Raw genomic sequence first — 56952 nt, forward strand, 5'->3', positions numbered from 1 at the left:
CCATGATCGCCCAGGGCACGCCGGACGACATCCGGAACAACCAGCAGGTGATCGAGGCCTACCTGGGCAAGACCGGCACGCGGGAGGGCAAGCGCCTCCCCAAGCCCGGTGCGAACGACGAGGTGGCTCCGGCGGCCCACGCGGCGGCCCTCGGGACCACGAACGGGGAGCAGGCATGAGCGCCGACGTCCAGGAGTCCACCGCGGGTCAGCCCGCCCGGGCCCGGGGCGCGGGCAAGGAGGTCATCCTCCAGCTCGACGACCTGAGCGTCAGCTACGGCAACATCGCGGCGGTCCAGAACCTCTCGATGACCGTCTACGCCGGCGAGATCGTCACCCTCATCGGCTCGAACGGCGCGGGCAAGTCGACGACGCTGCGCACGATCTCGGGCCTGCTGCGGCCCAAGAGCGGCGACGTGGTCTACGAGGGCAAGAAGATCAACGGCATCCCCGGCCACGACGTGGTCAAGCTCGGGATCAGCCAGTCCCCCGAGGGCCGCAAGATCTTCCAGCGGATGACCGTGTCGGAGAACCTCGACCTCGGCGCGTACACCCGCAAGGACACGGCCAAGATCGCGGAGGACCGCGAGAACGTGCTGGAGCTGTTCCCGCGGCTGCGGGAGCGGATCAACCAGAAGGCCGGGACGATGTCCGGCGGCGAGCAGCAGATGCTCGCGGTGGCCCGGGCGCTGCTCGGCGACCCGCGGCTGCTGCTGCTCGACGAGCCCTCCATGGGGCTGGCCCCGGTCCTGGTCGACGTGATCTTCGAGACGATCGAGAAGATCCGTTCCCAGGGCGTGACCGTCCTGCTCGTCGAGCAGAACGCGCTCGCGGCCCTGGAGATCGCGGACTACGCGTACGTGCTCGAGTCCGGTCGCCTGAACCTCGAGGGCGACGCGGACAAGCTGCTCGACGACCCGTCGGTCACCGCCGCCTACCTCGGCGGTCACTGACACCAGGCGCAAGGACGAACGCCCGGGAGCTGCTGCTCCCGGGCGTTCGTGCGTCCGGCCGACCTCGCTCCCCCACCCCTCGTGACCACTGGTCGCTGCGGACCCGCGACGAGCCGGACAGGACCACCGGAACGACCACTGTTCGGGCTGTCTCGGGGCGCGCGGCGTCGAAGAAGGTCGGCCCGGCTGCGCCCGGAAGGCTCAGGCGGGGGCGACGGCCTCGTCGTAGCTGCCCAGCTCGGGCACGGGTTCATGGGGCGGGTGCGGCGGCTCGGGGTCGAGGCGGGCGCCCAGCCGGCTCGCCAGCCGACGTACGAGACCGCGGGTGGCCTCCATCTGCGCCTCCCATTCGGGGCGGATCATGTCGATCCGCCGCTCGAACGGCTGCTCGGACTCCAGCTCCGCCGCCAGCGAGGTGTCCAGGCCCTGCTCCCACAGCTCGGCCATGGCGAGCGCGAGCGCGGACTGCACGGGGTAGAGCGCGATCTGCGGCCCGCGCGGCGCGGCCAGCCCGATCAGGTAGAGCCGGTCGAGCCCCGCGGGGACGATGCCCCCGCCGGTGCGCAGCGGCACCCCGCCGACGCGCTGCAGCAGCGTGTCGTCGAGGAACGGCAGCGTCGGGTGGAAGCCCGTCGCCCACAGGATCGTGTCGTACTCCCGCGCCGTCCCGTCGGTGAAGTGCACGGTACGGCCCTCGAACCGCTCGATGCCCGGCACGACGGTGACGCGACCGTGCTGGATCCAGTAGAGGAGGAGCTCGTTGACCACCGGGGCGCCCTCGGCGAGCGTGCGGTGCGCGGGTTCCGGGAGCCCCGGGTAGTTCTCCCAGGTCCCCTTGCTGACCCGGATGAGCAGCCGGGCGAGGAGGTCCTGCTCCTCGAAGGTGAAGCCCTTGAGGAAGGTGAGCTCGGAGCGCGGCACGCCGAAGAACGTCTTGGGCTGGAAGATGTGGCCCGAGCGGACGCAGATCGACGTCTCCAGCCGGTGCTGCGCGGCGTCGACGGCGAGGTCGCAGCCGGAGTTGCCGGAGCCCACGACCAGCACCCGCGTCCCCTCGACGTCGGCGGTGCCCGTGTAGGAGCCGGAGTGCAGCTGGCGGCCGGTGAACTCCCCCGGCACCTCCGGGACCCGCTGGTCGTGCAGGTGCCCGTTCGCGACGAACACCCCGTCGTACGCCCGCTGCCGCCCGTCCGAGGTCGTCACCAGCCAGCCGGCCGAGCCGGTGGAACCCTCGGTCGCGACGGGCACGACGGACTCGACGCGGACCCCGAAGGTGATCCGGTCGTGCAGGTCGTGGGCGTCGGCGTACGCGACGAGGTAGGCGGTCACCTGGTCGCGCGACGGGAAGAGCGGGTAGTCGGCCGGCATCGGGAAGCCGGCGTAGCCCGTCACGTCGCGGGAGGTGATGAGGTGCAGGGCCTCGTAGTCGGTGTTCCAGTGGCCGCCGACCCGGTCGGTCGCCTCGACGCAGTCGACCTGCCGCCCGCTCGCGAGCAGGGTCTGCAGGGCCGCGAGCCCGGCCGCTCCGGCGCCGATGACGCAGTAGGTGGGGGTCGTCCCGGTGATCATCAGGGTGTCTCTCTCGTCGTCGTGCGGGAGCGGTCGGGCGGGGGTTCAGCGGATGAGGCTGCCGCCGCTGATCACGAGGGTCTCGCCGGTGACGTACGCGCCCCCGCCGGCGAGCTGGGCCACCCAGTGGGCGACCTCGGAGGGTTGGGCGACGCGACGCAGGGGGATGGTCCGCGCCGCGCCCTCCATCCGACCGGTCGCCGCGTTCCCCGGGGTGTCGACCCAGCCCGGCGCCACACCGTTGACCGTGATGTCGGGAGCGAGCTCGACCGCGAGCGAACGGGTCAGGGCACTGACGGCGGCCTTGGAGGCGCTGTAGACCAGCTGGCCCTCGGAGACGGCGATCGCGTCGACGGAGGAGAAGTTCACGATGCCGCCCCCGCCGGCGGCCCGGAGCAGCGGGACGGTCGCGCGGCAGACGTTGAGGACGCCGAGGACGTTGACGCCGAAGACCCGGTGGAAGAGCTCGTCGGTGTAGTCGTCGAGCGTGCTGGGCGGGTAGATGCCCGCTGCGTTCACGACGACCTTCAGGGCCAGGCCCTCGGCCGCTGCGGCGATCGCCGCGGTCAGCGCGGGCCCGTCCGTCACGTCCGCGACCACCGGGACGAAGCGCTCCCCCAGGTCGGCCGCGGCCACCTCCAGCGCCACGCCCGAGGCGTCGAGCGCCAGCACCGTCCAGCCGTCGTCGAGGTAGCGCCGGGCGGTCGCGAGACCCATCCCGCTGCCCGCACCGGTCACCAGCGCCGCGTTCGTCACGGTTCCAGCCTGGCGGAACCCAGGCCTCCGGTAAAGCGGCAATCAGGGAGGCCAGGTCAAGGACAGGGCTTGACCGGCGCAGGTCCCTTCCGGGCCAGCAGGAACGCCTGGGGGTCCTCCTCGGGGTGCCGCCCTGACCGGACCAGGCGGCACTTCCCGTCCGCTCCCCCTGGCCACCGGGTCCCGACCCTCGGCCACCCGCCGACCGCCGAGAACCTGTCCACCGAAGCCCTACGATCGACGGCATGGCACAGGTCGGGGCGGTCGTACGGCGGGACGAGGACTTCGGGGTGGTCACGAGCGTCGACGACCACAAGTTCGACGTGGTCGAGGTCGAGTGGGACGACGGCACCAAGCAGTGGGTGAAGGTCGCCGACGTGGAGTGGATCGTCTCGCACGAGTGACGCCACGGGTCGTCGTCGGGTCGCGCTGCGCCGCGGCCCGAAGGTGAACCGGACTTCCGTCTCGCCGTCCGGACCCAGCGCCTCGTAGCGCTCACGCGCCACGGGCGCCGCCGTGCTGCAGCCCGGTCCTGGACACGGCCCTTGCGGGCCTGTGCCCGCGGCCCCAGGGCCCGGGCTACTTCTTCTTCGCCCCGCCCGCGCCGTGCTCGATCACGCCGTCGGCGACCTCGCGCATCGACTTGCGCAGGTCCATCGCCGTCTTCTGGATCCAGCGGAACGCCTCCGGCTCGGTGAGCCCGAGGCCGGTCTGCAGCATGCCCTTGGCCCGGTCGACGGCCTTGCGCGACTCGAGGCGCTCGGTGAGGTCGGTGACCTCGGCCTCGACCGCGGTGATCTCCGCGAACCGCGCCCGCGCGATCTCGATCGCCGGGATGAGGTCGGCCTTGCCGAACGGCTTGACCACGTACGCCATCGCGCCGGCCTGGCGGGCCCGGTCGACGAGCTCGCGCTGGCTGAAGGCCGTCAGCATCACGACCGGGGCGATCCGGTCCGTGGCGATGCGCTCGGCCGCGCTGATGCCGTCGAGCTTGGGCATCTTGACGTCCATGACGACGAGGTCGGGGCGCAGCTGCGTCGTGAGCTCCACGGCGGCCTCTCCGTCACCGGCCTGGCCGACGACGTCGTAGCCCTCCTCCGTCAGCATCTCGACCAGGTCGAGGCGGATGAGGGCCTCGTCCTCGGCCACGACGACGCGGGTGGCTGCGCTCTCCGACACTGGAGCTTCTCCGTTTGTCACGGCGACACTCTAACGAGCGGATGTTACGGAAACTGCCGTGCACGACAGACCTGGCTGGTGCCGAGGAGGGGATTCGAACCCCCAAGTCCTTGTGGGACAGACGGGTTTGAGCCGTCCGCGTATGCCATTCCGCCACCTCGGCCGCACCCACCGGCCTCCGCCAGTTTCCCACAGCCCGCCCGCGGCCCGGTCGGCTCAGCCCGTGGGCGTCGTCCCGCGCGTGCGGAGCGCCGCCCACAGGACGAGGACCGCGGCCAGGACGGTGAGGGTCGCGGCGGCGAGGGTGGTCGCCGTACGGAAGTCGGCCCGCTGCGCCACGGTCCAGGCTCCGGAGGCGAGGTCCCCGGTGAACAGCGCGGCGAGGAACGTGCCGCCCACCGCGACGCCGACCGCCGAGGCGACCTGGGAGCCCGTGTCGACGAGGGCGGCGCCGACGGAGGTGCGGTCCTCCGGGAGCCCGCCGAGGACGTTCATCCCGGCGACGACGCCGACCACCCGAAGCCCGGCCGCGACGAGCACGAGCGAGAGGGCGACCCAGGCGTACGAGCCGGTGCCGAACGCGGCGTAGACGGCGAGGCCGGCCACGACCGCGACGGAGCTGGTCCAGGCCGCCCGCCCGAGCCCGACCCGCCGCACGAACGGCCCCACGAACGCGGAGCCGGCGACGAGGACGGCCACCTGCGGGAGCAGGCCGACCGCCGCGTGCGCGGGCGACCAGCCCCGGTCCAGCTGGAGCTGCAGCGTCACCAGGTAGCCGAGCCCCGCGACCGCCAGCCCGGCCGCCGCCTTGTAGGCGAGGCCGCCGGACACGAGCGGCCGCGCGACGAGCGCCAGGTCGAGCATCGGGTGCTCAGCCGTGCGTTCGCGGCGGACGAAGAGCACCGCGCCGACCACGGCCGCGACGACCGCGGCCCACGCCGACCACGACCGCGCTCCCCCCTCGACGAACAGGCTCGGGACGACCAGCACGAGCACGATCGTGGCCGTGGCCAGCACTCCCCCGGCGACGTCGGCCGGTGCGCGGTGCCGTTCCGACGCGCGGTCCGGGGCGACACCGAGGCGGATGCCGACGATCGCGAGGGCGGCGATCGGGACGTTCACCAGCAGCAGGACCTGCCACGGCGCGACCGCGAGCACGAAGCCGCCGGTCGCCGGTCCGACCGCGAGCCCGACCAGGCCCACCGTCGAGATCAGGGTGATGGCGCGGACGCGCAGCCCCTCGTCGTCGAACAGCCGGAACGCCAGCGCCATCGAGCCCGGCGTCGTCATCGCGGCGGCGAGGCCCATGACCGCCCGGACGGCCACGAGCTCGCCGGCGTTCGTCACGAACGCGGTCGCGAGGCTCGCGAGGCCGAGGAGCAGCAGGCCGACGACCATCACCCGCCGGCGTCCGACGCGGTCGGCGACCGCGCCGAGCACGAGCATGAGCCCGCCGAGCACGACGGCGTACGCGTTGGTCACCCACGACAGCGCGAGGGTCGAGGCGTGCAGCTCGCGGCCGATTGTCGGCAGCGCGACGTTGAGGATCGAGCTGTCGAGCATCTCGAAGAGGAAGACGGCGGAGAGACCGGTCAGGGCCAGCCACGCCTCGCGCATGGACCGGGGCGGCTGATGCGACCGGAGGACCTGCCGGGTCGGGTGGATCATCACGAACACCGTTCTACCACGAACGATGTTCGTTTGTAGAACGCCGTTCGACATCGGCTAGGCTCGACGCATGGCTCCCACCCCGGCCCAGCGGCGCGCGGCGCGGCACACGCCCGGCGACGAGGTCGCCCCCCGGACACCACCGCGCGAGGACGCGGCGGCCGGCCGTCGTCCGCTCACCGTCGCCCGGGTGACGGAGACGGCGCTGACGATGGTCGCGCGGGACGGCTACGAGGCGCTGACGATGCGGCGGCTGGCGGCCGAGCTCGGGACGGGGGCCGCGTCGCTCTACGCGCACGTGGTCAACAAGGAGGACCTGGACGAGCTGCTCATCGGCGCCCTGAGCGCGCAGGTCCGGCTGCCCGAGCCCGACCCGGAGCGGTGGCGCGAGCAGGTCGTCGACGTCTGCACGCAGCTGCGCGACCTCTACCTGGCCCACCCCGGGATCTCGCGGGCGGCGCTGGCCGCCGCCCCGTCCGACCGGGACACCCTGCGGCTGGCCGAGGGCCTGCTCGCCCTCCTGGTCACGGGCGGCACCGACCCGCAGGCGGCCGCCTGGGGCATCGACGCCCTCGTGCTCTACGTCGGCGCCTACTGCCTGGAGATCGCCGCGTACGAGCGGCGCCGGCGCAGCCCCGAGGACGGCTGGGTCGTCGGCCGGGAGGAGCTGCTCGACCGGTTCGCGGCGCTGCCCGGCACGTTCCCCTACACGAAGCGCTACGCGGCCGAGCTGACCTCCGGCCGGGGCCACCAGCGCTTCGACTTCGCCCTCGGCCTGCTGCTCGACGGCCTGGCCGCGGCCTGAGCGCGCGACCGACCGCGCCCGCGGTCAGGCCGGGACGCGCAGGCCCGGGCGCGAGGGGTCGAAGAGGCTGATGTCGTGCGCGGTCCGGCCGTTCGCGACGAGGTCGGCGAGGACCTCCCCGATCACGGGGACGAACTTGAACCCGTGGCCGGAGCAGACCGACGCCACCGTGACCTGCGGCCGGTCGGGCAGCGCCCCGACGACGAAGTCGTGGTCCGGGCTGGTGGTGTAGAGGCAGGTCAGAGCCTTGACCAGGGGTCCGGTGAGGTGCGGGAAGAGCTGGCGCGCCCGCTCGCGGGTGGCCTCGGTCTCGACCTCGGTGACCGTCCGGTCGACCGCGTCGGGGTCGGCCCGCGCGAACGTGTTGAAGAAGGCCAGCTTGAGCCCGCCGGCCGGCCCGTCGACCATCGGGAAGCCGTAGATGTCGCGGTTGTGGTCGGTCTCCTCGATGTAGACCGGCAGCTGGTCGCTCGTCCACGCGGCGTACGGGACGACGCTGAAGTCGGGCGTGAACCAGCAGACGACCTGGCGCTCGACGCGCAGGTCCAGCCCGAGGTCCGCGAGCAGCCCGGGCGCCCACGCGCCCGCCGCGACGACCAGGCGGTCGGCGCCGTACGTGCCCCGGTCGGTCACGACCTCGACGCCGCCGGCGGGCGTCGCGCGCCAGGAGCGGACCGGCTCGTCGTAGCGGAGCTCGGCACCGTGCCGGGCCGCGAGGTCGAGGTTGGCGAGGATCGTCTCCTCCGGCCGAACGAAGCCGGCGTTGTCCTCGTAGAGGCCGAGGGCGTGGTCGGCGGGGTCCATCGCCGGGAAGCGGGCCCGGATCTGCTCGGCGTCCAGCACCTCGTGCGGGAGCCCGTGCGTCTCGGCGGAGAGGCGGGCGCCCGAGAAGATCTTGGAGTCCGGGTCGCCGACGTAGAGGCCGCCGCAGAGCGTCATGATCTGCCGGCCGCTGGCCTCCTCGAGCTCGCGCCAGCCCTCGTACGCGCGGCGCAGCAGGGGCACGTACGCGGGCCCCTCGAAGTAGGACTGCCGGACGATCCGGGTCTCGCCGTGACCGGAGCCCTGGTCGTGGGCGGGCCAGAAGCGTTCGAGGCCGAGGACGGAGAGGCCGCGGGCGGCGAGCTGGTGCGCCGCCGCCGACCCCATCGACCCGAGCCCGAGGACGATGACGTCGTGGTGCCCGCCGGTGGTCCCGCTCACGCGCCGGCCTCCTCGGCGGCGGCGGTCAGGCGGGCCGCGAGCGGTGACGGCGGCGCCGCGCCCCAGGTGTCGGCGAGCGTGTAGCCCGAGGGGAAGGGGTCGCTCGGGTCGACGCCGACCTGGCAGAGCTGGGTGATCCAGGCCTGCCCCGCCACGCTGGGCACGACGGCCGGGACGCCGCCCACCGTCGTGAGCTCCTCGATCCGGCTGTCGAAGCGGGACCCGATGATCGAGGTGTGGACGAAGTTCTCGCCCGGGGTGACGAGGCCGCGGGCGTGCAGCACGGCGAGCCGCGCCGACGTGCCGGTGCCGCAGGGTGAGCGGTCCAGGCGGCCGGGGCTGACGACGACCGCGTTGCGCGCGGTGAGCTCGCCCTCCGGCGTCCGGCCCAGCGGCCCCGTGAACTCGAAGTTCGTGATCCCCGGGAACTCGGGGTGCACCGGGTGGACGGCGGGCAGCTGGTCCGCGGCGGCGAGCTTGATCGCCTCGCCGACGACGCACAGGTCGCGGCCCTCGTCGGGCGTCAGGCCGAAGCCGAGCGAGGCCGCGTCGAGCAGCACGTACGCCATCCCGCCCCAGGCGACGTCGACCGTCACGGTGCCGAGGCCGGGCACCTCGACCGGCGCGTCGAGGTGGTAGACGAAGGCCGGCTGGTTGGTGAACCGCACCGAGGTGACCTTGCCGTCGGCGCACGTGCACTCGACGCGGATCAGGCCGGCGGCGGACTCGAGCGTGAGGTGCGTGACCGGCTCGATCATCGGCAGCATGCCGGTCTCGAGCAGCGCGGTCGTGACGCAGATGGTGTTGCTGCCCGACATCACCGGGTACTCGGTCGACTCGGCGATCACGTAGCCGAGCTGGGCCTCCGGGTGCCGCGACGGGAGCACGAAGTCGGCGCTGTGGATGACCCCGCCGCGCGGCTCCTGCAGCAGGCGGAGGCGGAGCTCGTCGCGCTGCTCGCTCAGGTAGGCGCGCTTGTCGAACATCGTCTCGCCGGGGACGTCGCCGACCCCGCCGGTGACCACGCGGGCGTTCTCGCCCCCGCAGTGCACGTCCACCACGTTGAGCACCTGGCTCCAGCGCATCCTCGTCCTCCGGCTCGGGGCGTCTCGTCGTCCGCCGTGATCGGACGCTAGCCGAACGGGTCGGCCAGACTGCAGCGGTGACCACGGCCGCCGCCCCTCCCGCGCGCGGGCTGTCCACGCTGGTCCTCGCGGTCAGCCTGCTCGTGGTCGCCGCGAACCTCCGCCCCACCCTCACCGCGCTCGGCCCCGTCATCACCCTCGTCGGCGCCGGCACCGGTCTCAGCCCGGCGGCGCTGGGGGTGCTCGGTTCCGTGCCGCTGCTGGCCTTCGCGGCGGTGTCGCCCTTCGTGCAGCTGCTGAGCCGGCGCTGGGGGCCGGACCACACCGTCTTCGGGGCGACGATCGTCATGCTCTCCGCCACCGTCGTCCGCTCGCTGCCCGGAGCGCCCGGGTCCTCGCTGACGCTCTGGGCGGGCACGATCGCCCTGGGCGCGGGCATCGCCGTGTGCAACGTGCTGGTCCCCGCCCTGGTCAAGCGGGACTTCCCGCGCGAGGTTCCGCTGATGACCGGCGCCTACACCGCCACCCTCAGCCTCTCCGCGGCCCTGGCCTCGGGCCTGGCCCTGCCGATCGCCGAGCGCGGCGGCTGGCGGCTGGGGATCGGCACGTGGGCGCTCGTCGGGGTGCTCGTGCTGGTGACCTGGTGGCCCCGGCTCCGCGGGCACGACCGGGACGTCGCCGTGCCCGGCCCGACCGTAGGCGCGCCGCCGCGTTCCGGGGCGTCGGTGTGGCGGTCGCCGCTGGCGTGGCAGGTGACGGCGTTCATGGGGACGCAGGCGATCTTCTTCTACCTGATGGTCACGTGGCTGCCGAGCATCGAGGTGGCCCGCGGCGTCACCCCGGTCCGGGCCGGCTGGGACCTGTTCCTCTTCCAGGTCACGGGCATCGCCGGCGGCCTGCTCGTCTCGCTGGCCATGCGCGGCCGCCGCGACCACCGCCTCGCCGGCGTCGGCGTGAGCGTCGGGATGGCCGTGTCCATGCTCGGCCTGCTGCTCCTGCCCGGGCTCGACGCGCTCTGGCTCGTGGTGGCCGGCCTCTGCAGCGGGGCGTCGCTCGTCGTGGCGCTGACCTTCGTGGCGGAGCGGAGCCGCACCACGGCCGACGCCGCCGGGCTCTCGGGGATGGTCCAGAGCGTCGGCTACCTGCTCGGGATCATCGGGCCGATCGGGGCGGGCGCGCTGTTCCAGGCCACCGGCGGCTGGGCCACGACGCTCGTCGCCGTGATCGGCGTGAACCTCGTCCAGCTCGTCGTCTCGCTGTTCGCGGGCCGCGACGCGTACGTGGAAAGGTGACGCCCGTGACGCTCCCCCACCTCGATGCCGCCGCCGTCCTCGCCCTCGGCCCGGCCGGTGCGGCCGACGCGATGCAGCAGGCCCTTCGCGAGGGTCTCGATCCGTCGGAGGGCGTCGCGCGGTCGTTCGTCGACGTGCCGGCGGGCGAGCTCATCGTCATGCCCGCCGCGGGCGCCCGCCACGTCGGCGTGAAGCTCGTCGGCGTCGCCCCCGGAAACGCCGCCCGCGGCCTCCCCCGCATCGGCGCCGTCTACGTCCTCTTCGACGCGGAGACGATGCAGCCGGTCGCCACCCTCGACGGCACCGCGCTCACCACCCTGCGGACCCCCGCGACCAGCATCGTCGGGCTCCGGCCGTGGCTGCGCCGGGCCGAGGGACCGCAGCAGGTCGTCGTCTTCGGCGCCGGTCCGCAGGGCGTCGGGCACGTCGACGCGCTCGCCGCCGAGGTCGCCCTCGGCGCGGTCACCTTCGTGGTCCGTACGCCCGCCCGCGTGACCCTGCCGGCCGACGGCCCCGCGGCTGGGGCTGCGGTCCTCGCCACCGACGACCCCCGGGTCGCCGACGCGCTCCGCTCGGCGGACGTCGTGGTCTGCGCGACCACGGCCCGTACGCCGGTCTTCGACTCCTCGCTGCTCGGCGACGACGTCCTCGTCGCCGCGGTCGGCTCGCACGAGGCCGAGGCGGCCGAGGTCGACGTGGCGTTCGCCGGGTCGGCCACGGTCGTGGTCGAGGACGTGGCCACCGCGCTGCGCGAGTGCGGCGACGTCGTCCAGGCCGCCGCCGCGGGCGTGGTCGCGGAGGCCGACCTGGTCCCGCTGGCCGCCGTGGCCCGCGGGGACGTCGCGGTGACGGGCGGGCGCGTGCTGTTCAAGGGCAGCGGCATGGCCTGGCAGGACCTGGTCGTGGCCGAGGCCGTGCTCGACCACGCCGGTGCGCCTTCCCAATAGCGGTCGACCCACCAGCGGTCGTCGCACGGGTGAAACCTGCGCGGTGAGAGACTGACGGCGTCCGACGCCGAGCCCTCAGGAGCACCCGTGACCACCTTCGCCGAGACGACCGACGCCCAGCTGACGGACGCGGCGGAGGACAGCTCCAGCGGTCCCTCGAACGCCGAGGTCAGCGCGGCCGACGCGTCGGTCGTCTTCCACTCCTGGTCCAAGCAGGGCGGGCTCAAGCCGCTGCCGCTCGCGGGCGGCCGGGGCACCACGGTGTGGGACCACGACGGCAACCACTACCTCGACTTCTCCGGGCAGCTCGTGTTCACGAACATGGGCCACCAGCACCCCAAGATCATCGCCGGCATCACCGAGCAGCTGTCCAAGATCACGACCGTCGCCCCCGCGCACGGGAACGCGACCCGCGCCGAGGCCGCCCGTCTGATCCTGCAGCGCGCCCCCGAGGGCTTCGAGAAGGTCTTCTTCACCGCCGGCGGGGCCGACGCCAACGAGAACGCCATCCGGATGGCGCGCCTGGTCACCGGGCGCAACAAGGTCCTCTCGCGCTACCGCTCGTACCACGGCAACACCGGCTCGGCCATCGTCGCGACGGGCGACTGGCGCCGCATCCCCAACGAGTACGCGACCGGCCACGTGCACTTCTTCGGGCCGTTCCTCTACCGCAGCGAGTTCTGGGCGGGCAGCGAGGCCGAGGAGTGCGCCCGCGCGCTGCACCACCTCGAGCGGACCGTCCAGGCCGAGGGCCCCGAGAGCATCGCCGCGATCCTGCTGGAGTCGGTCCCCGGGACCGCCGGGATCATGGTCCCGCCGCCCGGCTACCTGTCCGGCGTCCGCGCGCTCTGCGACCGCTACGGGATCCTCCTGATCCTCGACGAGGTGATGGCGGGCTTCGGGCGTACGGGCGAGTGGTTCGCGCTCGACGCGCACGACGTCCGCCCCGACCTGATCACCTTCGCCAAGGGCGTCAACTCCGGCTACGTGCCCGTCGGCGGCGTGATCATCTCCTCCGAGATCGCGCACGCCTTCGACGACCGCATCTTCCCCGGTGGCCTGACCTACTCCGGCCACCCGCTGGCCGCGGCGAGCATCGTCGCGACGCAGAAGGCGATGGCCGAGGAGGGCGCGGTCGAGAACGCCAAGCGCGTCGGGCGGGACCTCCTCGCCCCCGGGCTGGCCGCGCTGGCGGAGAAGCACGAGGTCATCGGCGAGGTCCGCGGGACCGGCGTCTTCTGGGCCCTGGAGCTCGTCGCCGACCGCGGGACCCGCGAGCCGCTCCCTGCGGCCACGGTCGCCGGCCTCAAGTCCGACATCATCGGCCGGGGCATGCTGCCCTTCGCGGTGGACAACCGGATCCACGTCGTCCCGCCGCTCAACGTGAGCGACGACGAGGTCGCGCAGGCGCTGGAGATCTACGACGAGGCCTTCACCGCCTTCCGCCCCTGACCCCAGACCCCCTGACCACCCGCGCGAGCGGTACGCCTTCCCGGTCCTGAGAGCCTCCGGACCGGGAAGAGGTACCGCTCGCGGGTCGGGCGTACCGCTCGGGGCGTACGAGGGGGGCTAGCCGGCGCCGACCAGGGCCGGCGGCTGGGCGGAGACCTCGGGCTTGAGCCAGGCGGCGCCGGCGCGGGCACCTTCCGCGGCGGCGTCGAGCAGGTTCCGGGGGGCGAGCGCGTCGCCGACCTTGACGATCTCCAGGTCCGGCGCCGCGGCGGCGAGCCGGCCGCTGAGGGCGTCGGCGGAGCGGCGTACGCCGGCCAGCGCGACCAGGTCGACGCGACCGGCCGGGCGGGAGAGGTCGGACTCGAGGTCCACCAGCGTCCAGGACGTGGCGTCGTGCTCCGGCGACACCGAGTCGACCAGCTCCACGCCGGCGAGCTTGAGCCGGCGGCGGACCCACCAGACCTGCGTGGGGTCCACCTCGACGGCCACGGAGCTGAGGCTGGTGACGATGCGCACGGTCCAGCCGGCGGCCGCTAGTGCCTCGGCGGCGGTCGGCGCGACGAACCCGCCCTCGTCGTCCACGACCAGAGCGACGGCACCGGGCTCCGGGGGTTCCGGGGTGCGGGCCACGACGCTGTCGGCGTCGACCACGGTGGACGGGGCACCGGCCACCCAGGACGGCCAGCGTGGGGCGGAGCCGGACGCGATGACGACGGAGTCGGGCTCGAGCGCCAGCACGTCGTCGACCGTCGGCGCCGTGCGCAGCCGGACGTCCACGCCGGTCCGCTCCAGCCGCTCGACGAGCCAGTCCAGGTAGAGGCCCCAGCGCTCCCGGCCGGGACGGCGGCCGGCGAGCTCGGCCCGGCCGCCGATCCGGTCGCCCTGCTCGAACAGGACCACGCTGCTCCCCCGCTCGGCCGCGCGGAAGGCGGCCTCGGCGCCGGCCACGCCGCCACCGACCACGACGACCCGGCGGTGCACGGGCAGCTCGCTACCGACGCCGAGGTCGACCTCGGGCTCGCGGATGCCCGGGTTCACCGAGCACCACATGGGCCGGCCCAGGTAGAGGCGGCCGATGCAGCCCTCGTTGAGGCTGATGCAGGGCCGCGGGGTGTGGCCGGCCGCGTACGTGCGCGGCAGGTCCGGGTCGGCGATGAGCGCGCGGGTCATGGCCACGAGGTCCACGCCGTCGCGGACCAGGGCCTCCTCGGCGTGGTCGGCGTCGAGGATGCGACCGGCGACGAGGGTGGCCACGCCGGTCGCGCGGCGCAGGCGGCCGGCGTGCGGGCCGTTCACGTTCTCGGGCAGCGCGTCGCCGGGCACGAAGACCGAGCTGCTGCGGACGGTGTAGCCGGTCCCCCCGGACACGCTCAGGAGGTCGACCGCGCCGCCGGCCGTCAGGCCCTGGGCGACCTCGACGAGCTCGGCGTCGGTGAGGCCCGCGCCCTCGAGGAGGCCGTGGTAGGCCGACATCCGGAACCCCACGAGGAAGTCCTCGCTCGTCCACGCGCGCACCGCGGCGAGGACCTCGCGACCGAACCGCAGCCGGTTCTCGAAGCTGCCGCCGTAGCGGTCGGTGCGGTCGTTGACGTAGGGGTCGTAGAACTGCTCGATGAGGTGGCCGCCGTGGGAGGTGACCTCGGCGCCGTCCCAGCCGAGCTCCATCAGCCGACGCGCGGCGTGGCCGAAGCGGTCGACGAGCACGGCGATCTCGGCCTCGTTGAGCACCGCCGGGACCTCGCGGTGCACGCCCTCCGGCAGGTCCGAGGCGGCCTTGAGCGCCACGCCCGAGAAGACCGAGTTCGCGCGGCGGCCCATGTGGGTCATCTGCGACATGATCAGCCCGCCGTGCTCGTGGACCCGGTCGGCCAGCTGGCGCAGCAGGACGTCGTTGCGGGGGTCCCACAGCGAGATCGACCCGTACGAGGCCGCGCTCTCGGGGTCGACCGAAGCCGACCCGAACGTCATGACCAGCCCGACGCCTCCCGCCGCCTTGCGCACGTGGTAGTCGACCTCCGCCTGGGTGAGCAGCCCGTCGTGGCCCCAGCCGGTCGAGTGCGGGGTCGAGGTGATGCGGTTGCGGACCGACTTCCCCCGCAGCCGGAACGGCGAGAAGAGGGTCGGCCAGCGCAGTGCGCCCGGGGAGCCGGGGAAGGTGTCGTGGACGGTCATCAGCGGGCTCCTCGGACGGCGACGGTGCTCCGGATCCTAGATGTGATCACATATCAGAAGCAAGTGCCGTCGAGTACGCTGCCGGGGTGACCCTGGCCCCCCTCGGCGAACCCTCGCTGCTCACCGACCGGGTCTACGCGGCGATCCGCGAGGGCATCCGCAACGGTGAGTTCCCCGCGGGCTCGCGCCTGCGGCTGCGCGACCTCGCCGCCCAGCTCGGCACCAGCCCGATGCCCGTCCGCGAGGCGATCGGGCGCCTGGAGCAGAACGGCCTCGTCGTCCGGGTCCCCCACCGCGGCGCCGTGGTCGCCGACCTCACGCCCGTCGAGCTGGCGCACGTCTACGCCACGCGGCTGCTGCTCGAGGTCGAGGCGACCCGCCTGGGCTGCGCGGCGGTCCGTGCGCCCGACCTGGCCGCGATGCGGACCGCGTACGGGCGGATGGTCGACGCCGTGGCGGCCGGGCGCGTCGCCGAGGCCCTCGACCACGACGAGGAGCTGCTGACCGCGCTCTACGCCGCCGGCGGCAACCCGGTGCTGGTCGGTCTGGTCGAGGACCTCTGGCAGCGCTGCCGCGCCTTCAAGCTGCTCGGCGCCGACGCGGCCGACTCGTTCGCCCCGGAGGCGGGCGCCTGGTCGACGCAGCGCCGGCTGCTCGAGGCCGTCGAGGCGCGCGACGTCGACGCGGCCGTGGCCGTCACCCGGGAGTCGCTGGAGTCGTCGCAGCGGCGGATCCGGACGATGCTGGCCGACGCGGAGGACCCGCGCTGACGGCTCGTGCGGACCGCAGGACCACCAGGGCCGCGACCCAGAGCACGGCGACGACCGGCAGCGCGACCGTCCCGAGCCCGTCGGCCAGGTCGGCGACGGGGTTCGTCAGGCCGAGCCGCGCGAGCACCCACCCGACGGCGGCCACCCCGACCAGCACGGCCGCGGCCGTCCGCCCCTCCCGGTAGCGCCCGTCCCGGGCGAGCAGGACCAGCGGGGGCAGGACGAGGGCGACCACGACGAGCTGCATGAGCTCGATGCCGAGGTTGAAGCCGAGCAGCGAGAGCACGAGCCGGGCGCCCGAGAGGTCGAGCTCGCGCAGCGTCGCGGAGAAGGCCAGCCCGTGGACCAGGCCGAAGGCCGCGGCGACCACCGCCTCCCGCCCGGCGAAGACCGGCCGCACCGCGTGCACGGCGGCGACGAGGATGCTCACCGCGATGAGCACCTCCACGGCCCGCTGCGGCGCGGGGACGCCGAGAGCGCCCAGTGCCAGCGTGACCGAGTGCCCGAGCGTGAAGGCGAGGGTGGTGCGGGCGATGCGCGCCACGGCCCGCCGCGCCGGGACCGGGCCGCCCCAGCGCCGCCCGGCCAGCAGCAGCGGGGCCGGGAGCAGCAGCGTGAGCAGGAACAGCTGGTGGTCGGTGCCCTCGGCGATGTGCGTGATCCCGAGCCGCACCATGCTCGTGAACCCCCGCAGGTCGCTGCCCGCACCGAGGTCCACGTGGAGCGGCTCCACCGTGCCCGTGACGGTGTCGCGGACGACCGTGCCCACCTCGTACGGGGCCGCGACCTGCCCGCTCGACCAGTCCGAGGCGACCGTGACGATCACGGTGTGGGTGGCCACCCGGGCGACCACGGCGTCGTAGCCGAGGTCGAACGACCGGACGCCGGCCCCGGCGGGCGGCGTCAGGGTCAGCAGCACGTGGACCTCGCGGTAGAGACCAGTCGTCCTGGCGTCCCCGGCGCCCGTGACCGTGGGGGCCGCCGCCGTGACCGACCAGGCCCGGCCGTCGTCGCTGGTGGGCCGCACGTGCGCCAGCAGGTAGGCGTCGATCGCCGCGGCCTGCGCGTCCACCGCCGTCTCGGAGGCGTCGCCGAGGTCGAGGCCGGCGGCCGCCTCGAGGTCGCTGACCGGTACGGAGACCTCGGCCTCCACGGTGCTGGCACCCACCGCCAGCCGCACGGTCGACGTCGGCAGCACGTGGGCGGAGGCGGACCCGGTGCCGAGGACGAGCAGCCCCAGCACGAGGGCCACCGCCGCGAGCGCGCGCGCGAGGACCCGCATCAGCTCTGCGTGCCGCCGTAGTCGGTGGTGCGGTCGCGCCACACCGAGTGCGGGTGGTTCCCGGGGAGCACGATGCCGTGCTGCATCGAGAACTCGATCCACACCGAGGGGCCGTCGATCCGGACGTAGTCGTCCTGCTCGGTGAGCGCCGTCGTGCCCGCGTACGCCACGTGGGTGTCGTCGAGCTCGCCCTCGTACCGCGCGAGGATCGTCTTCGCGTCGGCGTCCGCGACGTCGTCGACGTACGACGCGATCGCGGCGAGCACGAGCTCGCGCTGGGCCGTCGACAGGTCGGAGCCCGGCACGCCGGCCTTCGTGGTCGGGAAGGCCCAGTCCTTGCCCGGGGTGAGCACGAGGTCCGTGAACGTGTCGCTCAGCTCGGCCGAGGCCAGCTGCGCCGTGCTCAGGCCGGCCAGCAGGGCCGTGAACGCCGCCTCCTTCACCTTCATCGGCTGGTTGGTCCGGCCGTTCAGGTCGAAGGGGTCGTTCGGCTCGATGCCGCGGAAGGACGGCGTCGCGCCGGCCAGCTTCCCGTCCGTGTACGTGTTCGCGACCGCGAGGTGGTGCCCGCCGAACTGCAGCTCCCAGGTCCCCGTGTCCTGCGGGCTGCCGAGCAGCGCGACGTAGAAGTTCTTCCGTCCGTAGTCGTCACCGCCGCCGTCCGCCGCCAGCTGGTCGTCGGCGTTCAGGTGCTGCTCGATCTCGTCGTAGCCCGTGCCCGTGCCGCTGCCCGTCGCGGCCTTCAGCATCGTCGTGAACGCCGCGAGCTGGTCCTCGCTCAGGTCGCCGAGGCTGACGCCGAGGCGGCTCTGACCCCCACCCCCGCCTCCGGACCCGCCCGGCGCGGCTCCCCCCGGCGCACCGGAGGGTGCCCCGCTGGGAGCGGCACCGCTGGGCATGCCCGTCCGGCCGCCTCCGCCCGCACCTCCGCCTCCGCCTCCGATGAGGCCCTGGGGGAGGTTCGACCAGCGCTCCGCGTTCGCGAGGCTGTAGTCCTGCAGCACGGTCGTCTGCTGCTCGGCGCCGAGGGTGCGGTAGAAGGCCTGGGCCAGCGCGGCGACGCTGCCCGCGGCCGCGGGCCCGGTGGCGACGGCCGTGGCGGCGGCGCCGGCGGTGGTCGCGCTCGAGGCGCTGCCGGAGCTGGTCGAGGTGCCGCAGGCCGCCGCCACCCCGGCGACCGCGACGGGCACGGTGCCGAGGAACCAGCGCCGGGAGAGCGGGCGTGTTCTCAGGGAGTTCTTGGTGTCCATGGCGAGGACCGTACGGACCGGAGCCTGGTCAGAGCCCCCGTCCGACCTGTACGCCTGCTGTGAGCCCGGAACACGAGGGACATCGCTCAGGCCGCGTTCAGGCCCGGGACGACGTCATGGCGCTGCTCCACGTGCAGGGCGTGGGGTTCGTGGCCGAGCTGGCGGAGCACGACCATCGCCGTCAGGGCGCAGGTCCAGACGTCCTGGCCGGGCACGGTGAGCAGCACGGTCGACCGTCCCGGGCCCACCGTCGCGAGGCGGGGGTCGAGGTCCTGCAGGCTGCCGCTCACGTCCGGGCCGAGCTCGTCGCGCAGGCTCGTGCGCAGGTCCTCGAGGCTGGCGCCCGCCACCAGCTCGACGCGCACCTCGAAGGCCCGCACGCGCGTAGCCACGGACGGTTCCGGCAGGTCGGCCGAGGCCGTGCCGACCGACCGACCGGCCGTGGGCCACCGGTTCAGCACCGTGTCGTCCACCATCTCGTCCCCTCGACGTCGCCCGACGACCGTCGTCCGGTTCCCGCAGCCTAGGAACTCGGGACCTCGCGGATCTAGCGGCGCAACGGGCCAGAACTGATACTTTCGTGCATACCTCGGGCCTGTCCGGGCGACCGTACGCACGCAGGAGGCCAGTCGTGGCCGACAGACCACCCCCCGTCCGGAGCGCGGTCGAGGGGCGCCGCCTGGTGGACCGCCGCCCGCCGCTCGAGCTCGTCCCCACCACGCCCGGCCTGTCGGCCCGCTGGCACGTCCACGACTACCCCGGCCCGTACTGCCGCTGGCACTACCACCCCGAGCACGAGATCCACCTGATCCGGCGCAGCACGGGGACCGCGATCGTCGGCGACCACGTCGGCCGCTTCGTGCCGGGCCACCTCGTCCTCGTCGGGTCGAACCTCCCCCACCACTGGATCAGCGACACCGAGGACGGGCAGGACATCGTCGGGCGGGACGTGGTGCTCCAGCTCCACCCGGACTGGTTCGACGCCTGCCAGCGGCTGCTCCCCGAGCTCGGCTCCGTCCGCGGGGTCTTCGAGCGCGCGGCCCGCGGGCTGGAGTTCACGGGCGGCACCGCCGAGCAGGCCGCCGTCGAGCTGCTGGCCGTCGGGCGCACGACCGGGACCCGCCGCATCGGGCACCTGCTCGAGCTGCTCCGGCTGCTCGAGGAGGCGGGCGAGGACGAGGCCCACCCGCTGGCGAGCCCGTGGACGCCGGCGCTGGACGGGGCCCGGGCCTCCGACCTCGTCGACCGCACCCTGACCTACATCTTCAGCCGGGTCGACGGCGACGTCCGCCTGACCGACGCCGCCGCCATGGTCGGGCTGTCGGCGTCGGGCTTCTCGCGGTCCTTCCAGCGGGCGAGCGGGCAGACGTTCACCGACACCGTCCGCAAGCTCCGGCTGACCCACGCCTGCCGGCTGCTCGAGCAGACGGACCTGCCCGTCGCGGTCGTGTGCCAGCAGGTCGGCTACCGGAACCTGTCGAACTTCAACCGCCAGTTCCGCGCCGAGCACACGCTCACGCCGCGGGACTACAGGCGAAGCACCCGGCAGGCCCGGTAGGGCACGACGTCCCCCGCACCGGTCCCGGCTAGACCCGCCGCAGGATCCGGCGGCGTACGGGCTGGCCGATGAGCTCGGCGACGAGCACGGCGGCGGCGATCGCCAGACCGCGGGCCGACGCGGAGACCAGGCTCACGAGCCCGTCGGTGGTCTGGCCGGTGCTGAGCTCGAGGAGGCCGGTGTAGAGCGTCAGGCCCGGCAGCAGCGACAGGATCCCCGGCACCACGACCATCATCGGCAGGGCGCGCTGCGCGTTGGCCAGGACGTAGCCGCTGAGCCCGACCACGAACGCCGCGAGCGCGTAGCCGGGCACCCCGACCACTCCCGCGGCCTGGACGAGCGAGAGGACGAGCATGCCGAGGGCGCCGGACAAGGCCGCGGCGGGCAGCAGCCGGTACGGGATGTAGTAGGTGACCGCGGCGGCCGTCGCGGCCACGGCGGCGGAGGCGACCCGCACGGGCAGCGCGTCCAGCCCGAGCAGGTCCGGGTCGACCGACATGTCCACGCCGAAGGCCCGGCTCAGGCTCAGCCCGAGGGCGACGCCGCCGACCAGCCCGGACACGACGAGCAGCACCTCGGAGACCCGCGCCGTCCCGGTCACGAGGTAGCCGCTGATGGCGTCGCGGACGCCGTTGACGAGCGTGCCGCCCGGGAGCAGCACCACGATGCTGCCCGCCACGACGAGCGACGGCGTCTGCTGCGCGCCGATCACCGTCGTCACCGCCGCGGCCATGGTCGCGACCAGCCCGGCGACGACGTTGAGGTAGAAGGCCGGGACGCGGTGGCGCCCCAGCCAGCGCCCGATCAGGTCGATGAGCATGGCGACCGCGGCCACGACGACGGCACCCTTCCAGGTGCCGCCGAGCTGGGCCACGATCGCGCCGGCGAGCACACCGCGGGCGAGCGTGACCGCGTTGGGGCCGTACGGGTGCGGCCGGTCCTCGATGGTCTTCAGGCGGTCGAAGGCGGCGGCACGGTCCAGCTTGCCGGCGCCCAGGGCGATGAGCAGCTGGTGGACGTCGGCCAGGCGCGAGTGGTCGTCGCTGCGCTGGCGGACGACGCTGACCGACGTCAACGGCGGCAGTCCGGGGTCCGGACGGACCGAGACGACGATCGAGGTGAAGGTGACGTCCACCTCCGGGCTCGGGAGCCCCATGGCCAGCGCGGCGGACCGGATCGACGCCTCGACGTCCTCCATGGAGGCGCCGCGGGCGAGCATCACCGCGCCGATCCGGTGCGCGAAGTCGAACGAGCGCTGCTGCTCGTCGTCGACCGGGGCGGGCAGCGGACGGCGCACGTCCCACAGGTCGAGGGGCGGCACGCCGTGGACCAGGGTCGGCGGGTCGTCGTCGGCCCACACCCGGTTGACCTGCTGGCGGACGCGCCGCCAGCGCTGCCCGCCGGGCTCCTGCTCCCAGGTCATGACCACTCCTCGCCGGACAACCGGACCACGTTAACCGGTGAGCGGGCCCGCGCGCCGGTCAGCGCACGTAGTCGGCACCCGTCACGTCGATCGTCGCGCCGGACGTGTGCGGCGAGCGCCCGGAGGCGAGGAAGGCGATGACCTCGGCCACGTCCTCCGGCGGCGTGATCTCCCCCATCGGCATCGACGCGGCCAGCTCCTCGACCTCCGGACCGTCGGTCATCATGTCGGTCAGCACCCAGCCCGGCGCGATGTCGTACGCCAGCACCCGGTCCCGCGCGAACGCCCGGGCGATGCCCTTGGTGAGCGACTGCAGCCCGCCCTTGGACGCCCCGTAGGCGAGGTGGTCGGCGTCGTCGCCGCGGTGCGCGGCGCGGCTGGTGACGTTCACGACGACGCCACCGGTCCCCGCCTGGCGCCAGTGCGTGACGGCCAGGCGGCACAGCGTCGCGGGGGCCAGCAGGTTGACCGTGAGGTTCGTCGACCAGCCCGCGTCCCAGCCGTCGGTGTCGTCGAAGGGCGACGCGGTGTAGACGCCGGCGTTGTTCACCAGCACGTCCAGCTGCCCGCGCCAGGCGAGCGCCTCGGCCCAGAGCCGTTCCGGCTCCCCCGGCTGCGCGAGGTCGGCGGTGACGACGTGGACGCGGTCCTCGCCGAGCTCGGCGACCAGCGCGGCCGCTGCGGCGGCGGAGGCCCGGTGGTGCAGCACGACGTCGGCCCCGTCGCGGTGCAGCGCCCGGACCGCGGCCTTCCCGATCCCCCGCGACCCTCCGGTCACCAGGACGACCCGACCCTGCGACGGTGCGTTCACAGCGTGTTCTCCGTTCTCACGTGCTCGGTCATGCGACGGCCTGCGCGCCGGTGATCTCGACGGCGGCGCCGCACAGGTAGGGCGCCTCGTCCGACGCCAGGAAGGCGACCAGCGCCGCGACCTCCTCGGGGTAGCCCACGCGCCCGTACGGGACGAGGGCGTCGAGGTCGGCCTTGGTCCGGCCGCTGCGCGCCAGGTTGCCGGCCAGCATCGGGGTGAAGATCTCCCCGGGGCAGACGGCATTCACCCGGACACCGGCGGGCGCGTAGTCCCGCGCCAGGCTCTGGGTGAAGGAGACCACCGCGGCCTTGCTCGCGTTGTACGCGACGTGGCCCGGCGCGGGCGACAGCCCCCACTGCGAGGCGGTGTTGACGATCGCGCCCTGACCCGCGCTGATCATGGCCGGCAGCACCGCGCGGCAGAGGTGCACCATCGCGTCGACGTTGACCGCGAAGGTGGCCGACCAGTCGTCCGGGCCGAGCTCGAGCAGGGCACCGCGACGGTTGATGCCGGCGTTGTTGACCACGACGTCGAGACCTCCGTGCGCGGTGATCATCTCCTCCACGGCCGCCACGCAGGCGTCCGGGTCGGTCAGGTCGAAGGGCCGCGCCTCGGCCCGGCCGCCGGCCAGCACGATCTCCTCGGCGACCCGGGCGCAGGCGTCCGCGTCGAGGTCGGCGACCTGCACCAGCGCGCCCTCGTCCGCGAGCCGGCGGGCGATCGCCGAGCCGATGCCGCCGGCGGCGCCGGTGACCAGGCAGACCCGGCCGACGAAGCGCCGGGCGGTCGACGGCGACGGTTCCTTGATCACTGCTCTCCCTCGCGTCCACGACCCGTGAAGACCGTGCGGTGCCACGGCTTGGCCGCGACGCCGGTGATGTCGAACATGACGTGCTTGACCACGGTGTAGTCCTCGAACGAGTAGGTCGACATGTCCTTGCCGAAGCCCGACTCCTTCATCCCGCCGTGCGGCATCTCGCTGATGATCGGGATGTGGTCGTTGACCCACACGCAGCCGGCGCGGATCTCGCGGGTGGCGCGCAGCGCGCGGTAGACGTCGCGTGTCCACGCGGAGGCGGCCAGCCCGTACGGGGTGTCGTTGGCGAGCGCGATCGCCTCGTCGTCGGTGTCGAAGGGCAGCACGACGAGCACGGGACCGAAGATCTCGTCGCGGACGACCTCCGTGGTGAGCCCGGCGTGGGCGATCAACGTCGGCGCGTAGTACGAGCCGCGGGCAAGATCACCACCCGGGACGGTGCCGCCCGCGACGACGCGGGCGTACGCCCGGGAACGGTCGACCAGCGCCGCCACCCGGTCGCGGTGCGCGGTGCTGATCAAGGGCCCGAGGTCGGTCGCCGGATCCTGCGTCGGGCCGAGCCGGACGGACGCGAAGAGGTCGGCGACGCCCTCGACGAAGGCGTCGTGCAGCGAGCGGTGCACGATCGCCCGGGTGGCGGCGGTGCAGTCCTGACCGGTGTTGATCAGGCTCGCGGCGACGGCGCCCTGGATCGCGGCGTCGAGGTCGGCGTCGTCGAACACCACGAACGGCGCCTTGCCGCCGAGCTCGAGGTGGACGCGCTTGGCCGTGGTCGCCGCGGCCTCGAGGACGGTGCGACCGACGCGCGTCGAGCCGGTGAACGAGACCATGTCGACCTGCGGGTGCCGCAGCAGGTGGGCGCCGCAGTCCGTGCCGGTCCCGGTCAGGACGTTGAACACGCCGTCCGGGATGCCGGCCTGCGTGGCCAGCTCCGCGAACCGCAGCGTCGTCAGCGGCGTGAGCTCGGAGGGCTTGAGCACGATCGTGTTGCCGGCCGCCACGGCGGGCAGGACCTTCCACGCGGCCATCTGCAGGGGGTAGTTCCAGGGGGCGATCGAGCCGACGACGCCGACGGGCTCGCGGCGGATCGAGCTGGTGTGGTCGGCGGAGTACTCCGCGGTCGCCTGGCCCTCGAGCGTCCGCGCCGCACCGGCGAAGAACGCGGTGTTGTCGATGGTTCCGGGGACGTCGAACTCGCGGGCCAACCGGATCGGCTTGCCCGCCTGCCGGCTCTCCGTCTGCGCCAGGTCCTCCGCCTCGGCCTCGAGCAGGCCGGCGAGGGCGTGCAGGGCCGCGGAACGCTCCCCCGGCGTGGCGCCGGACCAGCCGGGGAAGGCGGCCCGCGCCGCAGCCACGGCGGCCTCGACGTCGTCCGGGCCCGCGAGCGTCAGGTCGGCGACCACCTCACCGGTGGACGGGTCGCGGACGACGTCGTGGACCCCGGTCAGGGCCTCCCGGCGCCGGCCGTCGATGTACTGGCTCACTGCTGCTCCTCTGGCTTCCTCGAGCGTCGGTGCCAACCCCTCCGGGGCCCTTCGACAGGCTCAGGGGGCGTACGCGGGCAAGGCCCCCTGAGCTCGCCGAAGGGCCCCGCAGGGGTTGGCTTCCCTGTCACAGGCCCGGCGCCCAGATGTCGCCGACGCTGAAGCCGGACGGGAACGGGTCGGTGGGGTCGAGCACCCAGGTCGAACGTCCGGTCACCCAGCCGCGGCCGGTGATCGTCGGGAGGACGGCGCCGTACGGCCCGAGCGTCGTCGTGCCGGTCAGCTCGCCGACGAACTCGGTGCCGATGGTGCTGAGGTGGGAGAACTTCTCGCCGATCTCGAGCTGGCCGCGGGCGTGCAGGGCGGCCATGCGCCCGCAGGTCCCGGTGCCGCACGGCGAGCGGTCGAGCGCGCCCGTCCAGGTGCTCGGGTCGTCCGCACGGAGCGCGCCCTGGGTGAGGATCACGGCGTTGCGGTCCTGCACGCCGGGCCGGCGGTCGCCGGAGTGGATCATGATGTTGCCGACGGCGTCGACGTCGGGGTTGAGCGGGTGCCGCACGTCGAGCTGCTCGAGCGCCGCGAGCTTGAGCAGCGCGCCCGCGCGGGTGAGCTCACGCCCCTTGTCGGGGTGGATCTCGAGGCCGAGCGCCGCGGCGGGCGCCTGCACGAAGAAGCCGCCGCCGAACACCACGTCGACCGCGACCGTCCCGAAGGTCGGCACCTCGAGCGGCACGTCGAGCCCGACGACGAACGCCGGCACGTTGGCGACGGTGACGCTGCGGACCTTGCCGCCCGAGACGACCGCCTCGGTCTCGACCGTGCCCACGGCGGTGTCGATCCGTACGCGGGTCACGGGCTCGACCATCGGCACGATCCCGCTCTCCAGGACCGCGGTGACGGTGCAGATCGTGTTGCTGCCCGACATCGGCGTGAAGCCGCCCTGCTCGAGCACGACGATGCCGAGGTCGGACCCCGGCTCGACCGGCGGCAGGACGAGCACGGCGCACAGCCCCGGGAACCCCCGCGGCTCGCGCAGCAGGAACCGCCGCAGGCCGTCGAGGTGGTCGCGGCAGTACGCGAGCCGCTCGGCCATCGTCGCGCCGTGGACCAGGTGGGCGGCGTTGATCACGACGCGCCCGGCCTCGCCCTCGGCGTGGGCCTCGATCGTCCGGAGCTGCAGGGTCTCCAGCTGCAGGGTCTCGAGCTCGAGCTGCGCCATCTCAGGCCTCCTTCGTCATGAAGGGCTCCAGGACGGCGACCAGGCCGGCGCGCTGCTCGGCGGACAGCGGCTGCACCGGCGCGCGGGTGGGGCCGACCGGGTGCCCGACGAGCTCCAGCGCGGTCTTGACCCCCGACACGTAGCTGATCGACTCCAGGTAGGAGCTGAGCGCCCACAGGTCGCGCCACTGCTCGCGCGCCGCGACGAGGTCGCCCTTCACCGCGAGCGTGTCCCAGAGCGCCACGGCCTGCTCGGGCACGATGCCCGCCACGCCCCACACGGACGCCTCGGCGCCGAGCGCGATCCCCGCGAACGTCAGGGTGTCCCAGCCGTTGAAGGCCTTGATGTCGGCGCCGCGGCTGACGATCAGGTCGGTCAGCGCGACGGCGTCGCCGGAGGTGTCCTTGAGGTAGTCGACGCCGTCGATCGCGCCGAGCTCGGCGACCTGGTCGGCGTCGAGGCGGATGCCGGTCGCGCCGGGGACGTTGTAGTAGACGATCGAGAGGCTCGTCGCCGCGGCGACCTCGGCGAGGAAGACCTTGAGGGTCGCGAGGTCGAGCGGGTCGTAGAACGGCGGCACGAGCATGACGGCGTCCGCGCCGACCCGTTCGGCGTGCTGGACGAGGTCGATCGCCCCGGCGGTGGTCATCGAGCCCACGCCGGCGACGACCGGGACGCGCCCGGCGGCGGCGGAGACGTACAGCTCGATGACCCGGCGGTGCTCCTCCGGGCTCAGGCTCGTGAACTCCCCCGTCGTCCCGCAGGGCACGAGCCCGTGGACGCCGGCGGCCACGAGGCGGTCGACCAGGGCGGCGAGGGCGGCCTCGTCGACCGCGGAGCCGTCGGCGGTGAACGGGGTGGGGACGGCGGCGAGGATGCCGGTGAGCTCGACCTGCTTGCGGGGCACGGTGGGTCCTTGGGGTTCGGGGGCGCGCTCAGGCGGCCGAGGTGATGTCGTGACGCGCGGGGTTCTTGCGGACGACCGCGCGGGTGAAGCGCTGCGGCGCGAAGGGGACGAGCACGTCGGGCACCTCGCCGTGCAGGACCATCCGGCTGAGGGCGAGCGCGGAGCCCGGGCCGAGGGTGATGCCCTGCATGCCGTGGCCGCTGGAGACGTACGTGTTGGACAGCTCGCCGAGCCGGCCGATCACGGGGATGCCGTCGGGGGTCATCGGGCGGATGCCGGCCTTGGGCGTGACAGGCCCGACGGGCGGGGTCCAGTCGCGGAAGTAGGCGCTCGGCGCCCGCAGGATCGCGCTGACGCGGACCTGGTTGAGCTCCTCGTCGAGCCCCGCGAACTCCATCGTCCCGGCAAGCCGGAGGTTGCGCGCCAACGGCGTCACCGCGACCTTGGCGTCGGACAGGTTCACCGAGCTGCGCAGGTCGTACGGCTCGACGTCGACGCTGTAGCCCTTGCCCGGCCGCACCGGCAGCGGCACCCCGATCAGGCGCGAGATCGGGCCCGTCCACGCACCCGCGGCGAGCACGAACGCGTCGCCGCCCACGACCTCTCCCCCGGCGCTGATCGACCGCAGGCCGTCGCCGCCGGCGACCCAGCCGTGCTGCACGCCGTCGATCGGGGCGCCCTCGAGGATCGTCACGCCGAGCTCGAGGAGCCGCCGGTGCAGCGCGGCCATGAGCGCAGGCGGGTCGAGGTGCTCCTCGCGCGGGAAGTAGATGCCGCCGATCACGCGGTCGGAGAGCTTGGGCTCGTGCACGCGGACGTCGTCGCCGACGAGCACCTGCGGGTCGCGGTCGAAGCGGCGCGCGAGCTCGAGGAGGCCGCGATGGTGCTCGAGGTTGTGCGGGTCGGTGAAGGCCATCAGCAGGCCGTCGTGGCGCAGCTCGAAGTCGAGGCCGTCGGCGCGGTACCGGTCGTACGCCTCCCCCGAGCTCGCGGCGAGCCGCAGGTGCGCCTCGAAGCCGGCCTGCTGGGCGGGCGCGTTGCAGCTGCGCCACATGCCGAGCATGAACTTGACGAACTGCGGGTCGAGCGACGGCCGGATGTAGAGCGGGCTGTCGCGGCGCAGCATCCACCGCAGGGACGTGCTGATCATGCCCGGGCCGGGCACGGGCGCCGACTCCGCGGGGCAGATCCAGCCGGCGTTGACCTCCGCCGCCCCCTGGCCGGTGCGACGGGCGTCGACGAGCGTGACGCGCGCGCCGTCGGTGGCCAGCTGGTAGGCGGTCATGAGGCCGATGGCCCCGCCGCCGACGACCACGACGTGCCGGCTCACAGGGCGAAGACCTGGCCGGTCTGCACCCCGTGGACCGACCGGACGAAGGCCTGGCCGACGTCGGCGGCGGAGACGGGCGGGAAGCCGGGGAAGAAGGCGTGGTAGCCGGTCGCCTCGGTCAGGACGGTGGGGCTGACCGCGTTGACCCGCAGGCCTCGGGGCAGCTCCGCGGCGGCGGAGATGACGAAGGACTCGAGGGCCCCGTTGGCGAGCGCGGCGGCGGCACCCGTACGGATCGGTTCGCGGGCCAGGATGCCCGTGGTCAGCGTGAGCGAACCGCCGTCGGTCACGTGGGCGGTGCCGATCCGGACGACATCGACCTGGGCGGCGACCTTCCCGCGGTAGGCGGAGAGGTAGTCCTCGCCCGTCAGCTCCGCCAGCGGTTTGAACGGCACCGAACCGACCGCGGACACGACGGCGTCGACGCTCGCGACCCGCTCGAACAGGGCGGTGATCGAGGCCGCGTCGGTCAGGTCGACCGCGAGCGCGGAGCTCCTGGACGCCCGCAGCACCTCGTCGCCGTACGCCTCGAGCGCGTCGGCGGCGGCACCGCCGACCAGTCCGGTGGCGCCGATGACGAGGATCCTCATGCGGTGGTCCTTCCGTGGGGTGCGGGCTCGGTCTCGGGGGCTGTCCCGTGCGCAGAGCGCAGCGCGATCAGCTCGTCGACGCTGGTGAGGGTGTGCTCGCGGAACGCCGCCCGTACGCGCCCCTCGTCGCCGCTCTCCAGGGCGTCGACGAGGTCGCGGTGCAGGCGGTGGGAACGTTCCGGGTCGTGGCGGGCCGCCTGGTCCTGGGCGAGGGCGATCGTGATGTGGGCCTGGATGACCGGCCAGAGCTGGTCGAGCACGACGTTCTCGGCGGCGCTCCAGACGGCCCGGTGGAACGCGAGGTGACCCTCGTGGCGGACGACCGGGTCGTCGTCGAAGGCGGTCGCCTCGAAGGCGGCCCAGGCGGTCCGGACGGCGTCCAGGCGCCGGCCGGTCGGGTCGTCGAGGATCGCCCCTGCTGCGAGGTCGTCGAGCGCGGCGCGGGTGCTGGCGAGGTCGCGCAGCGCGGCGGTGTCGAGGTCGGCGACCCGCAGCCCGCGGTAGGGCTCGGACACGACGAGCCCCTCCTGGGCCAGCTGGCCGAGGGCCTCGCGGACCGTGGCGCGGCTGACCTGCAGGTCGGCGGCCAGCGAGAGCTCGGTGAGCTTGTCGCCCGGCCGGAGCGCGCCGACGACGATGCCGCGGCGGATCTGGGCGAGCACCGCCTGCCGGCGCGAGACTGAGGCGACAGGCGCCAGAGCAGGACGGAGCCCGTCCTCCTCGGTCGCCAGGTCCACCACGTCGAGCACGTTAGCACGGCGATTGTCTGACAATCCACTGCTCGCTCGCCCCCGCCCCGAGCCCGCTCCCGCGGTCAGTCGGCGAGCCCGGCCGGACGACCCGCCCACGTCCGGCCGGAACCTCCGACGCGATGCCGCAACTTCGGGTGATGCTGGGCGAGAAGATCAGCACGAGCCGGACCGCGCCCGTCGGAGCACCTCCGCAGTTGCCGCTCGCGCCTCTCCCCCCGACCTTCAGGAGCACCCATGTCCACCAGCGACGCCACCACCGGCGGCAGGCCCGACTCGTCGGACCCGCGCGCCGCGACCTCGCTCGTCCGCGCCTTCCAGGTCCTCGCGGGGCTGGCCGTGCTCAACGTGCTCTACCAGTTCGTCACCGCCGGGCAGCTGTTCCCGAACGGCGGGCCCGAGGAGGCCCACGCGGCCGGCGCCATCGTCCTGCACGTGCTCAGCGGCCTGGCCGCGATCGTCGCCGTCCTGCTCTGGCGCCAGCAGCGGCTCGGCGTCCGGCCGATGGTCCTCGCCGTCGTCGTCTTCGCCTACACGTTCCTGCAGGCCTACTGGGGCGGCTACGACAGCCTGTGGATCCACGTCCCCGGCGCGATGCTCCTGACCGTCGGCGTGGTCTGGGTCTTCTTCACCAGCCTGCGCCCGGGCGTGCGCGCCTGACCCTGGTCGGGTCCGGCGTCCGGGGCGGCCGGTCCATCTCGTCGCTCCGGCTACCGCTGCTCGCACCTCGTTCGAACGTGTGTTCGAAAGCGTCAGAGGGTTCTCCTAGGTTCGGGTCATGGAGATCGAGGGCGTCGCGGCGGGCGGTCCGGAAGCAGCCGACCGCGCGCTCGACGGCTTCGTCGCCGCGCTCGACCGGCTCGTGGACGTGGTCGAGTGCGGCGGTCTCGACGGGTTCGACGGGCTGCGCCTGGTGCGCTTCCTGCAACGGTTCGAGGAGGCGCGCAACCGGGTCCCGCTGGTGGACCACCGCGCGGTCCGGGTCGCCGCGGCGGTCCGGCTGCCGGAGACGCTGACCCAGCCCACCCTGGCGTCGGCGCTGGGCTGGGCGCTGCGCCTCTCGCACGCCGAGGCCGGCCGCCGGGTCCGGGCCGCGGAGGCGCTCGGCGAGCGGACGACCTTGACGGGCGAGCCTCTCGAGCCGGTACGCCCGGCGCTGGCGACCGCGCAACGCGCCGGGCTGGCCTCGCCGGAGCAGCTGGACGTCTGCCTCCGTGCCCTGGGCACGGTGGACCACCGCGGGTTCGACCCGGCCGACCTGGACGCGGCCGAGGCGCTCCTCGCAGGCTTCGCCCGGGCCCTGCGCCCGCACGACCTGCGGCTGGCGGCCCAGCGCGTCGTCGACGGGATCGACCCGGACGGCACGCGGCCGCAGGAGGAGCTGAACGCCGACCGGCGGCACCTGGCGTTCCGTCGGCTGCGCGACGGCATGTGGTCGGTCGAGGGACGACTCACCGGGCCCGTCGGCGCGAAGCTCCGTGCGGTCCTAGGTCCACTGGCGAAACCCCGACTGGCGACGGTGGTCCTCGACGACGGGCGTGAGGTCCAGCAGGAGGATCCGCGCCACCACGGGCAACGCACCCACGACGCGTTGGAGGAGGTCTGCGACCGGCTGCTCCGCTCGGGCACCCTGCCCGACGCGGGCGGCACCCCGGCGACCGTGATCGTCACGATCCCCGAGGGTGACCTCGTCGCGCGCCGGCGGTGGGGCGTGACTAGCGACGGCACCGTCCTGTCCGGCGAGACGGTCGTCGACCTGACCGACGAGGCCGAGGTCTACCCGACCGTGGTGAGCCCGACCGGGGTGGTGCTGCAGCTCGGCCGCAGCCGCCGCCTCGCCACGCCGGGCCAGACGATGGCCCTGGTCGCCAGAGACGACGGGTGCAGCTTCCCCGGTTGTGACCGGCCACCGGAGTGGTGCGAACGCCACCACGTGCGCGCCTGGGTCGACGGCGGCGCGACCGACCTCGACAACCTGACCCTGCTGTGCGCGTGGCACCACCACAACTTCGCGGGTCGGGGCTGGACGTGCCTGATGGTCGACGGCCTGCCCGCGTGGGTCCCACCCCGGTGGGTCGACCCGGACCAGAGACCGCTGCGGAACACCAGGGTCACCGTCCGGCACCGGGGCGAGGTGTTGCGGCGATGAGGAGCGGGAGACCCCTCGCCGTCCTAGGTTGGCGCCGTGAGCGCGACGCAGGACCTCTTCGCAGCGGTGCAGGCACGGACGGCGGGCACGCCGTACGTGGTGGAGCCGAAGCCCGAGGGGTTCGACGTGCGGCTGGCGCTCGAGGACCCTCAGTGGTTCGGGAGCTTCCGCGAGTGGCAGCTGACGCAGGCGTCGGTCCACCACGTCCGCGCGGACGAGGCGGCGCGCACCTACTCCGTCGACGACGAGCTCCGCACGCTGACGTGGCGGGCGGGCACGGACGGACGCGAGCGGCCGGTGCTCAGCGCGGGGGTGTCGGTCGCGCGCGGCAACATCCGCCGCAAGAGCGTCCGGCGCACGTACGCTCTCGGCCCGGGCGGGCTGACGAAGACGTCGGAGGCGACGTTCGACTCCTCCGCCGGGCGCGACCTCGTCACCGCCGCGGCGAAGGAGCTCAGCTGGAAGCCCCGGCTCAGCCTCAACGAGCGCATCGGGCTCGTCGTCGGTCTGACGACCATCGTCCTGATCGTGCTGATGGGGATCGTCGTCGGCATCGTCGCGCTCGCCGGCGGGTTCTCCTAGCCGGGGCGGGCCACGGGTCGCGGCCGAGAGAGCGGGTCACGCTCAGAAGGTGAAGGCCTCGACCAGGGCCGACCGGACCGCCCGTACGCCGGCGCGCTCGAGCGCCGGGGTCCGGGCCAGGGCGACGACGTCCCGGGTCGACGGGCCGGGCAGCGACGCCGTGGGCGCCGTCGTCGCGCGCATCGCCAGCATCAGCGGCGTCACGAGCGTGATCCCGAGCCCGGCCTCGGCCAGGGCGATCGACACGGCGGTGTCGGTGACGAGGTGCCGCTCGCGGGGAGCGATCCCCGCTCTGGCGCACGCCGTCCGCACGGCACGCCCGAAGGTCGAGCTCGGGGGCGGCACGATCCAGTCCGTCGCGTCCGCGAACGTCCGCACCGCGTCGGCCGAGGTCACGTCCACCTCGGCGCCGGGCGGGAGCACCAGCAGGAACGCCTCGCGGTGCAGCCGCGCCACGTCCAGCCCGCGCCGTGGCGGCAGCGGGGCGTCGGAGTAGTCGAGGCCGAGCGCGAGGTCGATCTCGTCACGCAGGACCGCGTCGGGCATCGCCTCGACGTCGACCTCCACGGCCTGGAGCGCGACCCCGGGTTCGTCCGCCAGCCGCGCCCGCGCGGCCGGCAGGCCGACGACCGCGGCGGACCCGAACACGCCGAGCCGTACCGCGAGCGTCGGTGATGGCCCGCGCAGCACCGCGGCCGCGCGCGCCTCGGCCTCGAGGACCAGCCGCGCCTGCTCGACGAGCACGACCCCGTCGTCGGAAAGGGCGAGCCGCGCGCCGTCCCGGACGAACAGCGGGCGCCCGACCGCACGCGCCAACGCCGCCATCTGCTGGGACACGGCGCCGGTGGTGTAGCCGAGCGTCGCCGCGGCCGCGCTCATCGTGCCGGCCTCGGCCACGGCCACCAGGGTCCGCAGCTGGTCGAGCGTCCACCTCATGCGAGAAGCATGCAGCAGAGCTCAACGGTTCGTGGAGAAGGTGTCGATGGATCTTAACGACCTCCGCACGCGACACTGAGGAGGACATGACTGCGCCTTCTGACGGCCGCGCGCCGCTGCCCGAGCACGCCGAGGTCGTCGTGGTCGGCGGCGGGGTGATGGGCACGAGCATCGCCTTCCATCTGGCCGAGGCCGGCGTGCGCGACGTCGTCCTGGTCGAGCGCGACACCCTCGGCAGCGGGTCCTCGGCCAAGCCGCTGGGTGGCGTCCGCGCCACCTTCTCCGACCCCGGCAACGTGCTGCTGGGCCAGCGCAGCCTCGAGACCTTCGAGCGCTTCGCCGAACGTTTCTCGACCGACATCGGCCTGCGCCAGGTCGGCTACCTCTTCCTCTGCCGCAGCGACGCGGAGGTCGCGTCGGTCGAGGCCAGCACCGCGCTGCAGGAGAGCCTCGGCGCCAGCGGCCGCATGATCACGCCCGCGGAGGCCCACCGCCTGAACCCGCTGGTCGACCCGTCCGTCCTCGTCGGCGCGTCCTTCTCCCCCCGCGACGGCTACGCCGAGCCGGGCCGGGTCGTGGCCGCGTACGGCACCGCGCTGAGGGCCCTCGGCGGCCAGGTGCACGAGGGGACGACCGTCACCGGCGTCGAGACCACGGGTGGCGCGGTCCGCGCGGTGCACACCGACCGCGGGACCATCCGGACCGACGCCGTCGTCTGCGCCACGGGCGCCTGGTCGGCGCGCCTCGGGGAGCTGGCCGGCGTCCCGCTGCCGGTCGTACCGGTCCGGCGCCAGATCGGCTTCACGCCGCAGCAGGGGGCGCCGTTCCCGACCGTCCCGTTCACGCTGGACCTGTCGACCACGCTCTACTTCCACAACTACCCGGGCGGCATGCTGCTCGGGATCTCGAACGCGGACGAGCCGGAGGGCTTCGGGCGGACGTTCGACGACGCGTGGGTCGCCGCCTTCGAGGAGGCGGCCCAGGTCGTCGCGCCGGAGCTCGTCGGACGCCCGCTGGAGGGCGGCTGGGCGGGCCTCTACGAGAACACCCCGGACCACAACGCGATCATTGGCGTCTCTCGCCAGCTCGACGGGTTTTTCTACGCCACCGGGTTCTCCGGACACGGATTCTTGCAGGCGCCCGCGGTTGGAGAAGTGGTCCGCGACCTCTACCGTGGGGTCGAACCTTTCCTCGACGTGACGCCGTTCGACGTGTCCCGCTTCGACCCGGACCCCGTCGGGCACGCGCTGCTCGCCGAGGTCCACATCATCTGACGTCCCGAGCTGGAGGAGTGCCGAGCGTGAGCAGCCCTGCGACCACATCCGCCCCGAGCCCGTCGACGGGTCCGGCGGCCCGGACCGCCACGTCGGAGCCCGGCGCGCGGCACGTCGCGCAGTGGGAGCTGCGGGCCCGGTTCGCGCTGTCGCTGGCCGCCCTCTACGGCCAGGAGGTCCCGGCGTACACGACGCTGGTCGACGTCTCCCGCGCCGTGAACGAGGACTTCGTGGCCGCCCACGGCGCTGACGCCGAGCGCCTCGGGTCGATCTCCCGCGTCACCGCCGAGCGGCACGGCGCGATCCGGGTCGGCTCGCCCGCGGAGATGGCCCAGGTCGCGCGGCTGTTCGCCGGCTTCGGCATGCACCCGGTCGGCTTCTACGACCTCCGCGACGCCTCGGCGAGCTCGGTCCCGGTCGTCTCGACCGCGTTCCGCCCGACCGACGTCGACGAGCTGGCCCGCAACCCGTTCCGCGTCTTCACCTCGATGCTCGTCACCGACGACCGCCGCTTCTTCGACGCGCCGACCCAGGAGCGGCTCGAGGCGTTCGTCGCCGCGCGCGAGCTCTTCTCCCCCGAGGCGCTGGCCCTGGCCGACCGCTCGGTCGTCGAGGGCGGGCTCGACAGCGACGCCGCGGAGCGGTTCCTGGCGCTGGCGACCGCGTCCTTCGCCCTGTCCACGGAACCCATCGACCGCGCCTGGTACGACCACCTCGAGGCGATCTCGGCCGTCGCGGCCGACATCGGCGGCGTGCCGGCCACGCACATCAACCACCTGACGCCGCGCGTCCTCGACATCGACGACCTCTATGCGCGCATGAGCGCGCTGGGCGTCACGATGATCCCCGAGATCCAGGGCCCGCCCCGCTGGGAGGGCCCCGACGTGCTGCTGCGGCAGACGTCGTTCCGGGCGCTGGCCGAGCCGCGGACGTTCCGGGAGCCGGACGGCACGACGGCGAGCGGCGAGCTCCGGGTGCGGTTCGGCGAGGTCGAGCAGCGCGGCATCGCACTCACCGCCGCCGGCCGCGACCTCTACGACGCGATGACCGCCGAGGCCGACCGCCGCCTGGCCGACGCACCGCAGGGCACCACCCGGGTCGCCGTGGCCGCCGAGGTCTGGCGCGAGCACCTCCCCCGCACCGAGACGGGCCTCGCCCTGGCCGGGCTGGGGTTCTTCCGCTTCCGCGTCGCCGAGCCCCCGGCGGGCTCCAGCACCGACGTCGGAAGCGGCGCCACGCTGGCCACGCTGCTGGAGAGCGGCGTGCTGGTCGCCGAACCGATCGTCTACGAGGACTTCCTCCCCCGCTCCGCCGCCGGCATCTTCCAGTCCAACCTCACCGACGAGGGCTCGCGCGACGACGACCAGCTCGGCACGCCGTACGACCTCGACCGGCTGAGCGAGGTCGTCGGCATCGCCATCGCCGACCCGACCGACCTCTACGGAGCGCAGCAGGCCGCCTCGCTCGCCGAGGCCGAGGCCGCGCTCGGCCACCCCGTCGACACCACGCCCGTCCCACTCGCCGCAGCCGCGGCAGCACAGGAGAACGCACCCGCATGACCGACACCACGACTGACACCGCCACCCGCACCGCCCTCGCCGACGACGTCCGCACCGCCCTCGAGGCGTGCGGCGTCGACCTGTCCGTGGTCGGGGGTGACGCTCAGGTCTCCAGCCCGATCACCGGCGAGCCGCTCGTCGGCGCCCGGCTCGACACCGTGGCCGACATCGACGCCGCGATCGGCCGTGCGGCCGAGGCCTTCCCCGCCTGGCGCGACACCCCGGCCCCGATCCGCGGCCAGCTGGTCAAGCGCTGGGGCGAGCTGCTGACCGAGCACAAGGTCCACCTCGCCACCCTGGTGACCGCCGAGGTCGGCAAGACGCCGTCCGAGGCGCTCGGCGAGGTGCAGGAGATGATCGACATCGCCGACCTGGCCGTCGGCCAGTCGCGCCAGCTCTTCGGCAAGACGATGCCGTCGGAGCGCCCGGGCCACCGCCTGCAGGAGGTCTGGCACCCGCTCGGCGTCGTCGGCGTCATCTCGGCCTTCAACTTCCCGGTCGCGGTCTACGCCTGGAACACCGCGCTCGCCCTCGTCTGCGGCGACACGGTCGTGTGGAAGCCGGCCGACGTCACGCGGCTCTCGGCGATCGCCGTCGACGCCCTGCTGGCCCGCGCGGTCGCCGAGTCCGGCGCCCCGAAGGGCATCCACCAGCTGCTGCTGACCGACGCCGACGGCAGCCGCAAGCTCGTCGAGGACCCCCGCGTCGCGCTCGTCTCCGCCACCGGCTCCGTCCGCATGGGCCGCGAGGTCGGACCGGTCGTGGCTGCCCGCTTCGGTCGTACGCTGCTCGAGCTCGGCGGCAACAACGGCGCCATCGTCGCCCCCTCGGCCGACCTCGACCTCGCCCTGCGCGGCGTCGTCTTCGCCGCGGCCGGCACCGCCGGCCAGCGCTGCACGACCCTGCGCCGGCTCTTCGTGCACTCCTCCGTCGCGGACCAGCTGACCAAGCGCGTCGTCGCCGCGTACGAGTCGCTGCAGGTCGGCGACCCCCGCGAGGAGGGCGTCCTCGTCGGCCCGCTGGTCAACCAGCGCTCGTACGAGGCCCAGCAGGCCGCGCTCGCCGCGGCCCAGGAGCAGGGCGGCACCGTCCTCGCCGGCGGCGACCGCGAGCTCGCCGACGTGCACCCCGACGCGTACTACGTCCGCCCCGCGATCGTCGCGATGCCGGAGCAGACGGCGATCGTGCACGAGGAGACGTTCGCGCCGATCCTCTACGTGATGACCTACGACGACCTCGACGAGGTCATCGCGCTGCACAACGCGGTGCCCCAGGGCCTGAGCTCGGCGATCTTCACCTCCGACCAGGGCGAGGCGGAGCGGTTCCTGTCGTCGGCGGGTTCGGACTGCGGGATCGCCAACGTCAACATCGGCACCTCCGGCGCCGAGATCGGCGGCGCGTTCGGCGGCGAGAAGGAGACCGGCGGCGGGCGCGAGTCCGGCTCGGACGCCTGGAAGGCCTACATGCGGCCCTCGACCCAGACGGTGAACTACTCGGGCCAGCTCCCCCTGGCGCAGGGCGTCACCTTCATCTGATTTCGTTCGCGTCTCGTCAGAACCTCGGTCGCCGTGTGAGGGTGGTCCCTCCCAGCGACCGAGGAGAAGACCATGACGCGACGGGTGCTCGTGGCCCTGCTGGCCGCCGGGGTGGTCCTGCCCCTGGTCTGCTCCGGCCCCTCGGCGCAGGCGGCCACCACCCCGGCGAAGCCGTACGACTTCGACGGTGACGGCCGGCAGGAGCTGGTGGTGTCGGCGACCGGCCTGATGGTCGGTCCGATGGGCTGGGGCGCCGGTGGCGTGGTGGTGCTGCCGACCTCGGTCAAGGGCATCTCCCTGCAGCCGGAGCTCCTCACCCAGACGACGATCGGGGACGATCCGGTGGAGGGCGGCGGCTTCGGCTACGCGTTGGCCAGCGCCGACTTCAACCGCGACGGATACGCCGACCTCGTCATCGCCAGACCCTCCTACATCGGGTACGGCACGAGCATCGGCGTCCTCTCCGTCGTCCCCGGGTCGCCCGACGGTCTGGACCCCGCCGGCACCACGTCGCTCGGCAACCCGAACCCCGGGCAGGACGACAACCAGACCGGCCTCTCGGGAGCAATGGCGGTCGGCGACCTCACCGGCGACGGCTACCCCGACCTGGCCACCAGCGTCACGGGCGCCGACCGCGAGGTCGTGGGCGACGAGACGTTCGCGGCCAGCGGCGAGGTGCTGGTCTTCGCCGGCGGCAGCCGAGGTCTGAGTCGGGACCCGGCCCGGACGTTGCGCCGCCAAGGTCCGGGCGGCGGCCACCAGGACTGGGACAGCGGCTTCGGCAGCTCGCTCGCGGTGGGCGACCTGAACGGCGACGGCAGGGCGGACCTCGTCGTCGGTTCCCGCGGCGGCGACGGCACGTACGGGACCTACCCCGGCTCGGTGAGCGTCTGCCCGGGCGCCACGGGCGGTCCGACCGGCTGCACCCGGGTCGCGCACGCGGCCGAGTACGCGGGCGCGACGTCCTTCGCGGTCGGGCGCGTGACCGGTTCCGCCCGACCCGACCTGGTCGTCGCTGCTCCCGGAGCCGGCAAGGAGGCCGTCGGGTCCGTCCGCGTGCTGAAGCTGAAGCCCACCGGGCCCGTCGCGACCGGGCGGACGCTCGTGCTGACCCAGGCGTCCCGCGGGGTGCCGGGCGTGGACGAGCCGGGCGACGCGTTCGGCACCGCCCTCGCCCTGGCCGACCTGGACCGCGACGGTCTCGCCGACCTCGTCGTCGGCGCGCCCGGGGAGAACCGCGGCAGCGGCCGGGTGACGGTCGTGCACGGCGCGAAGGGCGGCTGGCGCACCCGGGGCAACCGCACGTACGACCAGAGCACGCGAGGGATCCCCGGCCGGGCGGAGCCCCTCGACGCCTTCGGCAGCTCGCTCACCCTGCTCGACCACGACGGCGACGGGCGGCTGGACCTCGCCGTCGGCGCACCGCGGGAGAACGGTTCCGGAGCGGTCACGACGCTGCGCGGCGCGGGCAGCGGCTTCACCACGAAGGGCTCGCGGACCTTCGGGCTGACGACGCTCGGCATCGGCCCCGTGGAGGGCGCGGCGTTCGGTGACGCTCTCGGGGGCTGACCCGCCGCCTCCCGACGCCGCGACGCGCGGAGAATGATCACCATGCACGCAGCCGTCGTCCACGACACCAACCAGCCCCCGCGTTACGGCGAGTTCGCCGACCCCATCGTCAGCGAGGGGCGGGTCGAGGCGGAGGTGCTGGCCTCCGCGGTGCACGTCATCGTGCGGACCATCGCCGCCGGGCAGCACTACAGCTCCACGACCAAGCCCCCGTTCGTCCCCGGCCTCGACGGCGTGGTGCGGCTTCCCGACGGGCGCCGCGCCTACGCGGCCGGCGTGCAGGCCCCGTACGGCATGCTCGCCGAGCGCGCCGCCGTGCCGCTGGGCGCGCTGGTCGACGTGCCCGAGGGCCTGTCCGACGCGGCCGCGGCCGCCATCGTGAACCCGGCCGCGTCGAGCTGGCTCCCCCTGAGCCGGCTGGGCGCCGAGGGCGCCACCGTCCTCGTCGTCGGCGCGACCGGCACCTCCGGGCTGCTCGCGGTCCAGGTCGCGAAGGCGCTCGGCGCCGCACGCGTGGTCGCGGCCGGACGGAACGCGGACGGGCTCTCCCGCGCGGCCGAGCTCGGCGCCGACGCCACGGTCACGCTGGGCGACGACCTCGCGGCCCCGCTCGCCGAGGCGGCCGGGCCGGACGGCGCGTACGACATCGTGCTCGACTACCTCTGGGGCCCCGTCGCCGGCGCGGTCCTGCAGGCGCTCGTCGCCAACAAGGTCGACCCGCACCGCCCCGTGCGGTTCGTGAACATCGGGAACCTCGCCGGCCCCGAGCTGGCCCTGCCCGCCGCCGCGATCCGCAGCAGCGCCATCCAGATCTCCGGGCACGGCATCGGCAGCTTCCCCATGGAGCTGCAGGCGCCCGCGGTCGCGAGCCTGTTCGAGGCCGCCGCGGCCGGACGCATCGGCGTCGACTACGTCGAGCACCCGCTCAGCGACGTCGAGACCGCCTGGGACCTGCCGGAGCGCCTCGTCCTGGTCCCCTGACGCCCGTCGCCGGGTCACCGCGCGCCACACTCGCCGTGACCCGGCCCTGAACGACAGCAGCCCTGGCCTCCCGAAGGAGACCAGGGCTGCTGCGTACGACGACCTAGAGCGGCGCGCCGATCCGGCGCACGCGGATCATGTTCGTGTGGCCGGCGACCCCGGGGGGCGAGCCGGCGACGATGATCACGAGCTCACCCTCGGCGATCTTGCCCGACTGGGTCAGCGCCAGGTCGACCTGGCGGATCATGTCGTCGGTGTGACCGACCATCGGCACCAGGAACGTCTCGACGCCCCAGGTGAGGGTCAGGGCGGCCTGCGTCTGCTCGATCGGCGTGAACGCGAGGATCGGGATCTCCGAGCGCAGCCGCGCGAGGCGCCGCGCGGAGTCGCCGGAGTGCGTGAACGTCACGAGGAACTTGGCCCCGAGCCGCGTCGCGACCTCGGTCGCGGCCTTGGTGATCACGCCGCTGGTGGTGTGCGGGTCCCAGTCCACGTCGGTGATCTGCGCGAAGCCGTTCTGCTCCACGTTGTCGATGATGCGGGCCATCGTCTCGACGGTCACGACCGGGAAGTCGCCCACGCTCGTCTCGCCGGACAGCATGACCGCGTCGGCGCCGTCGAGGATCGCGTTGGCGACGTCGGACGCCTCGGCGCGCGTCGGGCGCGGCGAGGAGATCATCGACTCGAGCATCTGCGTGGCGACGATGACCGGCTTGGCCCAGCGGCGGGCCGCGCTGACGATCTGCTTCTGGACGAGCGGCACCTCCTCGAGCGGCAACTCCACACCGAGGTCACCGCGGGCGACCATCAGCGCATCGAAGGCGTCGACGATCTCGTCGAGGTTCTCGACGGCCTGGGGCTTCTCGATCTTGGCGATGACGGGGACCCGGCGGCCCTCCTCGTCCATGATCTTGTGGACGGCCTCGATGTCGCTCGCGCTGCGCACGAAGGACAGGGCGATCATGTCGACGCCCTGGCGGAGGGCCCAGCGCAGGTCCTCCGAGTCCTTCTCGCTCATCGCGGGGACGCTCATGGCGACGCCGGGCAGGTTGATGCCCTTGTTGTTGCTGACCGGACCGCCGACGACGACCTCGGTCACGACGTCGGTGGCGGTCACCTCGACGGCCCGCAGCGTGAGCTTGCCGTCGTCGATGAGGATGAGGTCGCCCGCGGAGACGTCGCCCGGGAGGCCCTTGTACGTGGTGCCGCAGCGCTCGGCCGTGCCCTGCACGTCGTCGATGGTGATGGTGAAGCGCGCACCGACCTCGAGGTTCTCGGGGCCGTTCGCGAACCGGGCCAGCCGGATCTTCGGGCCCTGGAGGTCGGCGAGCACGCCGACCGGACGACCCACGGTCTTGGCGGCCGCGCGGGTGTTCTCCAGGCGCATCAGGTGGTCCTCGTACCCACCGTGGCTCATGTTCAGGCGGGCGACGTCCATGCCCGCCCGGACCAGCTCGACCAGGCGCTCAGGGGTCTCCGCAGCGGGACCGAGCGTGCACACGATGTTGGCTCTTCGCACGCCCAGACCCTAGCCGACCGCTCGTGCCCGACCGATCCATAGCCAGGGCCTGGATGACGCCCGAGGTCAGGCCGGCTCTGCGTCGGGACCGGGCTCCGGACGGACGCGCCGCCGGTAGGCCCGCTGCGACTTCTCCCGCGCCCCGCAGATCGAGCTCGCGCACCAGCGTGAGCTGTTGTTGCGCGAGTGGTCGTAGAACGCCCAGCGGCAGGTGCCGCGGCTGCACACCTTGAGCCGGTTCCAGTCGCCGTCGCGCTGCGCCGTACGGATGCCCTCGACGGTGTCGGCGACCAGCCGCCCGAACGCGGTCCCCGACGTCGTCCGCAGCCGGCCGTCGGCCACGGTCACGTGCAGCCGGGCCGTCTCGACCGCGGCGGCCACCGCGGGAGGCACCTCGTCGTCGGCGGCCGCGACCCAGGAGCGCAGGTCCTCGCGGAACGTCTGGAGCCGGCGCCGTTCGGCCTCGCCCGCCCCGGTCACACCCCGCGCGGCGCACCACCCCTCGAACGTCTCCCGCGACAGCTCGTCCTCCTCCGACTCGAGGTTGACGGTGTTCAGGAGGTCCTGCAGCGGCGCCAGGTGCGGGGGCGCCGGCAGGCGTCCTCCGGGTTGCGCCGTCACGCGTCCATCCTTACCACTGATCCTTACCACCAAGCGGGTTTCGGTCGTTAGAGTGAGCGCGCGGACCAGGGTCAGACGCGGCGAGGGGGACGTGGTGGGCACGGGCATCGGGTTGGCCTGGGCCGGGGTGCGGCACCGCCCCGGGCCGTGGCTGCTGCTCGCGCTCGGGCTCGCGCTCGCCGCCGTGATGCCGCTCGCCGCGCTCGGGCTGCAGGAACGTGCCGCCGTCGGGGTCGTCCGGCAGGCGGTCGAGGCGGTCCCGGCGCCGACCCGCGGGGTCCTCGCGGTCACGTCGGACGACCTGCGCGGGACGAGGCTGGCCTCGTTCTCGGAGCAGGTGACGGAGGGCTTCGCCACGACGGGGCTGCCCGTCCCCACCCGGGCGCTGGCGTTCCGCGCGCTGTCGCTGCAGGGCACCGACACGACCGTCGCCGCGCTGGACCGGCTGCCCGCCGCCGTGGCCCTGACGTCCGGGCGTCTCCCCGCCTCCTGCTCCCCCACCGCCTGCGAGGTCCTGCAGGTCGACGCCGGCGGGGGCGGACCCACGGTCCCCGACCTCACCGGGCCCGCGCGCGGGCTCGGGCTCGTCGTCACCGGGACCGCCACGCTGCAGGAGCCCCGGCTGGTCGGGCTCGGACTCGTGGCCGCCGGACAGCCGCTGCTGCTGGGGTCCGACCCGGCCGCCCTCGCCGACCTGGACGCCCTCACCGTCTACGGCCGGAACCTGGCCTGGTTCACCCCGTTGGACCCCGCGGCCGTCACGGCCCACGGGCCCGCCGCCTTCGCCGCGGCCCTCGACGGGCTCGCGGCCGAGGGCAGCCTCGTGGCCGGTCCCCTGAACGTCGTCTGGCCCGACGACGCCGTCCTCGACGCCGCCGCCCGGGCGCAGGGTTCCGCGCAGCGCTCCACCGTCCTCGGGATCGGCGCCGGCGCGCTCCAGCTCGGCTTCTGCCTCGTGCTGGCCGCCGCCCGACGTCCCACCCAGCGCCAGCACGGCACGCTGCTCGGCCGGCGCGGCGCCCGACCCGGCCAGGTGCTGGCCGTCGCCACGCTGCAGGCCGCCCTCGCCGCCCTGGCCGGGCTCGTGGTCGGCGTCGCCGCCGGCCTGCTGGTCGTGCTCGCGCTCCTGCGCGGCCAGGTCACGGAACCGTCGTCCGCCGCGCTCCTCGCCCTGGCGTCCGCCTGGCCCGTCGTGCTCGGCCTGGGCGTCGCCGCGGTGCTCGGCAGCGTCCTCCTCGCCGCCGGGCCCGCGCTCCGGCCCCGCACCCTGCGGACCGTCCTGGCCGCCGTCGTGGTGCTCGCCGGCGGGCTGGCCGTCCTGGCCCTCGTCCGGCCGACGACCGACCCGCGCGCCCCCCTGCCCGTCGCCGCCCTCGTGGGCCTGACCCTCGCGGCCGGTCTGCTCGGGACGCTGCTCTGGAGCCCCGTCGTCGCGGGGCTCAGCCGCCTCGGCGGGACCGGCGCACCCCTGCGGCGCGTCGTGCTGCTGACCGCACGGCGCCCCCTGCTCCCGAGCGTCACGGCGGGCTTCCTCGCCGCGGCCCTGGCCACCGCGGTCCTGGCCGGCGCCTGGTCGGCGTCGACGCAACGTTCCGCGCAGGACCAGGCAGCGGCCCTCGTGCCCCTGGACGCGACCGTCGCGCCGAGCACGCAGGTGCTGCTGCCCGCCACCGTCGTGGACCCGGCCCGCCTGGCCGCCCTTGGTCCCGGCGTCGTCGTGGCCCCGGTGACGAGCACGGTGGTCAGCGCCTTCGCCGGTCAGGGAGGCGCGACGGCGCTCCCGCTCACCGGGGTGGACCCCGACGCGCTGCCCCTCGTGCACCGCTGGTCGGCGGTCACCGGCAGCGACGTGCCCGCGGCGGAGGTCGCCGGGCTGCTCCGGACGCCCACCGCGCCGGCCCCGGCCCCGGTCGTCCCGGCCGGGACGCGGGAGCTGGTCCTGGACGTCCGCGGCCTCGACGCGGACGTGACCCTCGGCGTCTGGGTCGCCGGGCCCGACGGGCAGGAGCGCCAGGTCCCCCTCGCCCAGCGCGGCGGGCAGGCGTACGCGGACCTCCCGGCCGGCCCCGCCCTCGCGGTCCGGGGGCTCGAGATCGGCGAGTCGGCGGACCACGTGACGCACCGCCAGCACGGCATCGGCGAGGGCAGCACCGACCGCCAGCTGCCGGCGGGCACCCTGCGCCTGGGCGCGGTGCACGCCGACGGGGCGGTCCTGCCCTGGTCCTGGACCGGCTGGGGCGCCGACAGCGTCGAGGTCACCGCGGACGGAGCCGACGGCGCCGGGCTGCGGGCGCAGTACCAGATCCGCGACGCGCGGGCGGTGCTGCTGCCGGCCTGGGTGCCCGCGACTCAGCGGCCCGTGCTGCCGGTCGCCGTCGACGCGGTGACCGCGGCCCGGGCCGGCGTGCGCGGGAGGTTCGGGATCACGCTCAACCAGACGACGGTGCCCGTCCGCGTCGTCGCCGTGCTCCCCCGGATGCCGACGCTGCCCGACCGCTTCGTCCTCGCCGACCGGACGGCCGTGGCTGCGCTCGTCGACCGCACGGCCCCGGGGGCCGGACCGGTCTCCCAGGTCTGGGTCTCCGCCCCCGGCGCGGCCCGGCCGGCGGTGCGCAGCGCGCTCGACGCCTCCGCCTCGGCCGCCACCCTGCGCTACCGCGACGACCTCGCCCGCGGGTTCGCGCAGGACCCGGTGACCGCCGGCTTCGTCGCGCTCCTCGGCACGGCCGGCCTGGTCGCCCTGCTGCTCGGCGTCGTCGCCGTCGTCGGCGGCGTCCGCGGTGACCGGGAGCTCAGCGCGGCCGACCTGTTCGCCCTCGAGGTCGACGGGGTCGCCCCGGGCGGGCTGCGACGCCTGCTGCTGGCCCGGGCGGCGCTGGTGCTGGCCGTGGGGCTGCCGGTCGGGCTGCTGGCGGGGGCCGGTCTCGCGGCCGCGGCGACCCGGCTGCTGGCCACGGGCCCCGACGGACGTCCGCTCACGCCGCCGCTGCAGCTCGTCCTGCTCGCCGCGCCGACCGCCCTGGTCCTCGCCGTCGCCGTGCTCGGGACGGTCCTGGCCGCGACGGTGACCGCGGCCGCCGCCCTCCGCGAGCCCGTGCTGGCCCCGCCCGAGCTGGACCTGCGGTGACCGCCCGTCCGCACGGCCCCCGGCCGACCGGCGGCCGGCCGACCGACGCCCGGCCAAGCGACACCGGGCCGACGGGCGCGCGGGCCGTCGTCGAGGTCACCGACGTCTTCGTCGCCTACCGCAGCGGCCCCGAGCCGGTGATGGCCCTGCGGGGCGCCGACCTGACCCTCGCCGCCGGGGAGCGGCTGCTGGTGGCCGGGCCGAACGGCTCGGGCAAGTCGACCCTGCTGCGCGTGGTGACCGGCGACCAGCCCGTGCTGGCGGGCCGGGTCGAGGTCGGCGGCGCCGCGGTGCACGCGATGGACGACGCCGACCGGCGCCGGTGGCGTACGCGGGCGCTGGGCTTCGTCGACCAGCACGCCCGCCGCAACCTGCTGCCGGAGCTCGACGTGCGCGACAACGTCGCCCTGCAGCTCCGCCTGACCGGCACCGGGCGGGCCGCGGCCCGCGCGCAGGCCGAGGCGACCCTGGAGCGGCTCGGGCTGGGCGCGCTGACCGGCGCCGACGTGCGGCGTCTCTCCGGCGGCGAGGCCCAGCGGGTCGCCCTGTGCGCCGCCGTCGCGCACGGGCCGGCGCTCGTGCTCGCCGACGAACCCACCGGCGAGCTCGACGAGGAGGCCGCGCACCAGGTCTACGGGCTGCTCGAGTCGGTCGCGGCCGACGGCACCGGCGTGATCCTCGTCAGCCACGACCCCCGCTCGGACGCGTTCGTGGACCGGGCCGTACGCCTCCGCGACGGTCGGCTGGCCGAGGAGTGGGTGCCGGGCCGGACCGGGGTGGCGCAGGTCGCCGACAGCCGCGGCTGGGTCCGGCTCCCCAGCGAGCTGCTGACCGACGAGCGTCGACCCACGAGCTGGACGGCGCAGCCGGGTGACGAGGGGCTGGTGCTGCGGCCGTCGGCGGTCGGCCCGGCCCGGACGTCCCCCCGGGCACCCGTGCCCGTGGCCGTCGCCGCGCCTGCACCCCGGCGAGCCGGCACGGGCACGGCCACCGAGCCCCTCGGGTCCCTCGCGGGCGTGACGGCAGGCTGGGGCGACCGGCGGCTGTTCGAGGGCCTGGACCTGGAGCTGCGGCCCGGCTCGTGGACGGCGCTGCGCGGTCCGTCCGGCAGCGGGAAGTCGACGCTGCTGAGCCTCGTGGCCGGGCTCACGGACCCGCGGGCCGGCGCGGTCACGGTCGGCGGCACGACCTGGGCGGGGCTCGACCGTGCCGCCCGGGCGGCCCACCGGGGACGCTGGCTCGCGTACGGGCTGCAGCGCGCGAACCTCGTCGAGTCGATGTCGGTCGCCGAGAACGTGACGCTCGCGGCCGGTGCGCGCGGGCGGACCGTCGACGCGGACGAGGTGGCGGCCCTGGCCGCCTCGCTGGGACTGACCGCCCAGCTCCGGACCCCCGCGGGCGTGCTGTCCGGGGGCGAGCGCCAGCGGGCCTCGCTCGCGCGGGTGCTCGTCGCCGGCGTCCCCGTGCTCGTCCTCGACGAACCCACGTCGCAGCAGGACGACGTGTCCGCCGCCCGCGTGGTGGCCGCGCTGAGCTCGGCGTGCGAAGCGGGTGCGGCGGTGCTGGTCGCCTCGCACGACCGAAGCGTCCTCGAACGGGCGGACGCGACCCTGGTGCTCTGACCCGGCTCGAGGTCCGGGGTCCGGCTCAGGAGGCGGAGACGACCTCGAGGGCGTGGGCCAGGTCCGGCGGGTACTCGGAGACGAACTCGACCGGCTTCCCGGTGCCGGGGTGGACGAAGCTCAGCCGCACCGCGTGCAGCCACTGCCGCACGAGCCCGAGCCGGGCGGCGAGGACGGGGTCGGACCCGTACGTCGGGTCGCCCACGCAAGGGTGGTGGATCGCGGACATGTGGACGCGGATCTGGTGGGTGCGGCCCGTCTCCAGGCCGATCGTGAGCAGCGTCGTGCCGACGAAGGCGTCGATCGTCTCGTAGTGCGTCACGCTGTCCCGGCCGCCCGCGACGACGGCCATCCGCCACTCAGAGCCCGGGTGGCGGGCGATGGGGGCGTCGATGGTCCCGGCGAACGGGTCGGGGTGGCCCTGCACGAGCGCGTGGTAGGTCTTCTCCACCGAGCGCGCCTTGAAGGCCCGTTTGAGCACGCTGTAGGCGTTCTCGCTCTTGGCCACGACCATCAGACCCGACGTCCCGACGTCGAGGCGCTGGACGATCCCGCGGCGCTCGGCGGCGCCGGACGTGGTGATGGAGACCCCCGCCGCGGCGAGGGCGCCAAGGACGTCGGGGCCGTCCCAACCGAGGCTGGGGTGGGCGGCGACGCCCGGCGGCTTGTCGACGACCACGATGTCCGCGTCCTCGTGCAGGATCGCCAGGCCCTCGACGGCCCGCGCGACCACGACCGGGCCGGACGGCTCCTCGTCGAGGTCGACCTCGAGCAGGGCACCGCCGAGGGCCCGGTCCGACTTGGCGACCAGGGCCCCGTCCAGCCGCACGCGACCGGCGGCGATGAGGTCGGCGCTGCGGCCGCGGGAGAGCCCGAGCACCCGCGCGACGACGGCGTCGACCCGCTCGCCCTCCAGGCCGTCGGGGACGCTCAGGACCTTGGGGTCGCTCACGACGGGGCGCTCACGACGACGCCGGGGAGCTCGCGGGGGTCTCGCCCCCGCGCCGGCCGTCGATGCCGACGTTCTTGATCACGGAGAGCACGACGACGAGCACCGCGGCCGAGGTGATGCACATGTCGGCGACGTTGAAGATCGGCCAGTGCGGCAGCTGCAGGAAGTCCACGACGTGCCCGCGGAACGGTGCCGGCGCACGGAACAGCCGGTCGACGAGGTTGCCGCTCACACCCGCGACGAGCAGGCCCAGGGCCACGGCCCAGCCGATGTGGCCGAGGCGCGGCACCAGGCGGATCAGCACGAAGCCGAGCACGAGGATCGCGGCGACGGCGAAGACCCAGGTGACGCCCTCCCCCGTGCTGAACGCCGCACCGGGGTTGCGGATCAGCCGCAGGGTCAGCAGCCCGCCTAGGAGCGGGACGCCGACGCCGGGCTCGAGCTGCTGCACCGCGAGGAACTTGGTGTAGACGTCCACCGCGAGACCCAGCAGCGCGACCGACGAGCACAGCGGCCACAGGCGCGGAGGCGGTCGTTCGCCGAGCGTCGGCGCGGCGCCGTCAGCCGGTCCGGTCGTCGTGGCGCCGGCCGGATCGAGGGCTGCGCCCGCCTCGCCGGAACCGGCCGCGGGCACGTCACCCGTGCCCGCGTCGACCCGGTGCTCGGTCGCGCGGCCGGCGTCGTCGGACCCGGGGCCCTCCGCGCCGGCCGGGGCCGAGGGGTTCAGCGGCGCTCTTCGCGCTGCTTGCAGGTCACGCACAGCGTCGCGCGCGGGAAGGCCTGGAGCCTGCCCTTGCCGATCGGCTGCCCGCAGTTGTCGCAGCGGCCGTAGACGCCGAGCTCGATGTGGCGCAGCGCCAGCTGCGACTGGTCGAGCATCTCGCGGGCGTTGTTGGCCAGGCTCATCTCGGCGTCGCGCTCGAAGTTCGCCGAACCGACGTCGGCCGGGTCGCGCCCGGCGCCCTCGGTCCCGTCGCGCAGCAGGTTGTGCAGCTCGGCGTTCGAGGTGGCGAGCTGCTCGGAGAAGCGGACGATGTCCTCGGCGAGCGTGCTGCGCACCTCCTCGAGCTCCTCGGCGGTCCACGGGTCCTCGCCGTCGCGGACCGGCAGGGTCGCCGGGTCGACGTCCTTGCCGCGCTGCAGCGCGTGCTCCACGGGAGCCGCGTTGACGGTCGGGGCCACCCGGACCGAGCCCGCCCCGTTGCCCGGGCCGGTGGCCACGGAGTCGTCCGTGGTCTTGGTGGTGCTCATGAAGGGGTCCCCTCGTTCGAACTGACGCAGAGACAGTAGGCGGTCACCTGCGTTTCTTCAACGAACGGGACGGCCCGCTCGTCCCGGACTAGCGCTGCTCGCCGAGCAGCGCGTCGAGCCGGGGCGTGTCGCTGGTCGAGGAGCCGGTGGCGGGACCGTCGCCCTGGGCGGGCTGGGCGTCCGGCTGCTGGCCGGCGGGCGCGCCCGGGCCGCTCTCGGACCGGGTCTCCCCCTGCTCGACCGACGCGGCCTGCTCGGACGGTGCGGGGCGGGGGGCCGTGCGCTCCGGACCGCCCTCGGGCTCGAGGCCGACCTGCTCGAGGGTGCTCAGCTGGCCCTGCAGGTGGTCGTGGAGGCTCGAGCGGTAGCGCTGCTCGAAGTCGCGCAGCCGCGCGACGGTCTCGGTCAGCGTGTCGCGCTGCCGGTCGAGGTCGCCGAAGAGCTCGGTGCGACGCTGCGACAGCTCCTGGTCGAGCGACTGCGAACGGGTCTGGGCCTCGGCCTGGACGCGCTCGGCGTTGACCCGGGCCTCCGACTCCAGCCGCTCCGCCCGCGTACGCGCGTCCTCGGTGACCTGCTGCGCCGTGGTCGTCGCGTCCTCGCGGATGTGGGCGGCCTCGGCGGTCGCCTCGCGGACCAGGTGCTCGGCCTGCTCGGTGGAGAGCTGCACGAGCCGGACGACGGCCGTGCTGGCCTCGTTGCTCGTGGTGACGACGATCCGCTCCTCGGAGACCGGCGCGCTCGGCGCGGCCTGGGCCGGGGCGGACTGCACGGCGGCGGCCGGCTCGGGACGCGAGGTCGGCTCCGGGGTGCGCTCCTGGGTGACGGCCGGCGTGGGCTCGCCCGAGCGCAGTGCCTCGACCTGCTTCTTGAGGCTGGCGTTCTCCTCGACCAGCTGCGCGAAGCTCTCCTCGACCTGGTCGACGAACTCGTCGACCTCGAGGACCTCGTAACCGCCCTTGCGGGCCATCCGGAACCTCTTGTTGCGCACGTCGTCGAGCGACAGCGTCATGGGACACACCTCAGAACTTCGTCAGACAGCAGAACCGGGCCCCGAGAGCCCGCCGACCACCGTAGCCGACCTGACGGCCGAGGGTGAGCCAGGACGCTCGTGCCGCTGCGGACGGGCCGAGGGGGCCGCGTACGGGCCTAGTAGCTGTAGAAGACGGCGCGGTTGACCTGCATCAGGATGCTGACGAGCAGGAAGAGCGCGATGAAGGCGAGGTCGAGGCTCATGGCGCCGACCCGGACGGGCTTCAGCACCTTGCGCAGCGCGCGGAGGGGCGGGTCGGTGATCGAGTAGACGACCTCGGCGAGGACCAGCATGGGTCCGCGCGGCTGCCACTCACGCACCAGGACCGGGACCCAGGACAGGATCATCCGGGCGAAGAGCACGAGCATGAAGAGCCACAGGACCCAACCGATGATGCCGCCCACGAGCGTCACGTCGCCTCGTCACCTCTTCCCTGGTTCGCGAGACTCCATGGTAGGCGACCGGGCGAAGCCCGGCCGTCCGCTCAGCTCTGGTTGAAGAACCCGCTGGCGATGCGTTCCTTGTCCTCGGTCGCGACCGTGACGTTCTGCGGCGACAGCAGGAACACCTTGCTGGTCACGCGCTCGATCGTCCCGTGCAGGCCGAAGATCAGCCCGGCGGCGAAGTCGACGAGCCGCTTGGCGTCGACGTCCTCCATCTGGGAGAGGTTCATGATCACGGGCACGCCGTCGCGGAAGTGCTCGCCGATCGTGCGGGCCTCGTTATAGGTCCGCGGGTGCACCGTCGTGATGCGGGACAGGTCCGCGGTCCGGGCGCGCGGCGCAGGAGCCGGCTCGGGGGCCGCCGCGGCGACGGGTGCGGCCAGGGCGTGCGAGCCGGCGTGGGGCACGGCCGCGACCGAGGTCGGGCGCTTGCTCTGCAGCGTCGTGACGCTGCCACCGACACCGGCACCGCTGCCGCCGGCGGCCACGCGCTCGCGCTCCTGGGCGCCGATCAGCTCTTCGCGGCTGAGACCCTCGGTGCGCTCGACGTCGTCGACCTCGTACTCGTTGTAGCGGTCGTCGGTCACCAGGCCAAGCCAGGCCGCGGCCCGCTTCAGTCGTTCCGCCATCGTCGTCCCTCGGTCATCTCGGCGCTGTGTCGATCTGCTCCGGCCGTCCCCCGCTCGGGGAGTCGGTCGGCGACCTCGACACTACCGGCCGGTCAGCCACCCGCCGGTCACGACGACCGGCGACACGCTGACCCGCCTCGACCCCGGGTGCGGGTCGGGCCGTGCGCACGCACGACCCGCCCCGCCGCCGAGGCCTGGGTCAGCCCGAGACCTACTTCAGGAAGTCGGGGACGTCGAGGTCGTCGTCGGCCGGCGGGCTCGGCGGGCGCAGCTGGGCGGGCCGGGGCTGCGGCGACGCGGTGCCGGCGCTCGCCCCGCTCGGCGTGGCCGCGGGGACCGGCCGGACGGACTCGTACGACGGGCCCGGGTTCGACGCCGGGGCCGGAGCCGCCGGGGCCTGGGCCGGGCGGTTGCCGCCGCCGTTGCGCAGGTCCGCCGAACGGCTGATCCCGGGCTGGCGGCGCGGCGGCTGCCCGCCCTCGAAGCCGGCGGCGATGACGGTCACGCGGACCTCGTCGCCGAGGGCGTCGTCGATCACGGTGCCGAAGATGATGTTGGCGTCCTCGTGGGCCGCCGCCTGGATGAGGTCGGCCGCGGACGAGACCTCGAACAGGCCGAGATCCGAGCCGCCGGCGATCGAAAGCAGCACGCCGTGCGCACCCTCGATGCTGGCCTCGAGGAGCGGCGAGCTGACGGCCATCTCGGCCGCCGCACGGGCCCGGTCCTCGCCGCGCGCCGAGCCGATGCCCATGAGCGCGGAGCCGGCGTTCGACATGACGGCCTTGACGTCGGCGAAGTCGAGGTTGATCAGGCCGGGGGTGGTGATCAGGTCGGTGATGCCCGAGACACCCTGCATCAGGACCTGGTCGGCCTGCTTGAAGGCGTCCAGGATGGCGATCTGGTGGTCGACCATCTGGAGCAGCTTGTCGTTCGGGATGACGATCAGCGTGTCGACCTCCTCGCGGAGGCTCCCGATGCCGGCCTCGGCCTGGCCGGCGCGCCGCTTGCCCTCGAACGAGAACGGCCGCGTGACCACACCGATCGTCAGGGCGCCGAGCGCGCGGGCGATCCGGGCCACGACGGGCGCGCCGCCGGTGCCCGTGCCGCCGCCCTCGCCGGCGGTGACGAAGACCATGTCCGCACCCTTGAGCGCGTCCTCGATGTCCTGCGCGTGGTCCTCGGCGGCCTGGCGGCCCTTGTCCGGGTCCGCACCGGCGCCGAGCCCGCGGGTCAGCTCACGACCGATGTCGAGCTTGACGTCGGCGTCGCTCATCAGCAGCGCCTGCGCGTCGGTGTTCACGGCGATGAACTCGACGCCGCGCAGACCGGCCTCGATCATCCGGTTGACGGCGTTGACACCGCCGCCGCCGACACCGACGACCTTGATGATGGCCAGATAGTTCTGTGACGCAGACACCACGGGGGTTCTTCCTTCTCGTTCTCGCTTGCGCGCTCGACCGGCTCGTTCGGCGTTCCTCCGACCCGGTCCACCAGGCTCTCGACCAGCGGTCGAGACCCGGGGGCCGACCCGGGGAAGGTAGGTCGACGAGGGGAGACGCGAACAACCGCGAATCTATAGAGCCCCCTCGGGCAAGTCCACGTGGCCACCACCCGACACGCGTTCGGATCGCCGTAACCCCCGGATCTCTGGAGATCCACTTGAGGGTGAGGTGAGAGTGCGAGGCGTCAGGCCCTCAGAGAGCGCCGACAGCGCCGAGCAGCGGGCCCGGCCCGGGCCGCGAGCGTCGGCAGGGCGGCGCGCCGGTGCCTGGACGACCGAGCGGGCACGACAGCGCTTCTCCGTCGTGCCCGGGAGGGAGGAAGGCACCGGTCTGAGCGCCGACCGCGCGAGCGGCCAGCAGAAGGGGTTGCTCAGCGCACGGCGGGGGTGTGCGGTGCGGAGACGTCGATCGTGGTCTTGGGGCCGGCGTCGAGGAGGGCCACGGCGACCTGGGCCTTGAGGGCCGACTGCGAGGAGTCGCCCCAGATGATCGTGATGCCCGAGGTGGTCTTGAGCTGGATGGAGTCGGGCGTCGCGGCGGTGATGCTCGTGACCTGGCCGCGGACGTCCTCGGGGAGGCTGAGGACGACCGAGCCGAGCTCGACGAGCAGCGGGCGGTTGGCCGGGTCGGCGGCGACCTCGACCACGCCGGACGGCTTGACGGTCTTGGCCGCGAACACGACGCCGGCCTTGTCCACGACCAGGAACCCGCCGGGCTGGGCCACCGCGAGCAGCGGCTGGCGCTCGGTGACGGTGACACGGACGGTGTTCGGCCACTCACGGGTGACCGTCGCCGCGGACACCTGCGGCAGCGACGTCGCGCGGCGGGCGACCGCGTCGAGCTGCTGGCGGGCCAGCGGGACGCCGAGCGGCACGGCCGCGGCCGTGGTGACCTGCTCGGCCGTGAGCTCGCGCGTGCCGGAGACGGCCACGGAACGGGTGTCGAGGACGCTCGAGAAGTAGACGAGCCACGCCGCCGTGCCGACGAGCGCGGCCAGGACGAGCGCGAGGACGACGCGAACGGTCCGGCGCCGGCTGCGGCGGTGACGCTCGCGCTGCTCGGCCAGCGACGGACGCGGCTGCGGCGCCCGGAGCCTCGGCGGGGTGGCCGTGGTCGTCACCCCTCCCCCTCGGGCGCGTCCGCCTGGGGCGCCGGCGAACCCTCGGTGTGCACCGAGAGGTCGGAACGGCGCGCGAGCGCGTCCACGATCAGGGGCGCCACCTTGGTGACGTCCCCGCAGCCGAGGGTCACCACGACGTCCCCGCGGCGGGCGAGCCCGGCGACGACGGGGGCGGCGGAGTCCCAGTCCGGCTCGTAGGTCACGTGCGCCGTGCCGGCGGGCACCGCGTCGGCGACCAGGGCACCGGTCACGCCGGGGATGGGGTCCTCGCGGTCGCCGCAGACGTCCATCACGACGGCCTCGTCGGCCAGCGCGGCGGCGTCCGCGAACTCGCGCCAGTGGTCACGGGTCCGGCTGTAGAGGTGCGGCTGCAGCACCGCGACCACCCGCCCGCCGCCTGGCTGACCCTGCACGGCCGTGCGCGCCGCGCGCAGCGTGTGGGCCACCTCGGTCGGGTGGTGGGCGTAGTCGTCGAACACCCGCACGCCGTCGACGGTCCCCACGAGCTGGAACCGCCGGTTGGTGCCCGCGTAGGCCGACAGCTGCTCGCGCGCGGTCTGGTCGTCCACGCCGAGCCAGGTGAGGACGGCGTACGCGGCCGCCGCGTTGGCGACGTTGTACGCGCCGGGGACGTCGAGCGTCAGCGGGCCGCCGGTGCCGCCGCGGGTCAGCCGGAAGCTCGAACCGGTCCCCGCGAACGTCGCCCCGGTGATCCGCACGTCCGCGTCGACCGCCTGGCCGAACGTCACGATCTCCGGCACGCGCCCGTCGCCGTCCAGCGCCCGCCGGCGCACGGCCGCGGTCAGCTCGACGGCACCGGGGTCGTCCGCGCTGACCACGAGGACGGCCACGTCCGGGTTGGTGGCGAACCGCTCGAACCCGTCGGCGTACGCCTGCGCGGTCCCCCAGTTGCTGAGGTGGTCGGGGTCGACGTTGGTCACGACGGCGACCTGCGCCGGGTACTGCAGGAACGAGCCGTCGCTCTCGTCGGCCTCCACGACCATGACGTCGCCGGAGCCGAGGTGGCCACCGCTCTTGGTGCCCGTGAACGCGCCGCCGATGACGTAGGACGGGTCGAGCCCGGCCCCCACCAGCGCGCCCACGACCATCGCGGTCGTCGTGGTCTTGCCGTGCGTGCCGGCGATCGCGACCCCGCGACGCCCGAGCATCAGCGAGCCGAGGGCGGCGCTGCGGTGCAGCACCCGGAGCCCGCGGCGCCGGGCCTCGGCGAGCTCGGGGTTGTCCTCGCGGATGGCCGAGGAGACGACGACGGTCTGCGCGTCGCCCAGCTGCTCGGCCCGGTGCCCCACGTGCACGTCGGCGCCGCGGGCGGCGAGCCCGCGCAGGTAGGCGGAGTCGGAGCGGTCGCTGCCGCTGACCCGCAGGCCGAGGTCGAGGAACATCGAGGCGACCCCGTTCATCCCGGAACCGCCGACCGCGATCAGGTGGACGGCGCCCAGGTCCCCGGGACGCACCAGCTCCACCGGCTCCAGCAGACCCACGTCAGCGCTCCTTCCGGCCCGTGCGGGAGGCCGACCCCGCCGCGACGGCCAGTGTGCGTCGGGCCAGGACCGTGGCGGCGTCGCGTCTCGCGATGCCGCCCAGCGCGGTCGTCATGGCGGCGAGCCGGGCGGGGTCGCCGAGCAGGGCGGGCACCTCGGCGGCGACCCAGCCGGCCGTGCAGGCTGCGTCGTCGAGCAGCAGGCCACCGCCGGCGTCGACCACGGGGGCCGCGTTGCGCGCCTGCTCGCCGTTGCCGTGCGGGTAGGGCACGAAGACCGAGGGCAGCCCGACCGTCGCCGTCTCGAGCACGGTGCCGGCCCCGCAGCGTCCGAGCATCAGGTCGGCGGCCGCGTACGCCTGCTCCATCCGCTCCACGTAGGCGACGGGCACGTACGTCGCCCCGGTCGCCTCGTCGGTCCGCCGGACGTCGCTCGCCGCGACGTTCTTGGGGCCGAGCACGTGCAGGACGCTGATGCCCGCCCGGAGCAGGTCGTCGGCGGCACCGCGCGCTGCGCCGTTGATGCTGGCCGCCCCCTGCGAACCACCGCTGACCAGCAGCGTCGGGCGGTCGGGACCGAGGTCGAAGGCGGCCCGGGCGGAGGCCCGGGCGGCGGGCCGGTCCAGGTCCGCGATCTCGCGCCGCAGCGGCAGGCCGATCAGGGTCGCGTGCGCCAGCGGGGTGCCGGGGAAGGAGGTGAAGACGTCGTGGGTCAGGCGGGCCGCGAGCCGGTTGGCGAGGCCGGGCAGGGCGTTCTGCTCGTGGACGACGACGGGCACGCCGAGACGGCGTGCCGCGAGGTAGACCGGGGTCGAGACGTAGCCGCCGAAGCCGACCGCGACGTCGGCCCCCGTCCGGCGCAGGACGTCCGCGGCCGCCCCGACGGAGGCGGCCAGACGGCCGGGCACCCGGAGCAGGTCGGGCCCGGGACGCCGCGGCAGCGGGACCGGGGGCACGAGCTCGAGCGTCAGGCCGGCGGCCGGGACGACCGTGGTCTCCAGCCCGCGGGCGGTCCCCACCGCGGTCACCCGCGTGCCGGGGGCGATCCGCAGCAGCTCCTGGGCCGTCGCCACGAGCGGCGAGGTGTGCCCGGCGGTGCCGCCGCCGGCCAGCACGACCGACACGGGCCGCCCCGACCAGGCCGCCGCGTCGGGTGCGGTCACGCGCGGCTCCGGGTGCGGCGGGTGCCCGTCGCACCGGTGGTCACCGTCATCCGCGGCCGGTCGCCGGAACGCCGGGCCGCGAGCAGGTTCCGCGCGTCCGGCTCGCGCCGTGCGCAGCTCAGCAGCACGCCGACGGCGAGCAGGTTGCCGATCAGGGCCGAGCCGCCGTACGAGACCAGCGGCAGCGGGACGCCGGCGATCGGCAGGAGCCGGAGGACGACGGCGAGGTTGAACAGCGCCTGCACGACGAACCAGGTGGTCACGCCGCCCGCGGCGTAGCGGGAGAACGGGTCGTCGGAGCGCGCGGCGATGCGGAAGCCGGCGTAGCCGAGCAGGCCGACCAGGGCGAGGACGACGAGCGAGCCGAACAGCCCGAACTCCTCGCCGAGGACGGCGAAGATGAAGTCGGTGTGGGCCTCCGGCAAGCTCCCCCACTTCTGCCGGCTGGCGCCCAGGCCCATGCCCCACCAGCCGCCGGACGCGATGGCGAACATGCCGGCCTGGGCCTGGTCGTTGATGCCGTTGACGTTCACGGACGGGTCGAGGAAGGCCGCGAGGCGGCGCATGCGGACCGGCGAGGTGACGAAGAGCCCGACCACGCCGAGGAAGCCCAG

General features: G+C 74.5%; 52 protein-coding genes and 1 tRNA gene (1 of these 53 only partly in view). 19 read left to right on the forward strand and 34 right to left on the reverse strand.

The window, feature by feature from the left end; genetic code table 11:
* The first annotated feature begins 2 nt into the window (after positions 1-2).
* Positions 3-179: an ABC transporter ATP-binding protein C-terminal domain-containing protein gene (locus tag ABD665_RS21665; protein ID WP_425562134.1), complete on the forward strand. Its 177-nt coding sequence runs from the start codon at positions 3-5 to the stop codon at positions 177-179.
* Positions 176-952, forward strand: coding sequence for an ABC transporter ATP-binding protein (locus ABD665_RS07990; RefSeq protein ID WP_344741736.1), 777 nt, complete (start codon positions 176-178; stop codon positions 950-952). The genes ABD665_RS21665 and ABD665_RS07990 overlap by 4 nt, the downstream gene beginning before the upstream one ends.
* A gap of 201 nt (positions 953-1153) precedes the next feature.
* Here the strand turns inward: ABD665_RS07990 and ABD665_RS07995 are convergent, their stop codons facing one another.
* Complete coding sequence (locus ABD665_RS07995) at positions 1154-2521, reverse strand: NAD(P)-binding domain-containing protein (protein WP_204911451.1); 1368 nt, start codon at positions 2519-2521, stop codon at positions 1154-1156.
* A 45-nt stretch (positions 2522-2566) separates the two neighbouring features.
* On the reverse strand, positions 2567-3277 hold the full coding sequence (locus ABD665_RS08000) for an SDR family NAD(P)-dependent oxidoreductase (RefSeq protein ID WP_344741738.1): 711 nt from the start codon (positions 3275-3277) through the stop codon (positions 2567-2569).
* Positions 3278-3522: 245 nt separating this feature from the next.
* Between ABD665_RS08000 and ABD665_RS08005 the strand changes: the two genes are divergently transcribed.
* Positions 3523-3681: a hypothetical protein gene (locus ABD665_RS08005; RefSeq protein WP_204911450.1), complete on the forward strand. Its 159-nt coding sequence runs from the start codon at positions 3523-3525 to the stop codon at positions 3679-3681.
* A gap of 175 nt (positions 3682-3856) precedes the next feature.
* On the opposite strand, the gene ABD665_RS08010 is transcribed toward ABD665_RS08005, so the two are convergent.
* From ABD665_RS08010 to ABD665_RS08020, 3 genes are all read right to left on the reverse strand, one after another.
* A complete protein-coding gene (locus tag ABD665_RS08010) occupies positions 3857-4456 on the reverse strand; it encodes an ANTAR domain-containing response regulator (protein WP_344741741.1) in 600 nt (199 codons plus the stop codon).
* Between the two features lie 76 nt (positions 4457-4532).
* Positions 4533-4619, reverse strand: a tRNA-Leu gene (locus ABD665_RS08015).
* 53 nt (positions 4620-4672) lie between these two features.
* Positions 4673-6073 (reverse strand): MFS transporter, encoded by a 1401-nt coding sequence (locus tag ABD665_RS08020; RefSeq protein ID WP_344741744.1) that lies wholly within the window; start codon positions 6071-6073, stop codon positions 4673-4675.
* 121 nt (positions 6074-6194) lie between these two features.
* Between ABD665_RS08020 and ABD665_RS08025 the strand changes: the two genes are divergently transcribed.
* Positions 6195-6929 carry a TetR/AcrR family transcriptional regulator C-terminal domain-containing protein gene (locus ABD665_RS08025; protein ID WP_204911448.1) on the forward strand — a complete coding sequence of 245 codons (735 nt, stop codon included), beginning with the start codon at positions 6195-6197 and terminating at the stop codon, positions 6927-6929.
* Between the two features lie 24 nt (positions 6930-6953).
* Here ABD665_RS08025 and solA read toward each other — a convergent pair whose 3' ends face one another.
* The gene (solA, locus tag ABD665_RS08030) at positions 6954-8132 is read right to left on the reverse strand and encodes an N-methyl-L-tryptophan oxidase (RefSeq protein WP_344741746.1); all 1179 of its coding nucleotides are present in this window, start codon (positions 8130-8132) and stop codon (positions 6954-6956) included.
* Positions 8129-9217, reverse strand: coding sequence for a proline racemase family protein (locus ABD665_RS08035; RefSeq protein ID WP_204911447.1), 1089 nt, complete (start codon positions 9215-9217; stop codon positions 8129-8131). The genes solA and ABD665_RS08035 overlap by 4 nt, the downstream gene beginning before the upstream one ends.
* A 77-nt stretch (positions 9218-9294) precedes the next feature.
* Here ABD665_RS08035 and ABD665_RS08040 point away from each other — a divergent pair, with 77 nt between their 5' ends.
* The 3 genes from ABD665_RS08040 (at position 9295) to ABD665_RS08050 (ending at position 12908) form a co-directional block, all read left to right on the forward strand.
* Complete coding sequence (locus ABD665_RS08040) at positions 9295-10509, forward strand: MFS transporter (protein WP_204911446.1); 1215 nt, start codon at positions 9295-9297, stop codon at positions 10507-10509.
* 5 nt (positions 10510-10514) lie between these two features.
* Positions 10515-11456, forward strand: coding sequence for an ornithine cyclodeaminase family protein (locus ABD665_RS08045; protein ID WP_204911445.1), 942 nt, complete (start codon positions 10515-10517; stop codon positions 11454-11456).
* Positions 11457-11543: 87 nt separating this feature from the next.
* A complete protein-coding gene (locus ABD665_RS08050; protein WP_344741750.1) occupies positions 11544-12908 on the forward strand; it encodes an aspartate aminotransferase family protein in 1365 nt (454 codons plus the stop codon).
* Between the two features lie 117 nt (positions 12909-13025).
* On the opposite strand, the gene ABD665_RS08055 is transcribed toward ABD665_RS08050, so the two are convergent.
* On the reverse strand, positions 13026-15080 hold the full coding sequence (locus tag ABD665_RS08055; protein WP_204911444.1) for an FAD-dependent oxidoreductase: 2055 nt from the start codon (positions 15078-15080) through the stop codon (positions 13026-13028).
* An 86-nt stretch (positions 15081-15166) separates the two neighbouring features.
* Here ABD665_RS08055 and ABD665_RS08060 point away from each other — a divergent pair, with 86 nt between their 5' ends.
* Positions 15167-15850, forward strand: coding sequence for an FCD domain-containing protein (locus tag ABD665_RS08060; protein ID WP_204911443.1), 684 nt, complete (start codon positions 15167-15169; stop codon positions 15848-15850).
* On the opposite strand, the gene ABD665_RS08065 is transcribed toward ABD665_RS08060, so the two are convergent.
* The 3 genes from ABD665_RS08065 to ABD665_RS08075 all read right to left on the reverse strand — a co-directional run bounded on the left by ABD665_RS08065 (position 15777) and on the right by ABD665_RS08075 (position 18858).
* Positions 15777-17132, reverse strand: coding sequence for a HupE/UreJ family protein (locus ABD665_RS08065; RefSeq protein WP_204911442.1), 1356 nt, complete (start codon positions 17130-17132; stop codon positions 15777-15779). The genes ABD665_RS08060 and ABD665_RS08065 overlap by 74 nt on opposite strands.
* The gene (locus tag ABD665_RS08070; RefSeq protein WP_204911441.1) at positions 17132-18382 is read right to left on the reverse strand and encodes a DUF3500 domain-containing protein; all 1251 of its coding nucleotides are present in this window, start codon (positions 18380-18382) and stop codon (positions 17132-17134) included. The genes ABD665_RS08065 and ABD665_RS08070 overlap by 1 nt, the downstream gene beginning before the upstream one ends.
* Positions 18383-18468: 86 nt before the next feature.
* The gene (locus tag ABD665_RS08075) at positions 18469-18858 is read right to left on the reverse strand and encodes a hypothetical protein (protein WP_204911440.1); all 390 of its coding nucleotides are present in this window, start codon (positions 18856-18858) and stop codon (positions 18469-18471) included.
* Positions 18859-19013: 155 nt separating this feature from the next.
* Here ABD665_RS08075 and ABD665_RS08080 point away from each other — a divergent pair, with 155 nt between their 5' ends.
* Positions 19014-19940, forward strand: a complete 927-nt coding sequence (locus tag ABD665_RS08080; RefSeq protein WP_204911439.1) for a helix-turn-helix domain-containing protein — start codon at positions 19014-19016, stop codon at positions 19938-19940.
* Positions 19941-19968: 28 nt separating this feature from the next.
* On the opposite strand, the gene ABD665_RS08085 is transcribed toward ABD665_RS08080, so the two are convergent.
* The 9 genes from ABD665_RS08085 to ABD665_RS08125 form a co-directional block, all read right to left on the reverse strand.
* On the reverse strand, positions 19969-21363 hold the full coding sequence (locus ABD665_RS08085) for a threonine/serine exporter family protein (RefSeq protein WP_204911438.1): 1395 nt from the start codon (positions 21361-21363) through the stop codon (positions 19969-19971).
* Positions 21364-21421: 58 nt separating this feature from the next.
* Positions 21422-22174, reverse strand: coding sequence for an SDR family oxidoreductase (locus tag ABD665_RS08090; protein ID WP_204911437.1), 753 nt, complete (start codon positions 22172-22174; stop codon positions 21422-21424).
* 28 nt (positions 22175-22202) lie between these two features.
* Positions 22203-22985, reverse strand: a complete 783-nt coding sequence (locus ABD665_RS08095; protein ID WP_204911436.1) for a glucose 1-dehydrogenase — start codon at positions 22983-22985, stop codon at positions 22203-22205.
* The gene (locus ABD665_RS08100) at positions 22982-24475 is read right to left on the reverse strand and encodes a gamma-aminobutyraldehyde dehydrogenase (RefSeq protein ID WP_344741758.1); all 1494 of its coding nucleotides are present in this window, start codon (positions 24473-24475) and stop codon (positions 22982-22984) included. Before ABD665_RS08100 ends, ABD665_RS08095 begins: the two co-directional genes overlap by 4 nt.
* Positions 24476-24602: 127 nt before the next feature.
* Positions 24603-25694: a proline racemase family protein gene (locus ABD665_RS08105; RefSeq protein WP_204911434.1), complete on the reverse strand. Its 1092-nt coding sequence runs from the start codon at positions 25692-25694 to the stop codon at positions 24603-24605.
* 1 nt (position 25695) lies between these two features.
* Positions 25696-26601 carry a dihydrodipicolinate synthase family protein gene (locus ABD665_RS08110; RefSeq protein WP_204911433.1) on the reverse strand — a complete coding sequence of 302 codons (906 nt, stop codon included), beginning with the start codon at positions 26599-26601 and terminating at the stop codon, positions 25696-25698.
* A gap of 28 nt (positions 26602-26629) precedes the next feature.
* A complete protein-coding gene (locus tag ABD665_RS08115; RefSeq protein ID WP_204911432.1) occupies positions 26630-27931 on the reverse strand; it encodes an FAD-dependent oxidoreductase in 1302 nt (433 codons plus the stop codon).
* On the reverse strand, positions 27928-28521 hold the full coding sequence (locus ABD665_RS08120) for a short chain dehydrogenase (protein WP_204911431.1): 594 nt from the start codon (positions 28519-28521) through the stop codon (positions 27928-27930). Before ABD665_RS08120 ends, ABD665_RS08115 begins: the two co-directional genes overlap by 4 nt.
* Positions 28518-29261 (reverse strand): GntR family transcriptional regulator, encoded by a 744-nt coding sequence (locus ABD665_RS08125; protein ID WP_344741762.1) that lies wholly within the window; start codon positions 29259-29261, stop codon positions 28518-28520. Before ABD665_RS08125 ends, ABD665_RS08120 begins: the two co-directional genes overlap by 4 nt.
* Before the next feature lie 246 nt (positions 29262-29507).
* Here ABD665_RS08125 and ABD665_RS08130 point away from each other — a divergent pair, with 246 nt between their 5' ends.
* The 3 genes from ABD665_RS08130 (at position 29508) to ABD665_RS08140 (ending at position 32001) form a co-directional block, all read left to right on the forward strand.
* Entirely contained in the window at positions 29508-29930 is a 423-nt protein-coding gene (locus tag ABD665_RS08130; protein ID WP_204911430.1) for a hypothetical protein, read from the forward strand.
* Between the two features lie 118 nt (positions 29931-30048).
* A complete protein-coding gene (locus ABD665_RS08135) occupies positions 30049-31419 on the forward strand; it encodes a DUF222 domain-containing protein (RefSeq protein ID WP_204911429.1) in 1371 nt (456 codons plus the stop codon).
* A gap of 36 nt (positions 31420-31455) precedes the next feature.
* A complete protein-coding gene (locus ABD665_RS08140) occupies positions 31456-32001 on the forward strand; it encodes a hypothetical protein (protein ID WP_204911428.1) in 546 nt (181 codons plus the stop codon).
* Between the two features lie 42 nt (positions 32002-32043).
* On the opposite strand, the gene ABD665_RS08145 is transcribed toward ABD665_RS08140, so the two are convergent.
* Positions 32044-32937 (reverse strand): LysR substrate-binding domain-containing protein, encoded by an 894-nt coding sequence (locus tag ABD665_RS08145; protein WP_204911427.1) that lies wholly within the window; start codon positions 32935-32937, stop codon positions 32044-32046.
* 86 nt (positions 32938-33023) lie between these two features.
* Here ABD665_RS08145 and ABD665_RS08150 point away from each other — a divergent pair, with 86 nt between their 5' ends.
* The 5 genes from ABD665_RS08150 to ABD665_RS08170 all read left to right on the forward strand — a co-directional run bounded on the left by ABD665_RS08150 (position 33024) and on the right by ABD665_RS08170 (position 39855).
* Positions 33024-34211, forward strand: a complete 1188-nt coding sequence (locus ABD665_RS08150; protein ID WP_204911426.1) for an FAD-dependent oxidoreductase — start codon at positions 33024-33026, stop codon at positions 34209-34211.
* A gap of 26 nt (positions 34212-34237) precedes the next feature.
* Complete coding sequence (hglS, locus tag ABD665_RS08155) at positions 34238-35770, forward strand: 2-oxoadipate dioxygenase/decarboxylase (protein WP_344741766.1); 1533 nt, start codon at positions 34238-34240, stop codon at positions 35768-35770.
* Positions 35767-37305, forward strand: coding sequence for an L-piperidine-6-carboxylate dehydrogenase (amaB, locus tag ABD665_RS08160; RefSeq protein ID WP_204911425.1), 1539 nt, complete (start codon positions 35767-35769; stop codon positions 37303-37305). The genes hglS and amaB overlap by 4 nt, the downstream gene beginning before the upstream one ends.
* Before the next feature lie 72 nt (positions 37306-37377).
* Positions 37378-38874 carry an FG-GAP-like repeat-containing protein gene (locus ABD665_RS08165; RefSeq protein ID WP_204911424.1) on the forward strand — a complete coding sequence of 499 codons (1497 nt, stop codon included), beginning with the start codon at positions 37378-37380 and terminating at the stop codon, positions 38872-38874.
* A 42-nt stretch (positions 38875-38916) separates the two neighbouring features.
* Positions 38917-39855: a zinc-binding dehydrogenase gene (locus ABD665_RS08170; RefSeq protein WP_204911423.1), complete on the forward strand. Its 939-nt coding sequence runs from the start codon at positions 38917-38919 to the stop codon at positions 39853-39855.
* A gap of 103 nt (positions 39856-39958) precedes the next feature.
* Here the strand turns inward: ABD665_RS08170 and pyk are convergent, their stop codons facing one another.
* Positions 39959-41374, reverse strand: a complete 1416-nt coding sequence (gene pyk, locus ABD665_RS08175) for a pyruvate kinase (RefSeq protein ID WP_204911422.1) — start codon at positions 41372-41374, stop codon at positions 39959-39961.
* Positions 41375-41440: 66 nt separating this feature from the next.
* Complete coding sequence (locus ABD665_RS08180; RefSeq protein ID WP_204911421.1) at positions 41441-41995, reverse strand: CGNR zinc finger domain-containing protein; 555 nt, start codon at positions 41993-41995, stop codon at positions 41441-41443.
* Positions 41996-42089: 94 nt separating this feature from the next.
* Between ABD665_RS08180 and ABD665_RS08185 the strand changes: the two genes are divergently transcribed.
* The gene (locus tag ABD665_RS08185) at positions 42090-45122 is read left to right on the forward strand and encodes a hypothetical protein (protein WP_204911420.1); all 3033 of its coding nucleotides are present in this window, start codon (positions 42090-42092) and stop codon (positions 45120-45122) included.
* Positions 45119-46744: an ATP-binding cassette domain-containing protein gene (locus ABD665_RS08190; RefSeq protein WP_204911419.1), complete on the forward strand. Its 1626-nt coding sequence runs from the start codon at positions 45119-45121 to the stop codon at positions 46742-46744. Before ABD665_RS08185 ends, ABD665_RS08190 begins: the two co-directional genes overlap by 4 nt.
* Before the next feature lie 25 nt (positions 46745-46769).
* On the opposite strand, the gene ABD665_RS08195 is transcribed toward ABD665_RS08190, so the two are convergent.
* From ABD665_RS08195 to ftsW, 11 genes are all read right to left on the reverse strand, one after another.
* The gene (locus ABD665_RS08195) at positions 46770-47696 is read right to left on the reverse strand and encodes an RluA family pseudouridine synthase (protein ID WP_204911418.1); all 927 of its coding nucleotides are present in this window, start codon (positions 47694-47696) and stop codon (positions 46770-46772) included.
* A gap of 10 nt (positions 47697-47706) precedes the next feature.
* The gene (locus tag ABD665_RS08200) at positions 47707-48456 is read right to left on the reverse strand and encodes a signal peptidase II (RefSeq protein WP_344741774.1); all 750 of its coding nucleotides are present in this window, start codon (positions 48454-48456) and stop codon (positions 47707-47709) included.
* On the reverse strand, positions 48420-48947 hold the full coding sequence (locus tag ABD665_RS08205) for a TraR/DksA C4-type zinc finger protein (RefSeq protein WP_204911417.1): 528 nt from the start codon (positions 48945-48947) through the stop codon (positions 48420-48422). Before ABD665_RS08205 ends, ABD665_RS08200 begins: the two co-directional genes overlap by 37 nt.
* An 88-nt stretch (positions 48948-49035) precedes the next feature.
* Positions 49036-49959: a DivIVA domain-containing protein gene (locus tag ABD665_RS08210; protein WP_204911416.1), complete on the reverse strand. Its 924-nt coding sequence runs from the start codon at positions 49957-49959 to the stop codon at positions 49036-49038.
* Positions 49960-50096: 137 nt separating this feature from the next.
* Entirely contained in the window at positions 50097-50393 is a 297-nt protein-coding gene (locus ABD665_RS08215) for a YggT family protein (protein ID WP_204911415.1), read from the reverse strand.
* Between the two features lie 71 nt (positions 50394-50464).
* Positions 50465-51052, reverse strand: a complete 588-nt coding sequence (locus ABD665_RS08220) for a cell division protein SepF (protein WP_204911414.1) — start codon at positions 51050-51052, stop codon at positions 50465-50467.
* Positions 51053-51263: 211 nt separating this feature from the next.
* Positions 51264-52472 carry a cell division protein FtsZ gene (gene ftsZ / locus ABD665_RS08225; RefSeq protein ID WP_204911413.1) on the reverse strand — a complete coding sequence of 403 codons (1209 nt, stop codon included), beginning with the start codon at positions 52470-52472 and terminating at the stop codon, positions 51264-51266.
* Positions 52473-52924: 452 nt separating this feature from the next.
* The gene (locus ABD665_RS08230) at positions 52925-53674 is read right to left on the reverse strand and encodes a cell division protein FtsQ/DivIB (RefSeq protein WP_204911412.1); all 750 of its coding nucleotides are present in this window, start codon (positions 53672-53674) and stop codon (positions 52925-52927) included.
* Positions 53671-55176: a UDP-N-acetylmuramate--L-alanine ligase gene (gene murC, locus ABD665_RS08235; RefSeq protein ID WP_204911411.1), complete on the reverse strand. Its 1506-nt coding sequence runs from the start codon at positions 55174-55176 to the stop codon at positions 53671-53673. The genes ABD665_RS08230 and murC overlap by 4 nt, the downstream gene beginning before the upstream one ends.
* A gap of 1 nt (position 55177) precedes the next feature.
* Positions 55178-56299 carry an undecaprenyldiphospho-muramoylpentapeptide beta-N-acetylglucosaminyltransferase gene (murG, locus tag ABD665_RS08240; RefSeq protein ID WP_204913971.1) on the reverse strand — a complete coding sequence of 374 codons (1122 nt, stop codon included), beginning with the start codon at positions 56297-56299 and terminating at the stop codon, positions 55178-55180.
* A gap of 35 nt (positions 56300-56334) precedes the next feature.
* Positions 56335-56952, reverse strand: the 3' portion of a protein-coding gene (gene ftsW / locus ABD665_RS08245; protein WP_344741779.1) for a putative lipid II flippase FtsW. Its footprint extends 678 nt past the window's final position; only the last 618 of its 1296 coding nucleotides appear in the window; its start codon lies beyond the right edge, outside the window; it ends in the stop codon at positions 56335-56337.

This window comes from Microlunatus spumicola (assembly GCF_039536445.1).
Taxonomy (GTDB): Bacteria; Actinomycetota; Actinomycetes; order Propionibacteriales; family Propionibacteriaceae; genus Microlunatus; species Microlunatus spumicola.

Excerpts from the sequence above, each read along its gene's own strand:
- ABD665_RS08145 (WP_204911427.1), bottom strand. The coding sequence starts at position 32,937 with ATGAGGTGGACGCTCGACCAGCTGCGGACCCTGGTGGCCGTGGCCGAG.
- ABD665_RS08020 (WP_344741744.1), bottom strand. The coding sequence starts at position 6,073 with ATGCGCGAGGCGTGGCTGGCCCTGACCGGTCTCTCCGCCGTCTTCCTC.
- ABD665_RS08205 (WP_204911417.1), bottom strand. The coding sequence starts at position 48,947 with ATGAGCACCACCAAGACCACGGACGACTCCGTGGCCACCGGCCCGGGC.
- ABD665_RS08135 (WP_204911429.1), top strand. The coding sequence starts at position 30,049 with ATGGAGATCGAGGGCGTCGCGGCGGGCGGTCCGGAAGCAGCCGACCGC.
- ABD665_RS08025 (WP_204911448.1), top strand. The coding sequence starts at position 6,195 with ATGGCTCCCACCCCGGCCCAGCGGCGCGCGGCGCGGCACACGCCCGGC.
- ABD665_RS08055 (WP_204911444.1), bottom strand. The coding sequence starts at position 15,080 with ATGACCGTCCACGACACCTTCCCCGGCTCCCCGGGCGCACTGCGCTGG.
- ABD665_RS08150 (WP_204911426.1), top strand. The coding sequence starts at position 33,024 with ATGACTGCGCCTTCTGACGGCCGCGCGCCGCTGCCCGAGCACGCCGAG.
- ABD665_RS08005 (WP_204911450.1), top strand. The coding sequence starts at position 3,523 with ATGGCACAGGTCGGGGCGGTCGTACGGCGGGACGAGGACTTCGGGGTG.
- ABD665_RS08070 (WP_204911441.1), bottom strand. The coding sequence starts at position 18,382 with ATGGACACCAAGAACTCCCTGAGAACACGCCCGCTCTCCCGGCGCTGG.
- ABD665_RS07990 (WP_344741736.1), top strand. The coding sequence starts at position 176 with ATGAGCGCCGACGTCCAGGAGTCCACCGCGGGTCAGCCCGCCCGGGCC.
- ABD665_RS08075 (WP_204911440.1), bottom strand. The coding sequence starts at position 18,858 with ATGGTGGACGACACGGTGCTGAACCGGTGGCCCACGGCCGGTCGGTCG.
- ABD665_RS21665 (WP_425562134.1), top strand. The coding sequence starts at position 3 with ATGATCGCCCAGGGCACGCCGGACGACATCCGGAACAACCAGCAGGTG.
- ABD665_RS08220 (WP_204911414.1), bottom strand. The coding sequence starts at position 51,052 with ATGGCGGAACGACTGAAGCGGGCCGCGGCCTGGCTTGGCCTGGTGACC.
- ABD665_RS08165 (WP_204911424.1), top strand. The coding sequence starts at position 37,378 with ATGACGCGACGGGTGCTCGTGGCCCTGCTGGCCGCCGGGGTGGTCCTG.
- ABD665_RS08065 (WP_204911442.1), bottom strand. The coding sequence starts at position 17,132 with ATGCGGGTCCTCGCGCGCGCGCTCGCGGCGGTGGCCCTCGTGCTGGGG.
- ABD665_RS08170 (WP_204911423.1), top strand. The coding sequence starts at position 38,917 with ATGCACGCAGCCGTCGTCCACGACACCAACCAGCCCCCGCGTTACGGC.
- ABD665_RS08105 (WP_204911434.1), bottom strand. The coding sequence starts at position 25,694 with ATGGCGCAGCTCGAGCTCGAGACCCTGCAGCTGGAGACCCTGCAGCTC.
- amaB (WP_204911425.1), top strand. The coding sequence starts at position 35,767 with ATGACCGACACCACGACTGACACCGCCACCCGCACCGCCCTCGCCGAC.
- ABD665_RS08035 (WP_204911447.1), bottom strand. The coding sequence starts at position 9,217 with ATGCGCTGGAGCCAGGTGCTCAACGTGGTGGACGTGCACTGCGGGGGC.
- ABD665_RS08210 (WP_204911416.1), bottom strand. The coding sequence starts at position 49,959 with ATGACGCTGTCGCTCGACGACGTGCGCAACAAGAGGTTCCGGATGGCC.
- ABD665_RS08085 (WP_204911438.1), bottom strand. The coding sequence starts at position 21,363 with ATGACCTGGGAGCAGGAGCCCGGCGGGCAGCGCTGGCGGCGCGTCCGC.
- ABD665_RS08120 (WP_204911431.1), bottom strand. The coding sequence starts at position 28,521 with ATGAGGATCCTCGTCATCGGCGCCACCGGACTGGTCGGCGGTGCCGCC.
- ABD665_RS07995 (WP_204911451.1), bottom strand. The coding sequence starts at position 2,521 with ATGATCACCGGGACGACCCCCACCTACTGCGTCATCGGCGCCGGAGCG.
- ABD665_RS08130 (WP_204911430.1), top strand. The coding sequence starts at position 29,508 with ATGTCCACCAGCGACGCCACCACCGGCGGCAGGCCCGACTCGTCGGAC.